Here is a 43,458-nt window from a genome sequence, read left to right as displayed (position 1 = left end):
ACCACGGTCACCCCGCGGCTTTCCTGCAAAATCGAATACTTGCCAACAATCGATCAGCCAACAAAATCAACCGCTTCCAAATTGTTCACGGACGACTACTTAGCTGCTACGCCCTGCAATACTGGGTCGCCCGGACAAGCCGGGCGATGACGGGAGTGCGTAGTTGAAAAATTTTGGCCTCAATTGAGTCCCGAGTCATTGCCGAGCTTGACCCAGAAATCCATCTTCTCGTGAAGATGGATGCGCGGGTCAAGCCCGCGCATGGCGTCTGTGTTTGAGGATACGTTCCGGCCCCAGACTACTTGGTCTTAGCGGACGGATATCACCACCTACCAACCAAGCGATCACCTACAAAATGAACCGGCTCAGATCCGTGTTCTTCGCCAGATCCCCGACATTGGTCTTCACGTAGTCCGCGTCGACACGGAAAGTCTCGCCGTGGCGGTCGGGGGCGACGAAGGAGATCTCGTCGAGCACGCGCTCCATCACCGTCTGCAGCCGGCGGGCACCGATGTTCTCGACCGTCGAGTTGACCGCCACCGCGACATCGGCCAGCGCGTCGATCGCGTCGTCGGTGAATTCCAGCGTCACGCCTTCCGTCTTCAACAGCGCAACATACTGCTTGATCAGCGAGGCCTCCGGCTCGGTGAGGATGCGGCGCATGTCGTCGCGGCTCAGCGCATTGAGTTCGACGCGGATCGGCAACCGGCCCTGCAGCTCGGGCAAAAGATCCGACGGTTTGGCAATGTGGAACGCGCCGGAGGCGATGAACAGGATGTGCTCGGTCTTCACCGCGCCGTGCTTGGTCGCCACCGTGGTGCCTTCGATCAGCGGCAACAGATCGCGCTGCACGCCTTCCCGCGAAACCTCACCGCCGCTGCGGCCGTCGCGAACGCAGATCTTGTCGATTTCATCCAGGAACACGATGCCGTTGTTCTCGACCGCAGCGATCGCCTCCTGCACGAGCTGATCGTTGTCGAGCAGCTTGTCGGCTTCTTCATTGACCAGGATTTCGTGCGAGTCGGCCACCGTCAGTCGCCGGGTCTTGGTGCGGCCGCCCATCTTGCCGAAGATATCGCCGAGCGAGATCGCCCCGATCTGGGCGCCCGGCATTCCGGGGATTTCGAGCATCGGCGAGCCGGCGCTGGCCTGGGTCTCGACCTCGATTTCCTTGTCGTTGAGCTCGCCGGCGCGCAGCTTCTTGCGGAACGAGTCGCGCGTCGCCGGACCCGAGCCGGGCCCGACGAGAGCGTCGAGCACGCGCTCTTCGGCGGCAATCTGGGCACGCGCCTGGACGTCCTTGCGCTTCTTTTCGCGGACCTGCGCGATCGCGACTTCGACGAGATCGCGGATGATCTGTTCGACGTCGCGGCCGACATAGCCGACCTCGGTGAACTTGGTCGCCTCGACCTTGAGGAACGGTGCGCCCGCGAGCTTGGCGAGCCGCCGCGCAATCTCGGTCTTGCCGACGCCGGTCGGACCGATCATCAGGATGTTCTTCGGCAGCACTTCCTCGCGCAAAGCCCCTTCGAGCTGCAGGCGCCGCCAGCGGTTGCGCAGCGCGATCGCGACCGCGCGCTTGGCGTCGGCCTGGCCGACGATGAAACGATCGAGTTCGGAAACGATTTCACGGGGAGAGAAGTCGGTCATGGGGCCTACGTAGGGTCGGTCGAACAAGGGAGCAGGCGGTCAGATGATCGGTGGGCCCGCCTGCCAGTGCCGGATGGCATCGAACGGATGAATCAGCATGATTACGTTGAGGGTCAGATTGTCGCGGATGTGCAAGCCGACCAGCACTTCGAACAGCACCGCGATAGCGACGGTCGCGGCGATCGGCAGCCGCCACGCCAGCAGGAAACCGGCAATCATCGCCAACGTGTCGGCGATCGAGTTGACGATGCTGTCGCCGTAGTAATCGAGCGAGATCGTGCCGGCGCGGTAGCGTTCGATGATGAAGCTCGAATTCTCGGTCAGCTCCCAGGCGCCCTCGATCAACACCGCGACGATCAGCCGTGCCGTCCATGGCCAGCGCCGCAGCAGCAGCCATGTGCCGGCATAGAACAGGAAGCCGTGGATGATGTGCGAGAACGTGTACCAATCGGTCAGGTGCTGCGAGTTCTCCGAACTCATCACCACGCCGTGCCAGAGCTTGACGGTGCCGCAAGTACAGATCGGCACCCGACCCATCGCGAACAGCGCGGTCGCCTGAACCGCCAGCAGACCAAGGACGATGGCCAGCGCCCAGCGGACCGGAAGGCCGGCCGTGGACGACGCCGGTCGCTCGGCCCCGGCCCAGCTCATGCGGTCAGCGTCTCGATCGTGACATTGCCGTTGGTGTAGACGCAGATGTCGGCGGCGATGCCGAGCGACTTGCGCACGATGGTCTCGGCGTCCTGGTCGGTGTCGACCAGCGCGCGCGCGGCAGCCAGCGCATAATTGCCGCCGGAGCCGATCGCCATCACGCCGGCTTCCGGTTCGAGCACGTCGCCGGTGCCGGTCAGGACCAGCGACACGTCCTTGTCGGCAACGATCATCATCGCTTCGAGCCTTCGCAGATAGCGGTCGGTACGCCAGTCCTTGGCGAGCTCGACCGCTGCGCGCGTGAGTTGGCCTGGGTACTGCTCGAGCTTGGCTTCGAGCCGTTCGAATAGCGTGAAAGCGTCGGCGGTGGCGCCGGCGAAGCCGCCGATCACGTCGCCCTTGCCGAGCTTGCGGACCTTCTTGGCGTTGGCCTTGATCACGGTCTGGCCGATCGAGACCTGGCCGTCGCCGCCGATCACGACCTTGCCGCCCTTGCGCACGGTCAGAATGGTGGTGCCGTGCCAGACTGGGGGGCCGGCGTCTCCCGAAGAGCTATGAAGTGCCATGGAGTTCCTTTCGCGAGCGCTGATCTAGGCACGGCCGGGCGGCGATGCAATCGGCCCGCTGGCCAGCGACGGAGCGGCCAATCCGCTCACCATAGGACGAAGATCGGCCCCGCTCCGCACCCGGCGCAGTAGCGGAGGTGTCACCAGCCTGTTAAAAGACCGGCGTTTTTACCGGAGAGCCCGCTTCATGCGCACGGCGACGATCAAGCGCAAGACCAAGGAGACCGACATCGAGGTCACGGTTGACCTCGATGGCACGGGTGTGGCCAAGGCTGCGACCGGGATCGGCTTCTTCGACCATATGCTCGATCTGCTCGCCAAGCATTCGCGGATCGACATCACCGTGAAGGCGGTGGGCGATCTCCATGTCGACTTTCACCACACCACCGAGGACGTGGGTATCGCGCTCGGCCAGGCGGTGAAGCAGGCGCTCGGCAATATGGCGGGCATCACCCGCTATGCCAGCGTGCTGATGCCGATGGACGAGACCCTGACCCGGGTGGTGATCGACGTCTCGGGCCGGCCGTTCCTGGTGTTCAAGGCCGACTTCCCGCGCGACAAGATCGGCGAATTCGACACCGAGCTGGTCCGGGAGTGGTTTCAGGCCTTCGCCATCAACGCGGGCGTGACTCTCCACGTCGAAACCCTATATGGCGAGAACAGCCACCACATTGCTGAATCCTGCTTCAAGGGATTGGCCCGCGCGCTGCGTGCGGCGGTCGCGATCGATCCCAAGACGGCCGGCGAAGTGCCTTCGACCAAGGGGCAGCTCGGCGGCTAAGCGTTGTCGAGCGGCGGAGACGAGTCCATGCCGGTGTTTACTGTTCATGCCCCGCGGGCGGACGATGACGAGCTGCAGCGCGCCGAACCGGAGCAGTTTCGCTTCATCCGCGATGGGTTCTATGTCTGGGCTTTCGTGTTCGGCCCGTTCTGGCTGGTCTACCGTCGGCTGTGGCTGGCGACGATCGGCTATCTGGTGGTAATCGGCGCCTCCGCGGTGGCGCTGACGGCGCTGCACGCCGGAAGCGGTACTCGCTTCTTGGTCGCGTTGCTGCTGGCGTGCCTGCTCGGGCTCGAAGCCGGCAGCCTGTGGCGCTGGACTCTGTCGCGGCGGGGCTGGCAGTCGGTCGGTGTTGCAGTCGGCGAAGACCGCGAGATCGCCGAGCGGCGGTTCTTCGATCGCTGGGTCGCCGGGCAGCCGCAGCCGATCGGCTTCACCTTGCCGATCGATCGCGGCGCACCGCCCCCGACGCGCAGCATTCCGCTACCGTCGTCGTCGATCCATGGCGATATCTTTGGCTCGTTCCCGAATCCTGGAGGTTCGCGATGAGCGTTGCGATCATCGATTACGGCTCCGGCAATCTGCACTCGGCGGCGAAAGCGTTCGAGCGTGCGGCGCGGAGCATGGAGAATCCCGAACCGATCGTGGTGACCCGCGATCCGGACCAGGTGTTCCGGGCCGACCGCGTCGTCCTGCCCGGCGTCGGCGCCTTCGCCGACTGCCGCAAGGGACTGGATTCGATCGACGGCATGGTCCAAGCCCTGACCGAGACCGTCCGCGACAAGGCGCGGCCGTTCTTCGGCATCTGCGTCGGCATGCAGTTGATGGCGACCCGCGGCAAGGAGCACGTCACCACCGATGGGCTGAACTGGATCGCCGGTGACGTCGTCAAGATCGCGCCCAACCGCGAGGATCTGAAGATCCCGCATATGGGCTGGAATACCCTCGATCAGGTCCGCGAGCACCCGGTGCTGGACCGGCTGCCGCTCGGTTCGAAGGGCCTGCACGCCTACTTCGTGCACTCCTTCCACCTCGCCGCCGAACACGAGGGCGATGTGCTGGCGCGTGCCGATTACGGCGGGCCGGTCACCGCCGTCGTCGGCAAGGACACCATGCTGGGCACCCAGTTTCACCCCGAGAAGAGCCAGCGTTTTGGGCTGGCGCTGATCTCGAATTTTTTGAAGTGGAAGCCGTGATTCTCTTCCCCGCGATCGATCTCAAGAACGGCCAGTGCGTGCGGCTCGAACAGGGCGACATGGCGCGCGCCACGGTGTTCAACCTCGATCCCGCCGCGCAGGCGCAGAGCTTTGCGGCGCAGGGCTTCCAGTACCTGCACGTCGTCGATCTCGACGGTGCTTTCGCCGGCAAGCCGATGAACGCCCAGGCCGTCGAGGCGATGCTGAAAGTGGTCAAGATGCCGGTGCAGCTCGGCGGCGGCATCCGCGACCTGAAGACGATCGAAGCCTGGCTGTCCAAGGGCATCGCCCGCGTCATCATCGGCACCGCCGCGGTGCGCGACCCGGCGCTGGTGAAGGAAGCCGCCAGGACGTTTCCGGGCCGCGTTGCGGTCGGTCTCGATGCCCGCGACGGCAACGTCGCGGTCGAGGGGTGGGCCGAAAGCTCGCAGGTGACCGCGCTCGACATCGCGCAGCGCTTCGAAGACGCCGGCGTGGCCGCCATCATCTTCACCGACATCGCCCGCGACGGGCTGCTCAAAGGCATCAATTGGGACGCCACCATCGCGCTCGCCGATGCGATTTCGATTCCGGTGATCGCGTCGGGCGGCCTCGCCTCGATCGAGGACGTCAGGACGCTGCTCAGCCCGCGTGCCAAGAAGCTCGAAGGCGCAATCGCCGGCCGCGCGCTGTACGACGGCCGGCTCGATCCCACTGAGGCGCTGGCGCTGATCGGCGCCGCCAAGGCAGCGTAGGCGCAGCAATGTTCAAGGTCCGCGTCATCCCCTGCCTCGACGTCAAGGACGGCCGTGTCGTCAAAGGCGTCAACTTCGTCGATCTGCGCGACGCCGGCGATCCGGTCGAGGCTGCGATCGCCTATGACGCTGCCGGCGCGGACGAACTCTGCTTCCTCGACATCACCGCCACCCACGAGAACCGCGGCATCATGCTCGACGTGGTGCGGCGGACGGCGGAAGCCTGCTTCATGCCGGTGACGGTCGGCGGCGGCGTCCGCACCGTCGACGACATCAAGACGCTGCTGCGCTCCGGCGCCGACAAGGTCTCGATCAATTCGGCCGCGGTGGCGCGGCGCGAGTTCGTCAAGGAAGCTGCCGAGAAGTTCGGCGATCAGTGCATCGTCGTGGCGATCGACGCCAAGCGCGTGCCCGGCCGCGACCGCTGGGAGATCTTCACTCATGGCGGCCGCAAGGGCACCGGCATCGACGCGATCGAATTCGCCCAGGAAGTGGTGTCGCTCGGCGCCGGCGAGATCCTGCTGACCTCGATGGACCGCGACGGGACGAAGTCCGGATTCGATATTCCGCTGACCCGGGCAATCGCCGACAGCGTCGGCGTCCCGGTGATCGCCTCGGGCGGCGTCGGCAATCTCGACCATCTGGTCGACGGCATCCGCGAGGGCCACGCCACCGCGGTGCTGGCGGCCTCGATTTTCCATTTCGGCGAGTACACCATTCGTCAGGCCAAGGATCATATGGTCCAGGCCGGGCTGCCGATGCGGCTCGATCCCTAGCGTCACCCCCCGCGAGGGCGGTCCTCTCGCAGCACGAACCGGCAGAGTTAGCGTATGGCCCGTTTCACCCTTCATGATCTCGCCGCGACGGTCGATGCCCGCGCGGCGTCCGGCGGCGAGAGCTCCTACACCAAGAAGCTGCTCGACAAGGGCCCCGAACACTGCGCCAAGAAGTTCGGCGAAGAGGCGGTCGAGATGGTGATCGCAGCGGTCGAAAACGACCGCGGCCATCTCATCGCCGAAACCGCCGACGTGCTGTTCCATATGCTGGTGCTGCTGAAATCGCGCGGCGTGAAGCTCGAGGAAGTCGAAGCCGCGCTGGCGCAGCGCACGTCGATGTCGGGCTTGGAGGAAAAGGCGTCGCGCAAGCGCGACTGAGGCACCGGCCGCGCCTGGCGGCCGCAACAACAACAAATCCCGCCATCCACAAATCAAGGCGAAGGACCCGCGAGATGGACGCAAGGTCGGATCTGCACCCCTACAACCCGTACCGGGTTTTCTCGCGGTCGGAATGGGCGAGCATGCGTGAAGACACGCCGATGACGCTCGATGCCGCCGAGGTCGCGGCGCTGCGATCGATGCACGACCGGCTCGACCTCAGAGAAGTCGAAGAGATCTATCTGCCGATGTCGCGCCTGCTGTCGATCCACGTCGCGGCGATGCAGCAGCTGTACTACGCGCAGCGCCGCTTCCTCGGCGTGGTCGAGCGCAAGATGCCGTTCATCATCGGCGTCGCCGGCTCGGTGGCGGTCGGCAAGTCGACCACCGCGCGTGTGCTGCAGGCGTTGCTGGCGCGCTGGTCGCCGCGCCCGACGGTCGATCTCGTCACCACCGACGGCTTCCTGCATCCCAACGCGGTGCTGGAGCGCGCCGGCATCCTGCAGAAGAAGGGCTTTCCTGAGAGCTACGACCTGCCGGCTCTGCTCGGCTTTCTGTCCGACATCAAGTCGGGCCGCCGCAAGGTCAAGGCACCGATTTATTCGCATCTCACCTACGACATCGTCCCGAACAAGTTCACGGTGATCGACCGGCCCGACATTCTGATCGTCGAAGGCGTCAACGTGTTGCAGACCGGGCGTCTGCCGCGCGACGGCAAGGCGGTGCCGGTGGTGTCGGACTTCTTCGACTTCTCGGTGTATCTCGACGCCGACGAGCCGGTGCTGCGCGACTGGTACGTCCGGCGCTTTCTGGCGCTGCGCGACACCGCGTTCCACGATCCGCGGTCGTACTTCCATCGCTACGCCGTGCTGTCCGACGAAGAGGCGACTGCGACCGCGATTGCGATCTGGGAGCGGACCAACTTGGCCAACCTCGAAGACAACATCCTGCCGACCCGCCCGCGCGCGACGTTGATCCTGAAGAAGGGCGCCGATCACGTCGTTGATTCGGTGGCGCTGCGGCGGCTGTAGTCGGTAATCTCTCCGTCATTCCGGCGCACGCGCGTCAGCGCGTGAACCCGGAATCTCGATGTTACCGAAGAGAGATTCCGGGTTCGCTCGCGTGGGCGAGCGCCCCGGAATGACCGTTGTGAGCTCCGATCGACTACGCCGCGTGCCGCGAGGCGTCGGCGCCGAAATGTTCGATGTAGCGGGTGCTGATCGCCGACACCGGCAGGATGATCAGCACGTCGGTGGTGCCGAACTGATAGTCGATCACCGCGCCCTCGCCGATCGTTGCGCCGAGCCGCAGATAGCCTTTGATCAGGGGCGGCAGCTCGCGCAGCGCGGCCTTCTGATTCACGGCCTCCTTCGGCAACCGGTTCATCTCGACATAGCGCGACGGATGCGCCCGAGCGCGCCAGGCGTCCGGCGCCGGCGCGTAGTGATGTAGGAACGACAGCGGCAGCGCCAGGCGATCCGGATCGGTGCCGTCGAAGCTGGCGCAGCCAAGCATCACATCGACGCCGTGCTGGCGCACGTAAGTCCAGATGCCGTGCCACAGCAGTTCGACGGTGCGCTTGTTCCGATACGGCGGCAGCACGCAGGAGCGGCCGAGTTCGAGAAAGCGCAGCTCCGGGTGCCGGGTGATCAGTCCGCCGATATCGAATTCGCTCTCGGTGTAGAAACCGCCATTGCGATTGGCGACGTCCTGCCGCAGCAGCCGATAGGTGCCGACCACCGGCTGCTTGCCGCTCAGCGACGGCTTGGCGGCGTGATCGACCACCAGCAGGTGATCGCAGATCGGATCGAATGCATCCTTGTCGCGCCGCGCCAGCATGGTGGGTGCGTCGGCGATCGCCGTGCCGTCCTTGTAGAACACCCGGTAGCGCAGCTTCTGGGCGCGCTTGACGTCCTGCTTGGTCTGCGCCAGCCGCACTTCGAGCGGACCGAGACGGCCGAGCGTCGCCGGAGAGCCGATCGGCTTGCCGGTCTCGACCAGCTTCGCGGACGGCTTGAACCAAGTAATTGCGGTTTGCGCGGCGGCTCCGGCAGTCTCCGGGCGCAGCAGCTTGATGAATTTCTTCGAACGGGCGAGATGGTCGGTGTGCATGGCGTCCTCGCGACCGCACTCGTCCCGAAACGGAATCGCCGCGGCCTGATCGCACCAACAATCACGACCGTTCTACAGCGATGTGACGCGATGATTGCCGAACGATGACATCGCCGCTGACTTTGTTGTTAGCTGCGATGGTCGGTATTCGACTGCCGCGTCAGACGATTTGTTGTGCTGCGTTCAAGTCGGCCAGCAGTTCGGCGAGCTTGTCGGGGTCGACCGGCTTGATCAGGAAGCCGTCCATTCCGGCCTCGAAGCACGCCTCGCGATCCTCCGTCAGGGTATTAGCGGTCAGCGCCATGATCGGCACGCGAGGACCAGCGTACTCGGTCTCGCGCGCTCTGATTTGTCGAGCGGCTTCGAGCCCGTCACAATGCGGCATCTGCACATCCATCAGCACCAGATCGAAGGGCGTGCCGGCCTGCTCAGCAGCCTGCCACGCTGCGACGGCGCCGCGGCCGTCGCCGACGATCTCGGCTCGATGCCCGAGGCGATCGAGCAGCGCGCGAATCAGCAGCGCATTGATGTCGTTGTCTTCGGCGACCAGGATCGCGAGCTTGGCTCGCGCGGCGGCGGGCGGCATGCCTCGCGACGGGGGATCGCCGTCGGCGATACTTGGTGCTGCGACATCGATCGGCGGGGCGAGCCTTGCGGCGAGCGAAGCGGCGCGGACCGGCTTCACCAGATAGCCGGTGAAAACGTCCGGCAGATCGGGAAGCAGCTCCTGCCGCGCCGCCGGCGTCAGCATCACCAGGCGATGGATTGCATGTGGCTTGGCCTGCAGCGCCAGCGCCTCGATCCCGATCGGACCGAGCGCATGATCGATCAGCACGCTGTGCCAGCTTCGCTCGCGCAATCGCGCCGCCGCGGAGGCGAGATCGAAACAGGTGCAGGTCTCGGCGCCCCAACGCGTCAGACGCCGGGCGACCAGCGAGGCTTCGATCGTGTGCGGAGCGACGATCATCACCGAAGCGTTCCTCAGGTCCGGCGGCGCCAAGGCGGCGTCGCCGTCTTCTGCAGCAACGAGCGGCAGCGTGATCGTGAACGTCGAGCCCTGCCCTGGTGCGCTGTCGAGCGTGATCCGGCCGTTCATCGCGGTGACGATGCGCTCGCTGATGCTGAGGCCGAGGCCGGTGCCGCCGAAATTACGAGAGATGCCCGCGTGGGCCTGTTCGAACTCGCGGAAAATCCGCGCCTGCGCCTCGGGGGCGATCCCGATGCCGGTGTCGCGCACGATCACGCGGAATTCGCCTGGCTCACCCGGCTCGGCGATCAGCGCCACTCCGCCGGATTCAGTGAACTTGATGGCATTGCCGCACAAATTGAGCAGCACCTGCCGCAGCCGGGCCGCGTCGCCGATCAGTCGTGCCGGCAGCCGTTCGTCGACATCGGCGGCGATCTCGAGCTCGCGCGCCTGTGCCCGCGGCGCTAGGAGCTCGGCCACGTCTTCGATCAGCCCGCCGAGCGCGAACGGCTTTGCGTCGAGTTCGATCTTGCCGGCCTCGACGCGTGAGTAATCGAGCAGTTCGTCGGTCAGTGCGAGGAGCGCCTCTCCGGAGGTCTTCACGGCTTTGGCGTAGGTCGTCTGTTCGGGGGTGAGCGGAGTGTCGAGCAGCAGTCGGCTCATGCCGATGATGCCGTTCAGAGGCGTGCGGATTTCGTGCGACGCCATCGCCAGCAGACGTGATTTGGCGCGGTTTGCCGCGTCGGCGTTGTCGTGCGTCTCCGTGGCTGCAGATTGTCCGGCTTCGCTGAGCGGTGGGTCACGACCGGCCAGTGCCTGGTGACGCCGTGCCAGGGCGCGAAAGCGACGTCGGATCACGCGTAGCCGCGCCGTCTGGATGGCGAGGCCGAAACAGGCCAGCGCGAACAGAAAGCTCGCTCCGATTGCGAATGTATGCGGATCGTAGCCCGAAATCTCCGGTCGGCTGCTGTACGCCAAGCCGACAACGATGCCGAGCACGGCAGAAAACGCAAAGCCGATGCGAAGCGCTGTGCCGAGGTACGAGCAGCGGGCAGACCCGTTCCCGTTCGATCTGGTCCGCAGCATTCCTGGCATCGCTGTTTCCGTTTCGCCGCCTACGCCGTGCGACGATCGCCGAGCGATGCTGCCAACAGGTTGAATGTCGCGGGATGCGTCCGGACGCGCTGTGGGCAGGGTTGACGATTAGTTAATCGGTACAGAGCAGTGGTAAGGAACCGTTAAATTCTCACGCCGCGCGCACGGGATCATCCGCCAGTGCGCGATACGACAGCGCTTCCGCCAGATGCACCCTGCCGACCAGATCGATGCCGTCGAGATCGGCGAGCGTGCGGGCGACCCGGATGACACGATGAAAGGCGCGTGCCGATAACCGCATTCGCTCAGCGGCATCGTGCAGCAACTTCAAGCCGGCGGAGTCCGGCCGTGCCGTCGTTTCCAGCGCTGCCGCGGGTGCTTCCGCATTGGTTCGGACCTGCGGCAGCCCGATCGAGGCGTAACGAGCCCGTTGGATCTCGCGTGCCTGGGCGACGCGTGCTGCGACTTCGGCGGAGCCTTCGGTCGGCGGCGGCAGCATCAGGTCAGTGGCGCTCACCGGGGGGACTTCGATTCGTAGGTCGATCCGGTCCATCAACGGACCGGAGATCCGGGACTGATAATCGGCCATGCAGCGCTCGACCCGGCCCCGTTTGCAGGCAAAGCCGGGTTCGAACGCCTGGCCGCAGCGGCACGGATTCATTGCGGCGACCAGCATCACCCGGGCCGGGTAGGTCACCCGGTGGTTAGCGCGCGACACCGCGACCTCGCCGGTTTCCAGCGGCGCGCGAAGCGAATCCAGCACCCGCGGATCGAACTCCGGCAGTTCGTCGAGAAACAGCACGCCATGATGCGCGAGCGAGATTTCGCCGGGCCGTGCCTTGAGGCCGCCCCCGGTCAGCGCCGCCATGCTGGCCGAGTGATGCGGCGCGCGGAACGGCCGTTTTGCCGTCAGCGCTCCGTCACGGATTTCACCGGCGACCGAGGCGATCATCGACACTTCGAGCAGCTCGGCCGGCGACAGCGGCGGCAGGATCGACGGCAGCCGCGCCGCCAGCATCGATTTGCCGGCGCCGGGCGAGCCGATCATCAGCAGATGATGGCCGCCGGCCGCGGCGATTTCGAGCGCGCGCTTGGCGCTCTCTTGGCCCTTGATGTCGCGCAGATCGAAGTGCGAGGGTTCGGCATCGCGGACCCGCGGTTGCGGCCGGCCGAGCACTTGCGTTCCTCTGAAGTGATTGGCGATCTGGATCAGCGAACTGGCCGCGATGATCTGAATGTCGGGGCTCGCCCAAGCCGCTTCCGAGCCGCACGCTGCCGGACAGATCAGGCCATGGTCCCGGCCATTGGCGGCAATCGCCGCCGGCAGCACGCCAGCCACCGCCGCGATCGAGCCGTCGAGCCCGAGTTCGCCGAGCACGGTGAAGCCCTCGAGGGCGTCCGCGGGAATGGCGCCGATCGCGGCCATGAGCCCGAGCGCGATCGGCAGATCGTAGTGGCTGCCCTCCTTGGGAAGGTCCGCCGGAGCAAGATTGACCGTGATCCGCCGTGCCGGCAGCGCCAGACCGGACGCGATCAGCGCCGATCGCACCCGCTCCCGCGCTTCCGACACCGCCTTGTCGGCGAGGCCGACCACCGCGAAGGCCGGCAGCCCGGGCGATACCTGGACTTGGACATCGACGGTGCGCGCCTCGATGCCTTCGAAAGCCACGGTGGACACATGCTGGACCATGACGCCCTCTCTCGGGCCCGACGCTAGCGTCAGGCCCGGAGCTACGCAAGAACATTCCGGGAACAAACGGGTTCGAGGCCGCGCCGATTCCCCAGGCGTCAGGCGCTGTTCTTCTGCCGACTTTCCAGTGCGATCTCCGTGAGGTCGACCTCCAGGCGGGCCATCATCAACAGTTGCATGGCGGACGAAATGCCGAGCTCTTCAGCCTGCTCGATGGCGTGATTGATGGTGGAGGCCAGCGTGTCGATGCTGGCCGCCTGCTGTTTCAAGGGCGCATTGAGAACCACCGGCCGAGCGGCACGGGGCTTGGACGGAGCATTCATGTGACCACCTGGAATTCCGGGAGAGATTGACGGTGTACAGCGTCGAGGCCCTGCCATTGCAGCGTCGGCCCCGGTACCGATCGTCGATCACAGATGCCGAGCCAGGCATCGTCATCGACATCGACCATCACCGCGGTGGTCGAGAACCCGTTGACGTCTTGGGGGAGTCCCAGCGGCCGCGCCTTCCAGCCCTGGTCGAGCAGCCGCGGGAGCCACCAGGTCTCCAGCACGATGGTGAAGGCCGACAGCCCGATCGACAGCCCGTACTCCATCGCCGCCGCCTGGATCACGGCCTCGGCGCGGGGGCCGCCATGCTCACCGCGCTTGCGCGGCACGACGAAGATTCGCGACAGCTCATAGGCGTCCGATCGGCACACGGGTCCGGCGAGCGCGAGCTGCGGAAACACATCGCTGAGCAGCGTCGGCGAGGTGGTCGGGACCATCCGCATGCCGGCGACGATCTCGTCGCGGTCGACGCCGAGCAGATACACCGCGTCTTCGGTGTCGAACTGATCGATCTCGCGGCCGTCCGGCCGCGCCAGTTCTTTCCAGCCTCGCTCGACGACGTAGATCTGGTGTCGGATCCGGAAATAGGTGTCGAGCAGACCGGCATAGAGCGCGCGGTTCTCCCGACGGATAACATGAACCTGCATGGCAATTCCCCTGTTGCAGTGGGTCTGCAGCGGGGAACTGTGCCGGTCGGGAGCTGGAGCTAACTACTGTCCGATCGGACAGGTCACAGCCGGATCAATCCGAGCGTTAATGCCTTGGCGACGGCCGCGGTGCGGTTGGCGGCGTCGAGCTTGCGGGCAGCTTCGATCAGGTGGAACTTCACGGTGCGTTCGGTGATGGAGAGGATCATCGAAATTTCCCAGGCAGTTTTGCCTTGGGCGGCCCATTTCAGGATTTCGCACTCTCGCGCAGTGAGCCTGTTGCGGCGTGACGGTTTCGGCCGGCCGATCGCGCGCAGCCGGGTGTGCGCATAGATGCTCACAAGTTGCATGGCGCCGCGGGCCGCCGGGCTGAGGTCGGGCTCCTTACCGGCCATGCTGATCGCGGCGCTGCCGTCGTCGTAATGCAGCGGAATGCAGTATCCCTCGACCAGCCCGAAGTCTGCTGCGCGGGTCATCACCCGATGCGCGGCAGGGTCGCGGTTACGGTCGTAGGCGGCCTCTGACCAGACGAACGGATGCACGGTCGTAGCGCCGTGGCGCGGCACGGGATCAACGGCGCTGAAGTTCTCGCGGACATACATCTCGAACCAGTCTTGCGGCCAGCCATTGGCCAGCGTCAGTTCCGGCAGACCGGCGCTTTTGGATGGCAGGCCGGCCATGATGTAGGCGGTGAAGCCGCAGCTCGCGATCAGCGTCTCGAATCGCGTGATCAGCGCCGGGCCGTCGAGCCGTTCGACCGCATCGACGAATTCCAGTGCCCGCCGCCCCCAAAGCTGGTCTTCGCCGACGATCATGCTGCAGGAACCTCCGATCCCATTACTTAACTTATGGTCGCCCAACCGTCTTCGCCAACCGCTCTATGGGCGGCTGTCGGCATAATCCATCATTGCTGATTTAACCCCGCCGCTGGCCTTCTTCCGGAAGCCTTACGGATACCCGAATAACGGACGGAGCCTGATAGTTGTGCGGCCGCCAGCACCTGCTGGCAAGGGCGGCCGGCCGCCATGATCGTGAAAAATTATTGCCCGACCCAGTTTCAGGCTCGTTTCGCCTCGATCACATCCCAGATCTTCGCCGCGATGTCCGGACCGCCGAGCCGTGCGACGGCCCGGATCCCGGTCGGCGAGGTGACGTTGATTTCGGTCAGGTAGCCATCGATCACGTCGATACCGACGAACAACAGGCCGCGCTCACGGAGTTTCGGGCCGAGCGTTGCGCAGATCTCGCGCTCGCGCGGCGACAGTTCCGTCGCTGCTGCGGCACCGCCACGGACCATGTTGGAGCGCAGATCGTCTTCGGCCGGCACGCGGTTGACGGCGCCGGCGAATTCGCCATCGACCAGGATGATGCGTTTGTCGCCGTGCTTCACCTCGGGCAGAAACCGCTGGATCACCCAGGGTTCGCGGAACGTGACCGCAAACATGTCGTACAGCGAGCCGAAATTGATGTCCTGCGGCAGCACTCGAAACACCGCCGCGCCGCCGTGGCCGTGCAGAGGCTTCATCACCACAGCGCCGTGCTCGGCCCGGAACGCGTTGATCTCGTCCTTGTCGCGGCTGATCAGCGTCGGCGGCATCAGCTCGGCGAAATCCATCACGAACAACTTCTCCGGCGCATTGCGGACGCTGGCCGGGTTGTTGACCACCAGGGTCGACGGATGAATTCGCTCGAGCAGATGCGTCGAGGTGATGTAGGCGAGGTCGAACGGCGGATCCTGCCGCAGCAGCACCACGTCGTAACTACGCATATCGACGCGAGTCGGTTCGCCGAGCGTGAAGTGATCGCCTTCCTGATCGCGCACCTTCAGGCTCTGCACCGATGCGACGACATCGCTGCCGCGCAGGGATAGCTTGTCCGGCGTGAAGTAAGAGATCTCGTGGCCGCGGGCCTGCGCCTCGAGCAGCAGCGCGAATGTCGAATCCCCACGGATGTTGATCCGCGCGATGGGGTCCATCTGGACGGCGACCTTCAATGTCATGTCGTGTGTTCCGGAGTTGGCTGGGCGGTGACGATGCGGTGCTGCCGTGGCGCGGTCAAGCAGCGGGCTTCATGGCGTGGCGTCGAATGCGCCGGGCAGATGCCGTGGCGGGGTGTTGGGGACAATCAGGATGGCGTCGAAGCGCAGTTCGCTCGTCGCGTGTTCGGGATGCCGGCTCAGCCATGCTTCGGCGGCGGCGGCGATGCGGCTCTGTTGCCGCGGCGTCACCGCATAGGCGGCATCGTCGACATTGCCGCGTGCTTTCACTTCGACGAACGCGACGAGCACGCCGCGTTGGACGATGAGATCGATCTCTCCGCAGCGGGCTTTGAACCGCCGCGCCAAAATACGATAGCCTTGACGCTCGAGATAGTCGGCCGCACTGGCCTCCGCCGATAGCCCAGTGCGGAACGCGGCAATCCGCGCCAGGACCGAAGGCCGCGACCGATCAGTCTTCGCCATGGTCGGCCTCGCGGCGGCGAGTCAGCTCCAGCGCGCGGGAATAGATCTCGCGGCGGTGCCGGCCGGAGAGCTCGACCGCCTGCGCGACCGCGTCCTTGACGCTGTGCCGGGTCAGCGCTTCGGTCAGCCAGCGGTCGAGCGCGTCGTCGCTCATCATCTGCGCGGCCGGATCGGGCGGAGCGATCACCACGACGAATTCGCCGCGGGTCTCCATGGTGTCGGCCTGTGCGGCGAGGTCGCCGAGCGGCGCGCGACGCACCTCCTGATGCAGCTTGGTGAGTTCGCGGCAGATTGCCGCCTCGCGTGCCGCGCCGAGCAGTTCGGCAAGGTCGCGGACCGTGTTCTGAATCCGGCTCCCGGCCTCGAACAGGACCAGCGTCGCATCGATCGCCGCAAGCTCGGCGAGCCGTGTCCGGCGTGCGCCCTGCTTGGACGGCAGAAAGCCGTCGAAGAAAAATCGATCCGTCGGCAATCCTGCAAGCGACAGCGCCACCAGCACAGCGGACGGGCCCGGCAGGCTGATTACTTGATGTCCGGCAGCGTACACCTCGCGCACCAGCTTGAAGCCCGGATCGGAGATCAGCGGCGTTCCGGCATCGGACACCAAGGCGACGGAACCGCCTCGATCGAGTGCTTCGAGTAGCTTTGGCCGCGCCTGCGCGGCATTATGCTCGTGATAAGGTTTCAGTCGTGCCGAGATTCCGTATCGTTCGAGCAGGCGATGCGTGATTCGTGTATCTTCGCAGGCGATCAGATCGGCGCCCGCCAGTGTTTCCAGCGCACGCAAGGTGATGTCGCCGAGATGCCCGATCGGGGTTGCGACAAGATGCAGTCCCGGAGCTACGCGCGGCGCGGTCAGACGCTGTCCGGCGATCAGAAATGTCCGCGCATCAGGCGACGACACGTCTGAAGATGGTGCAGAGCTCTGTGGTGTGGCGCGCATCGTTACGGATTGGTCGTCGTCTTGAGGGGCGGATCAGAACAGGAAACTTGAAAACGACGGCACAGTGATTTGTCCGACGCCGCCAATCAGCATAAACCTATTGGCCCGGTTAATCATTGGCCGACATTGTGATGAAATCTCCGGTGAAGGGCCGCAGGGTCGATCGCGCGGAGGACGACACGGAATCCGGCATGGCGCCGGATCGCCGCAAGAGATGGCATGGGAAGCTTGCACGATCCACACACGAAACCGTTGCGAACCACGCGCCGCACTGCGCTCGGGCTGCTCCTCGGTGCGCCCCTGCTGAGTGCCTGCTCCGGCACCCAGCAGACTCTGAGCGATCAATTCGGCCAGCAACCGCCTGCTGCAGGCCCGGCCCAGCAGCCGGCGGCGATCGGCAACGGCCGGGTCAAGGTCGGGTTGGTGTTGCCGCTCTCGGCGCCCGGCAATGCCGGAGTTGCGGCGCAGTCGATGAAGAACGCGGCCGAAATGGCGCTCGCCGAATTCCACAATCCCGACATTCAACTGCTGGTCAAAGACGACGCCGGCAATCCGCTCGGCGCGCAGACTGCGACCCAGCAGGCGCTGGACGAAGGCGCGGAGGTCATTCTCGGGCCGCTGTTTGCCCAGTCCGTGCCCGCCGCGGCGCAGGCCGCGCGCGCGCGCGGAGTTTCGGTGATCGCCTTCTCGACCGATTCCAGCGTGGCCGGGCGTGGCGTGTTCTTGCTGAGCTTCCTGCCGGAATCCGACGTCAACCGCATCATCGGCTATGCCGGCAGTCTCGGAAAGCGCTCCTATGCGGCGCTGCTGCCGGAGAACGCCTATGGGTCCGTGGTCGAGGTGGCTTTCAAGCAGTACACCAGCCAGAAGGGCGGCCGCATCGTCGCTTTCGAAAAATACGGGGCCGACCGGTCCGGTCCGGCGCGGACCATCGCGGCTTCATTGGCCGGCGCCGATGCGCTGCTGCTCGCCGACGATGGTGACGCACTAGCCGGCGTGGCCGAGGCGCTCACGGCCGCTGGCGCGGATCTGAAGCGCATCCAGCTGCTCGGCACCGGGCTGTGGGACAATCCGCGGGTGTTCGCCACGCCTGCCTTGCAGGGCGGGTTGTACGCCGCCCCCGATCCGTCCGGGTTTCGAGCATTCTCCGGGCGCTATCGCGCCCGCTACGGTCAGGATCCGGTCCGCACCGCGACGCTGGCCTATGACGGGGTGGCTCTGGTGGCGGCGCTGTCCCGGACGCAGGGGACGCGGCGGTTCTCGACTGAAGTCCTGACCAATCCGTCCGGCTTCGCTGGCATCGACGGCTTATTCCGATTCCGCGTCGACGGCACCAACGAGCGAGGCCTTGCGGTGATGAAGGTCGCCAGCGGCGGCCCGCAGACCGTCGCCGGCTCGCCGAAGAGCTTCGGCGCGTAGGTCATCATCAATTCCGGGCGCTCGCGTGAGCGCGCGTCCCGGAACTGGGACGTCAAAGCGAGACATCGATCTTGGGGCTGGGGACCGGCAGCGCCGTTGGTCAGGCAGCCAGATCGGCCACGACGGCGTCGAGCACCGGAAAACCCTCTTGCGTCACGCGCAAGCGGCCGTCAGCGTCGACCGCGATCGCCCCCTCCTCGCGCAGCAGTGCGATCCGCGATGGGTCGAGCGGGCGGCCGGACAGCAATTGATAGCGCTGCGGGTCGATGCCTTCGGCCAGTCGCAAGCCCATCAGCAGGAATTCGTCGGCGCGTTCTTCGCTGGTGAGGCGCTCGTCGGCGATCAGGCCGTGGCCGGTGGCCTCGACCCGCATCAGCCAGCTCTCGGGGCGCTTTTCGGTCGCGGTGGCGTAGCGCACATTGCCGATGTCGAGCCGGCCGTGGGCGCCGGGGCCGATCCCGGCATATTCCTGGCCGCGCCAGTAGATCAGATTGTGCCGGCACTCCGCGCCCGGACGGGCGTGGTTGGAGATCTCGTAGGCGGGCAGGCCGAGCTCGGCGCAGACCGATTGGGTGACATCGTACAGCGTCCGCGCCTCGGCTTCGTCCGGCGTCGGCAGCTTGCCGGCCTTGTGCAGGGAATAGAACGGCGTGTCGGGCTCGATGGTGAGCTGATACAGCGACAGATGCTCTGCGGCCTCGCCGATCGCGTAGCGCAGCTCGGCCTCCCACATCGCCGCGGTTTGTCCTGGCCGCGCATAGATCAGGTCGAACGAGTAGCGGTCGAACGCCGATTTGGCGATCGCCACCGCCTTCAAGGCCTCTTCTGCCGAATGCAGCCGGCCCAGCGCCTTCAGCGACGCATCGTCGAGCGCCTGCACGCCGAGCGAGACACGGTTGACGCCAGCGGCGCGATAGCCGCGAAACCGCGTTGCTTCGACGCTGGTCGGGTTGGCCTCGAGCGTTACTTCGGCGTCCGGTTCGACGTGCCAATGCCGGGCGATGGCATCGAGGATCGCCGCGACGGTCGAGGGCTGCATCAGCGACGGCGTGCCGCCGCCGAGGAAGATCGAGCTCACCCGGCGCGGGCCGATCCGCTCTGCGGTGGTGGCGATTTCGCGCGCAAAGCCGCGGGCGAAGCGCTCCTCGTCGATCGCGGCATGGCGGACGTGGCTGTTGAAGTCGCAATACGGGCACTTCGACAGGCAAAACGGCCAGTGCACATAGACGCCGAAAGCTGGGTCGGAGCTAGCCCGCAAGGCAGATCTCCGCCAGTTTGACGAACGCCTTGGCGCGGTGCGACAGGCCGAGGCCGAGCGGCGGCAAGCCATGTTTTTCGACGCTGGTCATCTCGCCGAAGGTGCGGCTGTGGCCGTCGGGAAGGAAGACCGGGTCGTAGCCGAATCCGGCCGTGCCGCGTGGTGGCCACACCAAAGTGCCGTCGGCGCGGGCTTCGACTTCTTCGACGTGCCCATCCGGCCAGGCGACGCACAGTGCCGAGACGAAATGCGCGGTGCGCCGCTCCGGCGCTGTCGCGCCGCGCTCCTGGAGCAGCCGCTCGATCCGTGCCATCGCGCCGGCAAAATCCTTCGCGTCCCCGGCCCAGCGCGCCGAATAGATCCCGGGAGCGCCGTCGAGTGCATCGACCGCGAGCCCTGAATCGTCTGCAAACGCCGGTAGTTGCGCGGCCTTGGCGGCAGCTTCGGCCTTGATCCGGGCATTGGCCTGGAAGCTGTCCCCGGTCTCGTCCGGTTCGGCCAGTCCGAGCTCGCCGGCGGAGATCGCCTCGATGCCGTAAGGAGCCAAGAGCTCACGCATCTCGGCCAGTTTGCCGGGATTGTGGGTGGCGATCACGAGCTTGCCGGTGATTCGACGATGCATGGCGATGTCAGCCTAGCTCAGCTCGTGTTGCAAAGGGGTGGCAGGAATGACTCACCCCACCGCCATTTTCTGCAGGTCCACAAGCCGTGTGACGCCCTTCTGGGCGAGCGCCATCAGCTTCAGGAACTCGTCCTGCGAGAACGGCGTGCGTTCCGCGGTGCCCTGCACCTCGACCAGCCGGCCGTCGCCGGTCATGACGAAGTTGGCGTCGGTCTCGGCCTCGGAATCTTCGGCATAGTCGAGATCCAGCACCGGTGTGCCGTTGTAGATGCCGCAGGAGATCGCCGCGACGTTGTCGCGGAGCACCTGGCCCTTGATCATGTTGCGCGCCTTCATCCAGTTCAGGCAGTCCGCAAGTGCGACCCAGGCGCCGGTGATCGACGCGGTGCGGGTGCCGCCATCGGCCTGCAGCACGTCGCAATCGACCGTAATCTGGCGCTCGCCGAGCGCTTCGAGATCCACGATGGTGCGCAGCGAGCGGCCGATCAGGCGCTGAATTTCGACGGTGCGGCCGTTCTGCTTGCCGGCCGAGGCCTCGCGCCGGGTACGCTCCAGTGTGGCGCGCGGCAGCATGCCGTACTCGGCCGTCACCCAGCCGCGGCCCTGTCCCTTCAGCCACGGCGGCAGGCGCTCTTCCAGCGTCGCGGTCACCAGCACATGGGTGTCGCCGAACTTCACCAGGCAGGAGCCCTCGGCATATTTGACGACGCCGCGTTCCAGCGACACGGCGCGCAATTCGTCGGGCGCACGGCGGCTCGGCCGCATGGGGACCTCCATCGATTGGGGGAAATCAAACGTTGCGGTGCTTTTAGGGGGCCGCAGCCGCAGCGGCAAGGGTTGCGGCCGGTAACTCTGCGCTCGCCGCTTGTAACCGGGCCCGAGCGGCGACAGATTAAGGGGACAACGGAGGACAGTTTGGCTCAGCACGACCCCATCGGCCTGATTGCGCCCAATGCCGGGCTCGCCCAGCTCAACGAGCGTTCGCGGGAGATTTTTCGTCAGATCGTCGAAAGCTACCTCGCGACCGGGGAGCCGGTGGGCTCACGCAATATCTCCCGTCTGATTTCGGTCCCGCTGTCGCCGGCCTCGGTGCGCAATGTGATGGCCGACCTCGAACAGCTCGGCCTGATCTATGCCCCGCACACCTCGGCCGGCCGGCTGCCGACCGAACTCGGCTTGCGCTTCTTCGTCGACGCCTTGATGCAGGTCGGCGATCTGACCGAGCCCGAGCGCCAGTCGATTCAGGCGCAGCTCTCCTCGGTCGGGCGCGCCCAATCGGTCGAAGCGGCGCTCGGCGAGGCATTGACCCGGTTGTCCGGTCTGACGCGGGCTGCCGCGGTGGTGCTGACCGCGAAGGCCAATGTCCGGCTGAAGCATATCGAATTCGTCCGGCTGGAGCCGGAGCGCGCATTGGTGATCCTGGTGGCCGAAGACGGCCAGGTCGAGAACCGGGTGCTGACACTGCCCCCCGGCGTGCCGTCCTCGGCGCTGATCGAAGCCGCCAACTATCTCAACGCCCGGATTCGCGGCCGGACGCTGGCCGAGGCGCGGCTCGAGCTCGAATCGCTGATGGTCCAAAACAAGGCCGAGCTCGATCAGCTCACCCAGAAGATCGTCGCGGCCGGGATCGCGAGCTGGTCCGGCGGCGACGCCGAGGATCGCCAGTTGATCGTGCGCGGCCACGCCAATCTGCTCGAAGACCTGCATGCCCTCGACGATCTGGAACGGGTGCGGCTGCTGTTCGACGAACTCGAGACCAAGCGCGGAGTGATCGACCTGCTCGGCCGCGCCGAGAGCGCCGACGGCGTGCGAATCTTCATCGGCTCGGAGAACAAGCTGTTCTCGCTGTCGGGTTCGTCGACCATCATCGCGCCCTACAGCGACGGCGCCGGCCACATCGTCGGCGTGCTCGGCGTGATCGGGCCGACACGGCTGAACTATGCGCGGGTGATTCCGATGGTCGACTACACCGCGCGGATCGTCACCCGGATGCTCGGCGGCTGATTCTTCGGAAACTTGATTTTCGCGCCGCAAACCACGATATCCCGGCCGACCCCCTCCGTAACGATCCAAACGATTTTTCAAGAAGGTAGCGTGATGACCGAGACTGACGGACCGAAGGACAACAACCAGGACACGGCGCAGGCCACCGCCGATCCGGTCGTTTCCAAGCCGTACATCATGCCGGACGACCCGGAAGAAGGATCGAACGAGGCGCTGGTGCGCGAGGCTGCGGATGCGCGCGACAAGATGCTCCGCACGCTGGCCGAGATGGAGAATCTGCGCAAGCGCACTCAGAAGGAAGTCGCCGATGCGCGCACCTATGGGGTGACCGCGTTCGCGCGCGACGTGCTGGACATCGCCGACAATCTGCAGCGTGCCCTCGACGCGGTGCCGGCGGAAGCCCGCGCCAATGCCGATGCCGGACTCAAGGGACTGATCGAAGGCGTCGAACTGACCGAGCGTTCGCTGCTCAACGCGCTGGAAAAGAACGGCGTCAAGAAGTTCGATCCGAAGGGTCAGAAGTTCGACCCGAACTTCCAGCAGGCGATGTACGAAGTGCCTGACCCGTCGGTGCCGCCGGGCACCGTGGTGCAGGTGGTTCAGGCCGGCTTCACGATCGGCGAGCGCGTGCTGCGCCCGGCGCTGGTCGGTGTCGCCAAGGGCGGTGCCAAGCCGGCGCCGAGCGATGGCGGCGTCGACACGGCCGGCTGATCCGACTCGCGGCTTCGGCTTGGGCCGAAGCCGCGCCACTCGCCTGCCTCGACAATTGTCCTGAGAGAAATTCTCTGAGAGACAAAACGGCGCGCGGTTGCGCGCGTCGTTTCGCGTGGATCAGCGCGGCTGCAGACCGTCGCGGACCTTGCGGAAGCGCGGAAACGCGGTTTCCCATTGGTCTTTCGGCGACGAGCCGATCACCCGCATCGCCACATTGGCGCCGCCGAAGCGCAGCCATTGCACCACCGTGACCGGGGTGTTGTTCTTGCCGCTGACCCCGTTGACCCGGGTCTCGAATCCCTGCGAGCCATCGATCCGGATCGGCTCGGACATCGTGATCTTGGTTTCGCGCAGCCCAGGAATCGCCTCCGCGGCCTGCTGGGCGAAGCGGGCGCGGTCGTCGGTCTTCTCCGGCACCGAGCCGATCAGCCCGAGCACCATGAACGGGCCGGTTTCGACCGCCTCCTCGTTACCGTCGGTCAGCAGCAGCGCTGCGCCGGGCGCCAGCGTCCGCACCGTCTTGAAACCGGCGAGCTCCTGGATCTTGAACGGCATCTGAGCGACCTGCTCGTCGATCGGCACTTGCTGCCGCACCGACACCGACGACAGCATCTTTTTCACCGCCTCGTCCGAGTAGGTCTCGGCCTTGACCGCCGGCACCTGCACGGCGACGTAGCCTGAAAACAGCTTGCTGCCCGGCACGATCAGCGAGTAGCGGCGGACCTTGTCCGGCCCCACCATGGCGTCTTCGGCGGTGAAATAGCCGTTGCCGGCGGTGGTCTCGATCTTCTCGGGCTTGACGTTGCCGAGCGACCCTTCGGGCGCGGCCTTGAAGGCGGCGTCGACCTGATCGAAAGCCGGCCCTGGCAGCTCGGACACCAGCACCTTGACGCCGTGGTCCGCCGACTCGAAGCCGAGGAACGAGGTGGACTGGCTCAGCCCGGTCATCGGCACGATGCCGACCCGGATGCCGCGTGGGTAGACCGCGTCGGCGGCGACCGCGTTGGTCGCGGTGGCCGACAGCAGGGCAATCGCAAACAAGCGCGCTATCTGTCTCATGGCGAGTTGTCCTGGGGCTGCATTGAGGCCGTTGTTTGGTCGGCGTCGGTGGGACGACGGCCGCGGATCGGGTGGCCGGCAGCGCCGATGATGCGCCGCCAACCTCATCGCGGCAAGCTGCGCCGCAGCGCTTGCCGGCGTTTCGTAACGATTCGTAAAGCCCCGTGTTTTCGTGCTCGAAACGCTATCGCGGTCCTTGCGGACCCGACCCCCCCTCCTATATCAGGCTCACCGCCGCCAAATCGCGAGCAATTGAATTTTCTTGGGGGTTTGGACCGGTGCGCCGTCAGGGCCCGTCCAACTCGCCGCAAAAAGAAGGAAGTGAGCACCATGGGAAAGGTCATTGGTATCGACCTCGGCACCACGAATTCGTGCGTCGCCGTAATGGATGGTAAGTCTGCCAAGGTCATCGAGAACGCCGAGGGCATGCGCACGACCCCGTCGATCGTCGCGATCACCGACGATGGCGAGCGTCTGGTCGGCCAGCCGGCGAAGCGTCAGGCCGTCACCAATCCCGAGCGCACCTTCTTTGCGGTGAAGCGCCTCATCGGCCGCCGCTACGACGACCCCATGGTCGAGAAGGACAAGGGCCTCGTTCCCTACAAGATCGTCAAGGCTTCCAACGGCGACGCCTGGGTCGAAGCCGACGGCAAGACCTATTCGCCCTCGCAGGTCTCGGCCTTCATTCTGCAGAAGATGAAGGAGACCGCCGAAGCCCATCTCGGCGCCAAGGTCGATCAGGCCGTCATCACCGTTCCGGCGTACTTCAACGACGCCCAGCGCCAGGCCACCAAGGACGCCGGCAAGATCGCCGGTCTCGAAGTGCTGCGCATCATCAACGAGCCGACCGCGGCCGCGCTGGCCTACGGCCTCGACAAGGCGAAGACCGGCACCATCGCGGTGTACGATCTCGGCGGCGGCACCTTCGACGTCTCGATCCTGGAGATCGGCGACGGCGTGTTCGAGGTGAAGTCGACCAATGGCGACACCTTCCTCGGCGGTGAAGACTTCGACATGCGTCTGGTCAACTACCTCGCCGACGAATTCCAGAAGGAGCAGGGCATCGACCTGCGCAAGGACAAGCTCGCGCTGCAGCGGCTGAAGGAAGCCGCCGAAAAGGCCAAGATCGAGCTGTCGTCGACCACGCAGACCGAGATCAACCTGCCGTTCATCACCGCGGATCAGTCCGGTCCGAAGCATCTGACCATGAAGCTGACCCGCGCCAAGTTCGAAGCGCTGGTCGACGATCTGGTGCAGCGGACGATCGAGCCGTGCCGCAAGGCGCTGAAGGATGCCGGCCTGACCGCCGGTGAGATCAGCGAAGTGGTGCTGGTCGGCGGCATGACCCGTATGCCGAAGGTCCAGGAAGTGGTGAAGCAGTTGTTCGGCAAGGAGCCGCACAAGGGCGTCAACCCGGACGAGGTCGTGGCGATCGGCGCGGCAATTCAGGCCGGCGTGCTGCAGGGCGACGTCAAGGACGTACTGCTGCTCGACGTGACTCCGCTGTCGCTGGGCATCGAGACGCTGGGCGGCGTGTTCACCCGCATCATCGATCGCAACACCACGATCCCGACCAAGAAGAGCCAGGTGTTCTCGACAGCTGAAGACAATCAGAACGCGGTCACCATCCGGGTCTTCCAGGGCGAGCGTGAAATGGCGGCCGACAACAAGATGCTCGGTCAGTTCGACCTGATGGGCATTCCGCCGGCGCCGCGCGGCATGCCGCAGATCGAAGTTACGTTCGACATCGACGCCAACGGCATCGTCAACGTCTCGGCCAAGGACAAGGCGACCGGCAAGGAGCAGCAGATCCGCATCCAGGCCTCGGGCGGTCTGTCCGACTCCGAGATCGATAAGATGGTCAAGGACGCCGAAGCCAACGCGGCCGAAGATAAGAAGCGCCGCGAGGCGGTCGACGCCAAGAACCATGCCGACGCGCTGGTGCACTCCACCGAGAAGGCGCTCTCCGAGCACGGCTCGAAGATCGACGAAGGCGAACGCCGCAGCATCGAAGACGCGCTCAGCGATCTGCGCGAAGCGCTGAAGGGCGACGACGCCGAGGCGATCAAGGCCAAGACCAACACGCTGGCGCAGGCTTCGATGAAGCTCGGCGAAGCGATGTACAAGCAGGCCGAAGGCGGCGCTGCGCCGCAGCAGCCCGGTCAGGACGACGTGGTCGACGCCGAATTCACCGAAGTCGACGACGACAAGAAGAAGTCGGCGTAAGTCACCTCCGACGGAGGCTTCGCGACGTGAACCATGCCCCCATCTGACGAACGCCATCCGCGGTCATCAGGTGGGGGTTGTCTTGTAAGGCGCACGATCCCGCTCTTGCGGATCGTCCGCCGGCCGTGTCGGGCTCAGGCCGGAAGTCGTTGTCGACCGGCGTGAGAGCGGCACGACCCGAGGCTGAACGGGTCGAATTCCAGCAGGTTTGACGGATGTCCACCACCAAGCGTTGCTACTACGAAACCCTCGAAGTCGAGCGCAACGCCGACGATTCGACGCTGAAGAGCGCGTTCCGCAAGCTCGCAATGAAATGGCACCCGGACCGCAATCCGGGCGATCCGCAGTGCGAGATCAAGTTCAAAGAGATCAACGAAGCCTACGAGATCCTGAAGGACAGCGATAAGCGCGCCGCCTACGACCGCTACGGTCACGCCGCGTTCGAACAGGGCGGCTTCGGCGGTGGTGCAGGTTTCGGGGCGGGCTTCGCCTCGTCGTTCTCGGACATCTTCGAAGACCTGTTCGGTATGGCGTCGCAGCGCGGCCGCGGCACCGGCCGCGAGCGCGGCGCCGACCTGCGCTACAACATGGAAATCACGCTGGAGGACGCCTTCAAGGGCAAGACCGCGCAGATCGAAATTCCGGTCTCGGTCACCTGCGAAGCCTGCTCCGGCACCGGCGCCAAGGCCGGCACCAAGCCGAAGACCTGTTCGACCTGCGGCGGCGCCGGCCGTGTCCGCCAGGCTCAGGGCTTCTTTACGCTGGAGCGCACCTGCCCGAGCTGTCAGGGCCGCGGCCAGACCATCGAGGACCCCTGCCCGTCCTGCACCGGCTCCGGCCGGGTCACCAAGGAACGGACGCTGTCGGTCAACATTCCGCAGGGCGTCGAGGACGGCACCCGGATCCGGCTCGCCGGCGAAGGCGAAGCGGGTCTGCGCGGCGGCCCGCCCGGTGATCTCTACATTTTCCTCTCGCTCGCCAACCACGCCATCTTCCAGCGCGACGGCGCCGATCTGCACTGCCTTGTGCCGATCTCGATGGTGACCGCGGCGCTCGGCGGCGAATTCGAAGTCCCGACGATCGATCGCGGCAAGACCAAGGTCAAAGTACCTTCCGGCACCCAGACCGGGCGTCGTTTTCGTATCACCGGAAAGGGCATGCCAGTGCTGCGCTCGCGGCAAGTCGGCGACATGTACGTCCAGGTGGTCGTCGAAACGCCGCAGAATCTCACCAAGAAACAGCAGGAGCTGTTGGCGGAGTTCGAAAAATTGTCATCGGGTGAAACTCAGCCCGAAGCAGTGGGTTTCTTCTCCAAGGTCAAAGAGTTCTTTGGCTCGCGCGCCAGCGCTCCCTGACGGTCGTCTAACTTGACCAGTCCGGGTGCGGCCTATACTTGTGGATGTAACAAAAATTTGACACTGGGCCGCGTTTCCCCGGTTGGTAGCTGAATGGCTTTGCAGTCGTCCGTTCGCGCGTTCAAGAAGCCTCCCCGTCCACTCGACGACGAGGTTCGCTTTCTGCGCTCTTGGATTGAGAAGCCGTTGCACATGGGCGCTGTGATGCCCTCGGGCCGGCTGCTCGCGCGCACCATGGCGCGTTACGTCGATGTGCAATCCGATGGTCCGGTGATCGAGCTCGGGCCCGGAACCGGCGCCATTACCAATGCGCTGGTCGAACATGGCGTCGATCAGAAGCGTCTGGTTCTGCTTGAGTTCAATCCCGGTTTCTGCGCCCTGCTACGCGAGCGCTATCCGCTCGCGAAAGTCGTACAGGGCGACGCCTATCGGCTGCGCGACTCGCTGTGGGACGCGCTCGACGTTCCGGCTACCGCGGTCGTCTCCGGCCTGCCGCTGGTGACCAAGCCGATGCTGACGCGGATGAAACTGATCCGCGATGCGTTCAACTTGCTCGAACCTGGGGCTCCGTTCGTGCAATTCACCTATTCGGTGGCCCCCCCGATCCCGAAATCGCTCTCTGGCGTGTCGGCCGAAGGCTCCGAGCGGATCTGGATGAACGTGCCGCCGGCACGGGTCTGGGTCTATCGCAAGCGCTGATCCGCTGCCGGTCAGCGCGCCCTTTCCAATTTCAGCGACCAGCTCCAGTCCCAGATCGTCCCTGCCTGCCCTTGATCATGGCGGCACGCTGGGGGATACGGAGCCATGTCCGCCGTCAAGATCCTGATCATTCCCGGCTCGCTGCGCACCGGCTCGCACAATGTGCGCCTGGCCGCCGCCGCGGCGCATGAATTCGCACGCGCCGATATCGATACCACCTGGCTGTCGCTCGCCGATTATGCGCTCCCGATCTACGACGCCGATCTTGAGGCGAAGTCCGGCGTGCCCAAGAACGCCGTCGGCCTGAAGCGGATGATCGGCGCCCATCATGGCGTGCTGATCGTCAGTCCCGAATACAATTCGGCACCGCCGCCGCTGCTCAAGAACGCGATCGACTGGGTGTCGCGGGTGGAAGATTCGCACGAGACTCAGGGCCAGGTGTTTCGCGACCGCGTGTTCGCGCTCGCCGCGGCCTCCGAAGGCAAGCTCGGCGGCGCGCGCTGTCTCGCCGCGCTCCGGCTGATCCTGTCAGGCTGCCGCGCGCCGGTGATTCCCAATCAGGTCACGCTGTCGTTCGCTCACGAGGCCTATGACGACAACGATCGGCTGAAGCATCCCGCCGACATCGCCGCGCTGCAGGCAATCGTGCGGCAACTGATCGATTTCGCTCAGCAGATGATGAGGTAACGAGCCCATGGCGCCAGCCGACACCCCTGACCGCGACCGGCTGATCGTCGCGCTCGATCTCCCGGATATCCGCGTCGCCGAAGCGATGGTCGACCGGCTCGGCGACAGCGTCGGTTTCTACAAGATCGGTTATCAGCTCGCTTATGCCGGCGGCCTGCCGCTGGCCCGCGCCTTGGTCGGCGCCGGCAAGAAGGTGTTCGTCGATCTCAAGCTGCACGACATCGGCAACACCGTCGCCCGCGGCGTCGAAAGCCTGAGCCATCTCGGCGCCTCTTTCCTCACCGTCCATGCCTACCCGCAGACGATGAAAGCCGCGGTCGAAGCGCGCGGCTCCTCCAAGGTCAAGATCCTCGCCGTCACGGTGCTGACCTCCTATGACGATCGCGACCTTGCTGACGCGGGCTATCGGTTCGGCGTGCGCGACCTGGTCGAAGCGCGCGCCCGCCAGGCGCAGGCGATCGGTGTCGACGGCCTGGTCTGTTCGCCGGAGGAAGCCGCGCATCTGCGCGGCATTGTCGGACCCGAGATGGATCTGGTGACGCCGGGCATTCGCCCCGCGGGTGCTGCGGCCGGCGATCAGAAGCGGATCATGACGCCCGCGAAGGCGATCGCGGCCGGGGCCAGCTATCTGGTGGTCGGCCGGCCGGTACTGGACGCGCCAGATCCCAAGGCCGCTGCGGATGCGATCGTTGCCGAGATCGCTGCCGCACGCGGATCATAACGAACAGCAAAGGGAGAGCTTTGAGATGCCGAAGGGCTATTGGGTAGGGCGGATCGACGTGCATGATCTCGACGGCTACAAGCGCGACTACGTCGCCCACAACGGCGCGGTGTTCGCCAAATACGGCGCCAAGTTTCTGACCCGCGGCGGCACTTACGAGGCCAAAGAGGGACAGGCGCGATCGCGTAACGTGGTGATCGAGTTCAAGGACTACGAGACTGCGCTAGCCTGCTACCATTCGCCGGAGTATCAGGCGTTGATCAAGGCGCGGGCGCCGTTCTCCGAAGGTGAGATGGTGGTCGTCGAGGGTTACGACGGTCCGCAGCCGTCCTGATCTGCGAGCCAAACGCCACCGGGCCGCCGCTCGGTAAGTTGTCGGACGCGGGGCCGGCGGCTATACCGCGGGCGTTCAACAAAGGATGCTGAGCCGATGTCCGAGATGCGCCTGATCGTTGCCGGGGCTGGCGGCCGGATGGGCCGGGCTTTGACCCGCGCCATCAGCGAAACCGATGGGTTGGTGCTGACCGGCGCGTTGGAATCGCCGAATTCCGAGCTGCTCGGCAAGGACGCCGGTGCCCTCGCCGGATTGCCGGCCAATGGCGTGCTGCTGTCGGCCGACCTGTGGTCGCTGTCGGCCAACGCCGACGGCATCGTCGATTTCACCGTGCCGCAGGCGACGATTGCCAACGTGGCGATCGCGGCGCAGCGCGGCATCGCCCACATCATCGGCACCACCGGGCTGTCGGCCTCCGACAACGCGGTGATCCAGAGCGTCACTAATCGCGCCGTGGTGGTGAAGTCGGGAAACATGAGCCTCGGTGTGAATCTGCTGGCTGCGATCGCCAAACGCGTGGCGCAGTCGCTCGACGATAGTTTCGATATCGAGATCGTCGAGATGCATCACCGTGCCAAGGTCGATGCACCGTCCGGCACCGCGCTGCTGCTCGGCGAAGCGGTGGCGGCCGGCCGCAAGATCGATCTCGCGACCCGATCGGCCCGAGGCCGCGACGGTTTCACCGGTGCCCGCAAGCCCGGCGACATCGGTTTCGCATCCCTGCGCGGCGGCACCGTCACAGGCGATCACACCGTGATCTTCGCCGGCGCCTCGGAACGGATCGAACTCACCCACAAGGCCGAGGATCGTATGATCTTCGCCCACGGCGCACTGACGGCGGCGCGCTGGGCCAAGGGCCAGAAGCCCGGTCTGTATTCGATGGCCGACGTGCTCGGCCTCGGCGATATCTGATGTCCGCGTCGATCGGCGCGTGACGCCTTTCCGGGGCGGGTCGTTCGGCCGCCCCGGTGCGTTTCCAAACTCGAAGAAACTAACCGATCAGCGATTTACCGGTCATCTCGGCCGGCTGCGGCAGCTCCATCAGCTTGAGCAGCGTCGGCGCGAGGTCGGAAAGCTGGCCGTCGGACAGCGGCGAATCGCTGCCGAACAACAGCACCGGCACCGGATTGGTGGTGTGCGCGGTATGCGGTCCGCCGGTCTCAGGATCTCGCATCATTTCGCAATTGCCGTGGTCGGCCGTGACCAGCAGCGCGCCGCCGGCCTTCCCGATCGCCGCGACGATACGGCCGAGCTGGGTGTCGACGGTCTCGACCGCCTTGATGGCCGCCGGGAGGCTACCGGTGTGGCCCACCATGTCGGGGTTCGCGAAATTGAGGATGATCATGTCGTACTTACCGGACTCGATCGCCGCGACGGCCTTGTCGCCGAGTTCGGGCGCCGACATTTCCGGCTGCAGATCGTAGGTCGCCACCTTCGGCGATGGCACCATGATGCGATCTTCGCCCGGATAAGGCACTTCCTCGCCACCATTCAGGAAGTACGTGACGTGCGGATATTTCTCCGTCTCCGCCATCCGAAGCTGATGCCGGCCAGCGTCGGCGACCACCTGTCCGAGCCCGTTCACCAGGCTTTGCGGCGGAAAGATCGTGCCCATCAGCGCGTCGAGCGCTGTCGAGTACTGCGTCATGCCGGCCGCCGCCGCGATCTGCTTTACCTCTTTGCGCGGGAAGCCCGCGAAGGCGGGGTCGAGCAAGGCGGCGAGGATCTCGCGCACCCGGTCGGCGCGGAAGTTGAAGCACAGCACGCCATCGCCGTCGCGCATGCCCTGATAGTCCCCGACGACGGCGGGCACGATGAATTCGTCATTGACGCCGGCCGCATAGCCGTCGGCGATCACCGCGTTGGCGTCCGCAAACCGCGGTCCGTCGGCGTCGGCGATCACCCCATAGGCCTTGGAGACGCGCTCCCAGCGGTTGTCGCGGTCCATCGCATAATAGCGACCGCTGACGGTGGCGATCGGCACATTCGGCGGCAGGTCGGCGCGGAGCCGCACGATGTCGTCGACCGCGGATTTCGGCGGCGTGTCGCGGCCGTCGGTGAACGCATGCAGCACCGTCGGCACGCCGGCCTTGGTCAGGATCCTGGCAAGCGCGCATGCGTGGTCCTGGTGCGAATGCACGCCGCCGGGCGACACCAGGCCCATCAGATGACAGGTGCCGCCGCTGGCCTTCAATTTCTCGATGAACGCCACCAGACCCGGCGCACGCTCGATCTCGCCGCTGGCGATGGCGTCGCTGATCCGCGGCAGATCCTGCATCACCACGCGGCCGGCACCGATGTTGAGATGGCCGACCTCGGAGTTGCCCATTTGGCCGTTCGGCAGTCCGACCGATTTGCCGGAGGTACGGAGAAACGCATGCGGACCGTTGCTCCAGAGCGCGTCGAAGGTCGGAGTCTTGGCCTGCAGCACGGCGTTGTCGGCCGGGTCCTCGCGCCACCCCCAGCCATCGAGAATCACGAGCATAACGGGGCGACGGGACTGCATGGCAACGACTTTCCTGGATGTTGAGGGCGCCTGAGCGCTCCCCACACCTATGGTCGCGACCCGCCCCCGTCAATCGGTTCGACCTTGCGGTTCACTCGGCCCCGAGCCGTCCTGCTTCCCAGCCGATCATCGCCTGCTTGCGGGTCAGGCCCCAATGATAGCCGGTGAGCGCGCCGCTTTTGCCGAGCGCGCGGTGGCACGGCACCACGAACGAGATCGGATTTTTGCCGACCGCAGCGCCGACCGCGCGCGAGGCTTTCGGCAGGCTGATGGTGGCGGCGATGTCCGAATAGCAAACGGCCTTGCCGAGCGGGATCTTCAGCAGCGTCTCCCACACCCGCACTTCGAAATCGGTGCCGATCAGCACCACCCGCAGCGGCTGCTCGGCGCGCCACTGCGCCGGATCGAAGATCCGCCGTGCCAGCGGCGCAGTCGCGTCCTGATCCTGCACGCACACCGCGCGCGGCCAGCGCTGCTGCAGGTCGACCAGCGCGGCCTGCTCCTCGCCGGGATCGGCGAAGGCGAGACCGGCGAGGCCCCGATCCGACGCGATGATCACGGCGGTCCCGAACGGCGAGGAGTGAAAGCCGTAGCGCAGGCTGAGCCCCACGCCCCCGGTCTTCCATTCGCCTGGCGACATCGCCTCATGGGTGACGAACAGGTCGTGCAGCCGGCCCGGCCCGGACAGGCCGGACTCCAGCGCGGCGTCGAGCACGCTGGCAGAATCGCGCAGCAATGATTTGGCGTGGTCGAGCGTCAGCGCCTGCATGAACGCCTTCGGCGTCAGCCCGGCCCAGCGCCGGAACAGATGGTGCAGCTCGTCGGGCGTCAGGCCGGCGGCGTCGGCGATCGCCTCGATGGTCGGCTGCGCCTTCCACTTCTGCGAGATGAAGGCGATGGCGCGCCGCACGCAGTCGTAGTCGGCCAGCGCGGAATCGCGGGCGCCGGGCTTGATGAGCTGGTGGTCGGCAATGGCGAGGTTCATCATACCGCCGATGTTACCCGCGGCGGCGCCCGCCGCCACCCGATTTCCTGCTTGTCACGGTTGGTACAGCGGACCGCGCCGCGCGGCGTCCAGCGCGGCCAGCAGTGCATTGGCGAAACTCGCTTTTTCCTCCGCGCCGAGGAAGCTGGCGATCGCCAGCCGCCGCCCCGAGGAGACCAGATACAGCCGCTCGATTCCGGCCTCGTGGTGGACGATTCTCTCCAGCCGCACCCACAGCGGATTCAGCACCCATTCGGCCACCTCGCCGCGCGCCGAGGTGCGCCGCACCCGCAGTTCGCTGCTGGTCATCGAGATTTCCTCGCTGGCCCGGGCGCGGGCGAAGCTCACCCTGAACGCAATGGCGAGCCCCAGCACGTCCAGCCCGAAGAACCCGAACACCGGCCAGGCCCCCATCGTCCAGAAGGCCAGCCCGGCCGCGAAGCCGGCGGTGCCGACCAACCCGATCAGGATCAGAAATCCGTTGTGGCTCAAGGCACGATGCGGCTTCAGCCGCGCCGAAAACAGTTTCGGCTCTCTCGAATCCGGACCAAGATCGAGGTCTGTTGCCATCGCGGAATATTATACCTCACCCATGCCGAAAACCACCCGTCGTCCAGCCAAGCCGGCCGCCAAGCCGCCTGCGACGCCCCCCGCCAAACCCGCCAAGCGCGGAGCGACCGCTAAGCCGAAGTCAGCGCCGGCCAAGCCGCCAGCGCCTCGCCGCGGTAAGTCTCCGCGGCGCTGGAGCGAGGCGGAGGTGCACGAGGTTTTCAGCCGCTTCGCCAAAGCGAACCCGGAGCCGAGGGGCGAGCTCGAACATCTCAATCCGTTCACGCTGCTGGTTGCGGTGGTGCTGTCGGCCCAGGCGACCGACGCCGGCGTCAACAAAGCGACGCGGCCGCTGTTCGCAGTCGCCGATACGCCGCAGAAAATGCTGGCGCTCGGCGAGGAGCGGGTGCGCGAGTACATCAAGACCATCGGCCTGTTTCGCACCAAGGCCAAGAACGTGATTGCGCTGTCGCAAAAGCTGATCACCGACTTTGGCGGCGAAGTGCCGAACACCCGCGAGGCGCTCGAGACGCTGCCCGGCGCCGGGCGAAAGACTGCCAACGTGGTGCTGAACATGGCGTTCGGTCAGCCCACGATGGCGGTCGACACCCATGTGTTTCGTGTCGGCAACCGCACCGGCATGGCGCCGGGCGAGACGCCGCTGGCCGTCGAGCTCGAACTCGAACGGGTGATCCCGGCCGAATTCATGCAGCACGCCCACCACTGGCTGATCCTGCACGGCCGCTACACCTGCCTGGCCCGCAAGCCGCGTTGCGAGGTCTGCCTGATCAACGATCTGTGCAGGTGGCCGGAAAAGACGGTGAGTTAGTTCGGACTGTCCTACGTCCGAAGCCCGTCCATCATTGCGAGCGCAGCGAAGCAATCCAGAGGTCGCGGAGCGTGACCTGGATTGCTTCGTCGCTTTGCTCCTCGCAATGACGAGGTCGCGTCGAACTACTTCATCATCGCCTTGACTTCATCGCGCAGCGCTTGCCGCGAGGCGTCGTCGGCGTAGAACATATGGCCGCCGGGATAGACGACGAACTTCACGCGCTTGTCGGCCAGCGTCGGCGGCAACTGATCCAGCACGATCTGCGTGCCGTAGTACGGCGCGGCGAGATCGAACAGGCCGCCGGTGACCAGCACGCGAAGGTTCGGATCGACGCTCAGGATCTCACGAAGCTGGGTGGTCGATTCCAGCGGATGCAGGCCGCGGCCAAAATTCCATTGTTCGGAGACCGAGCCGTTGAGCAGCTCGTAGGAGCCGTCGGGTTTCCAGTTGAGCGTCGAGCGGGTCAGTTGCGTGGCGGCGCTGGTCAGCGGCGCGATCAGCGAATCCGCCGACGGATCGCCGAAATGCGAGGCGCTGGAATCCGGGAATGGATCGAGTCCCAGTTTGGCGCCGTCGAAACGCCCGGTGACACGGCCATGGTCGCGATCGAACTCGCGCTGGAACTCGCGGGTGTCGATCCGTCCGGCCAGTCGCCGGCTCACGGTCTTGTCGATCCCGGTCAGCGCGGCGACGCGGTCGGCCAGCCGTGTGGTGGCTTCCTTGTCGGCCTCGCCTTTGACCAGATCGGTGAGGAATTCGCTACGCGCGTAGCTTTCGACGTCGGCGAGATCGGCACGGGTCACCTTGCCCTTCTGCTGCCGCGCCACCGCGGTCATCGAAGGCAGCCGCGCCGCATATTGCAGCAGGCTGGAGCCCGACAGATCGCGGAAGTCGAGGACGGGCGACATCAGGATCAGGCCGTTGACGCCGACGCCCTGCTTGGTCTGCAGATTATCGACGACCTTCGGGCCGCGAATGCCGCCGTAGCTTTCACCCGCCAAGTACTTCGGCGAGGCGAGCCGGTCGTTCTTCTCCAGCCACCGCCGGATCACCAATGCCATCGCCGAGACGTCGCCATCGACCGAATAGAACTGCTTGCGCACCTCGTCGCCGCCGGCCACGAAGCGGCTATAGCCGGTGCCGACCGGATCGATGAATACCAGGTCGGTGAAGTTGAGCCAGGTCTCGGCGTTCGCCTGCAGCACCGGCGGCGAGGACGCCACCACGTTGCTGCCGATCGGCAGCCGCCATGGTCCCGCGGCGCCGAGCTGCAGCCACGCCGAGGATGCGCCGGGGCCGCCATTGAACAGAAACGTCACCGGCCGGGTGCGAGGATCGGCACCATCCAGCTTGTAGGCGGTGACGGCGATATCGACCTGCGGCTCGCCCTTGCCGTTGTAGAGACGGATCGATCCGGCGGTGGCGGCGAAAGCGAGGCTCCGGCCTGGAAGCGACAACGTGTGATGGGTCGTGACGTCGGCCGGCAGATTGCGGAGGTCGAGATGCCCGTGCGGCGAGGCCGACTTATCGTCGGCCTGTTCGCCGGCCGGCTTATCAGTGCTGAGCTTGGTGGCGGCTGGCTTGGCGCTGTCGGCCGTGGCCGGATGCGAAGCGCCGCGGCTGGCCTCCTGCGCCATCGCGTGGCTTCCAAGAGTGGGCGCGACGGTGATCGCGGCGATCATCATGGACGTCATCATCGCGCGGCGGGCGTGCGCGGGCAGCAGCAGCATCGGTCTCTCCTGGTTTGCCGCGCGAGTTCAGGCGTTGCGCGGCGTTCGTCCTCGCCGGCGATCACAGCTCAGAACTGCGTCAGATTGGCGACGCCGCATCGGGCGCCGATTTGCCTATTCCGCAGCGGCCAAGGCGCGCGGCAGCAGGCCGAGATCGCGGGCCAGTTCGATCATCATGCCGGCGACTTCTTCCGGACGTTCTTCATGCGCGAGATGGCCCAGCCCCGGCATCAAGGCGAGCCGAGAGCCGGGCACCATCTGCCGCACGCGGTCGGCGTCGTTGCAGGCGATGGTTTTGTCGTTGCTGCCGGCGACCAGCAGCAGATGCGGCACGAGATGCGGCAACTCTCCGGCGAGCTGGTCGAGCCGCCAACCGGCCATCATCCGGATCGCCGATTCGATATGCCCCGGGCTGCTCACCAGTCGCCGGTAGAGCTCGACCCCGTGCGGCTCCAGCGTCGACCCCGTGTCGGCGAGCATCCGCTCCACCATGCCTTGGGTGCGGGCGAACCGAGCGACCAGTCGCGGCACGAACGCGCTCGTCGCCAGCATGCGCGCCAGCGGCAGCATCCAGCGGCTCGCACGACCGCCGATCGGAAGCAGCGCGCCATTGAGGCTCACGAGCGCCGCCGGCGTGATCGCGCCGTCGAGGCACATTCGCGCCAACACCGCCGCGCCCGCGGAATGACCTGCGACCATCACCGGTCGATGCCCGAGGCCGTGGAGCAGCGCAGTGAGATCGTGCGCCATCGCCTCCATCGTCATCCGGCTCGGCTCGGGCGCATCGGTGAAACCGTGGCCCGGCAGATCGGGTGCGACCACGGTGAAGGACTCGGCAAGTAACGGCGCGAGCCGCCGCCAGGAATGCGTTGCTGCGCCGGTGCCGTGAACGAGGACGATTACCGGGCCCGTGCCCATCTGCTGCACATGCCAGTTGAGGCGGCCGGAATCGATGAACACGCTGCTGTGCCGGTTTGGCCAGTCGCGGCCTTCATCGTCCCAGTCTGGCGGGGCGTGACGACGGGAAGACGGATCGATTAGTTGTTTGTTGATGTGTCGCATCGATGCCTGTACCGCAACTGTCGCGATGGCAACATCGCCGACGCTCGATGTCAAACACAGAAGCGCAGCCCAGTTCCCGTACGAGGGTGAATATTCACGACGTTGAGGAGGTCGGCGCTGCGGGAGCCATCATGGAGGGTCGGCTCGGCGTAACGAGCGTCAATCGCTTGCGACAGAATGGCTTCCTCGCCGCTCGGATTGTGAGGCGTGATTGACGAATGACGCTGTCAGGCGAATCGGACAGGCATTACTACGCATCGATATTCGCGCAAATTCTGTTTGCCTGCCTCGCGTTCGCTGCCACACTCCGGCAAAGACGTGGAACAGAACTAACAAGTCTAAATTGAATCTTCGCGGATCGTTCGTCGATTGGGGCGGGTGATCCGGCTCAGGGAGTGACGGCCATGAAGATGTCACACCTCGCCAGCCTTCTGGCGATGATCGTCGGTGGTGCAGTCCAGGTGATGTCGTCGGCGGTTCGCCGCAGGCTCGGCGCGTCGCGGAAAGGCTGACCGACCGACGCGCCTGGGAGGATCACTGGAGCATGCTGCGGCGATCCGGCGCGATCAGTTCCGGACGCGAACCCGACAGCCGCTTGTGCAGATGCACCATGAACGCCATGCCGAACAGCGGCGTCGCCAGATTGACGATCGGGATCGACACGAAGGCGGCGATGACCAGCCCGCCGACGAACACCGTCGTCGCATTGTCGCGGCGCATCGCCTTGGCTTCCGGTGCGGGGCGGAAGCGCATCGCCGCCAGCTCGAAATACTCCCGGCCGAGCAGCCAGGCGGTGGCGAGGAAGAACACGATCGCGCCGGCGCCGGCGACGAACAGGAACGGAAGCGCCACCAGATACACCAGGATGGTCAGCAGCGCGGTCTTGGCCGTTTCCCAAGTCGCCAGCCCGAGCGGCAACGCGACGCCGGGCTCCTCGTGCGGGTAATATTCGCGCTCGACGTGCCCCGCGGCATCGTCGACGAAAATGCCGGCGACCAGCGAGGTCACCGCCGGCATCAGAAACACCGCGCCGACCACGATGCCGAGGCCGGCGGCGATCGAGACGATCCACGACAGGATGTTCAGCGGGGTATGGAATCCGCCGAGCGTGGCTTCGGCCCAAAGCTCGCTCGAGCTCGCCAGCCAGCTCAGCAGCCGCTGCAATCCGATCGCCGCCACCGCGATCAACGCCAGCGCGAAGCCGACCGAGCGCCACAGGATCGAGCGCATCGGCGGCGACAGGATTTGAGTAAGCGCCTTGATGGCGGCGTCGAGCATGGTGCGTCCTCGTCCCGGAAAAACAGCCCCGAACAGGTAGACAGCGCGCCGATGTTCGGCAAGGGCTGCGCCGCGTGAACGCGAGCCGTCAGCGCCGCAGCCGCCGCGCCGCCGGATAATTCAGCACCTTCGGCACTTTGCCGTCGCGGAGCGCCTGCTGCATGCCTTCCCAATAGTCGGCCTGCATCAGCTCGGGGTGGGCGTCGCGGAAGGCGCGGCGCAGGCCGGGATCGTCGATGCGCAGGCCTTCCAGCATCTCCGGGGGGCGGAACACCATGCCGTTGTCGAACTCGCCTGGAACGGCGCCGTCGCGGCGCACGGCGACCGAGGTCAGCGGCTCCACCGCGTCATAATCGAACAGGTACACTTTGCGGATGCGGCTGACGCCGTAATTGCGACCGTCGAGGTCCTTGTTGAAGATGTCCGCCGCGGCGTTGTTCTTGATGCAGTCGCCGAGATTGATCACTGCGGCGCGCGCTTCCGCTGCGGAGGCGTTTGCCAGATACAGCGGCAGCGGCGTCAGCTTGATCTGCACGATCAGGTGGCGAAACACCAGCGCGCCGCGATCCAGAGTCACCGTGCCGATCCCTGCCTCCAGCAGTTCGTCGAGCAGGTCCGGCGCGAACATCGATCGCTCCAGCTTGACGTTGGAATAGATGATGTTGTCGAGCATCGAGCCGGCGCGGTCGATCTCGTGCACCAGATTGTATTTGCGCAGCACCTCGTCGAGGCCGTCGAAGTAATCGAACTTGTAATCGTCGGTCGGGTGGTCGCGGATGATCTTCAGCACATAGGCCGACGACGGCATCGTGAAGGCGATCGCCACCGTGCCCTTGAAGCCCGGTGCGGTGGCGAGCTTTTCCTTGGTCTTGCGATGCTCGGCCAGGATCTCGGTCATCACCGCGACCTTGCCGAGGTGATGGAAGCCGATGCAGGAATATTGCGTGCCGAGCGGCCGCTTCGGCATCAGCTCGTACAGCAGCCGGGCCAGCTCGTGATAGCGCGGATTGGTGGCGTGGTAGTTCGCCAGTGTCGAGGAGAACGCATATTGCAGCTCGTCGCTGTCGGTCAGCACCGCATCGACGACCAGCCCGTCCTTCTCGTTGAGCAGCGCGATCAGCAGCGGCAGGCTGCGCATCGGCATGTCGCCGCGGTCGCGCAGCTTGATCCGGCCGACCAGGCAGGCGCCGCGGTTGCGGAAGAAGCCGGAGTCGGCGATTTCGATTTTCACCGGCTCGCCGGGCCGTGGGCCGAGCGGCTCCAGCGCCGCTTCGATCGCCTGTGCGGCGAGCGCGGCGTCGCCGTCGCGGTCGCGCCACGGCGCTGCAAAGCCTGCGTCGTCGAGAATGGTGGCGATCACCTCTGGGCCGATCGGTAGCGTCGTGCTCGTCGTCTTCAGCACCGCCGCCGCCGAGGTGGTTCGCCGCGTGGTGGTGCCGGTGTCGTAGGACACCGGCCGCCACTCGTCGTTGACCAGCTTGCGGCGCAGCGATTGCCAGAACGCGAACGCAAAATCCGCCTCGTAGCGCCCCTCGATCGCCGCCAGCAGCTCGGCCTCGGCGGCCGGCCAGAGCTGCTCGTCGGTAGTCAGCTCCGGCAGCCCCGCCTTCAGCAGCGGCACGAGCTGGTCGATACAGGCGGTGTACAGCCCGATCCGGATCTTCGACAGCCGCACCGTCACCGGCCAGTCGCGCGCCTCGAACGCCGCCTGCGCCAGCGCCGGAATCCGCCGCGACACCGCGTAATAATTATCGAACGCCGACAACACCACGCGCGCCAGCAGATGGGCCTGATCGTCGGCATCGTCGGTGCGATACAGCGCGTCGAGCAGATCGAAGTCCGGCTCGGCGATCCGCGTGGCGTGCTCGATCTCGGCGGCGCCAAGCGGCCGGGCGCGGGGGTGGGAGGGAGTCGCGGTCATTGCGTCGGGTCAGCGCATCTCGTCAGGTCGCGCCTCCGGCTGGCCGTCAGCGCCGACCACTCAGCCGGCCGCCGACCGACCACCGGGGGCAGTTGCGCCATCATGGGAGGCTTTGCCCCCTCGAAGCGTGATCTGACGCAAACCGCCCCCCACCGAAAGGCGGGTGCGACAATCTGGCGGGGCGGGAAGGCTTGCGGTCGAGTGGTCTGATCGACCGCCGTGTCAGCCTGTCCGGCGCGACCTCGTCGGGCTTTCCAAGGTCACCCGGTACGACCGGTATGACAACGTCGCCTCGCCTCAGCTTCCCTCATGGCCGCGCGGGTGGCGGAGCAACGGAGGCGTTCGGCTCGACCTTCGGCGTCACGGTTTCGTTGGTCTCGAAGAACGTCAGCGCGGCGGCTGAGAAGCCTTCGGGAGTCTCGTACATCAGATGGTGCGTTGCGCCCTTGAACTGGACCAGCCACGCTCCGGGAATCGCGGAGGCGATCGTCTTCGAGCTGTCGGTGCCGACCACGTCGTCGGCAGTGCCGACCACCAGCATCACCTGATTGGGGATCGACGGCAGCTTGTCGAGCGGGGTCTTCCAGTGAGTAGTGGCTTCGACCTGCCGCGCCACGATCGGGTCGGCCGGCACCCTTCCGTGCAGCGCTTTGGCGACGTTGCTGCCGTCGGTCGAGGTGGCGTGGATCAGCGCCTTGTTGAAGCGAGTGGGGTACTCCAGCAGCAGTTCCTGGGTGATGGTGCTGCCCATCGAATAACCGAGCACGTCGCTGCGTTCGACCTTGAGCGCGTCGAGCAGGCCGATCACGTCGGCGGCGAACAACGGATAGCTGAAGGTGGTGTCGTTGGCGGTCGAGTGCCCCATGCCGCGATTGTCCATCAGGATCAGCTGATGGGTCTTCGACAGCGCCTCGACCACCTGCGGCGGCCAATGCTCGGCGGTGCCGCCGAGCCCCATGATCATCACCATCGGCTCGCCCTGGCCGATCAGCTTGTAGCCGATCGAAATGCCGTTGGCGCCGACCTGATAGATCGTGTGACCGCCCCCGTCCTGGCCGATCGCCTTGCCGGCCGGCGCGATGGGATCGGCGAGGGCCGAGGTGACGCAGAGCAGGAGTGCGAAGATACCTGGAGTAAGCCAGCGTGCGAGCTTTGCCATGCGAATCACCATGCGAGTGTCGATTCGTCGCCGGATAGCAGCAACCGCGCGAAGCGTCGTTGCGGCTAAGGTGAAGCGCTAAGGGGATTCGTCGAGATCATCGTCCCACACCCAGCCCCTGAGATCGCGATTCGCCTCGATCCAATCGTCGATCGCATCGTTCTCCGGATGCTGCGCCATCATCGCAGCTTCCCGGCTCAGATCGGCCAGAAACTGGGGATCGCGCATGTCCGCCGCGCTGCGCACAATCGGCTGCAAGCCCCGCTCTCTTAGGGGCGCCGCGGGGGCAGCCGGCGCTTGGGAGGCGGGCTTATCGGGATCGGTTGGCATGACGGCAACGTACCAGATTGGATGTCGCACTCAACTGTCAGTTGTCGTGTCCGGTCTATTGCGTGCTATCGTGGACTGCCGAACTGGAGACGGGCGTGCCGACGATCGCGTACTTTCTCGGAATTGCCATCGCGATGTATTATCGCGATCATAACCCGCCTCATGTCCATGTGATTTATCAAGGGTATGAGGCGTTGGTGGCGATTGAGGACGCCAGTCTGTTGCAAGGCAAACTGCCGCCGACGGCGATGCTGATCGTGCGACGATGGGTAACGCTGCGGCGCACAGCGCTGCTTGCGAATTGGGAGCGGGCGCGACGGCACGAAACGCTCGAGCGAATTGCGGGTCCGGACGATGACGCTGATTAAGGTGCGACGCGCGACAGCGCTTGATGGTCACCGGCTGAAAGTCGAGTTTTCCGATGACACCGTCGGAGAGCGCGATCTCGGTTTCATTCTCGGCGAGCACGGGCCGATGCTGGAACCGCTCAAGGACCCCGCATACTTCAAACGCGTTTTTGTCGAGAACGGCGTGCCGACCTGGCCGAACGGCTATGACTGGGACCCGATCGCCCTGCACGACGAGATGAAAGCCGCCGGCGAGTTACGGCCGGTCGGGGATGCGGCCGAGTAGCAGGCGGATTGCTACTCGGCAGCGTTGAAGCGCGCCTTGCCTGGCAAGCGCGCATTCTGCCAATCCCCTCGTGCAAGCGTTTTGCTTGCGGTCAGTATCTCGATCCCGAGCACGCGGCCATCACGATCCACATCGTAGATGAACGGGCCGGCTTCTTCGGTGCTTTCGATTTCGCCTGTTCCGACCCTGATATAAACCGCATCGGCCTCGGGATAGTAGGTGATATCGGTCGTGGCTTTCGTCTCGCGCGACTATCGAACAGGACATTTATAACTTTGATCTTGAGTCGTCCGTGAACAATTTGGAAGCGGTTGATTTTGTTGGCTGATCGATTGTTGGCAAGTATTCGATTTTGCAGGAAAGCCGCGGGGTGACCGTGGTTTTCTTGCGTTTTGGGAT

The 43,458-nt window shown here is 65.6% G+C and carries 46 protein-coding genes; 20 read left to right on the top strand and 26 right to left on the bottom strand.

What is annotated here, in order from left to right:
• Positions 1-348: 348 nt before the first annotated feature.
• The 3 genes from hslU to hslV are packed head-to-tail and all read right to left on the bottom strand — an operon-like array spanning position 349 to position 2,867.
• Positions 349-1,650, bottom strand: coding sequence for an ATP-dependent protease ATPase subunit HslU (gene hslU, locus M9H71_RS22745; protein ID WP_455407147.1), 1,302 nt, complete (start codon positions 1,648-1,650; stop codon positions 349-351).
• 39 nt (positions 1,651-1,689) lie between these two features.
• The gene (locus tag M9H71_RS22740) at positions 1,690-2,301 is read right to left on the bottom strand and encodes a DUF2585 domain-containing protein (protein WP_455407146.1); all 612 of its coding nucleotides are present in this window, start codon (positions 2,299-2,301) and stop codon (positions 1,690-1,692) included.
• Positions 2,298-2,867 (bottom strand): ATP-dependent protease subunit HslV, encoded by a 570-nt coding sequence (hslV, locus tag M9H71_RS22735; RefSeq protein ID WP_230765009.1) that lies wholly within the window; start codon positions 2,865-2,867, stop codon positions 2,298-2,300. The genes M9H71_RS22740 and hslV overlap by 4 nt, the downstream gene beginning before the upstream one ends.
• Before the next feature lie 187 nt (positions 2,868-3,054).
• On the opposite strand from hslV, the gene hisB reads away from it, so the two are divergent.
• The 7 genes from hisB (at position 3,055) to coaA (ending at position 7,763) form a co-directional block, all read left to right on the top strand.
• A complete protein-coding gene (hisB, locus tag M9H71_RS22730) occupies positions 3,055-3,648 on the top strand; it encodes an imidazoleglycerol-phosphate dehydratase HisB (protein WP_455407145.1) in 594 nt (197 codons plus the stop codon).
• 27 nt (positions 3,649-3,675) lie between these two features.
• Positions 3,676-4,197 carry a DUF2628 domain-containing protein gene (locus M9H71_RS22725; protein ID WP_455407144.1) on the top strand — a complete coding sequence of 174 codons (522 nt, stop codon included), beginning with the start codon at positions 3,676-3,678 and terminating at the stop codon, positions 4,195-4,197.
• Positions 4,194-4,844 carry an imidazole glycerol phosphate synthase subunit HisH gene (gene hisH, locus M9H71_RS22720; RefSeq protein WP_455407143.1) on the top strand — a complete coding sequence of 217 codons (651 nt, stop codon included), beginning with the start codon at positions 4,194-4,196 and terminating at the stop codon, positions 4,842-4,844. Before M9H71_RS22725 ends, hisH begins: the two co-directional genes overlap by 4 nt.
• Positions 4,841-5,578 carry a 1-(5-phosphoribosyl)-5-[(5-phosphoribosylamino)methylideneamino]imidazole-4-carboxamide isomerase gene (gene hisA / locus M9H71_RS22715; protein ID WP_455407142.1) on the top strand — a complete coding sequence of 246 codons (738 nt, stop codon included), beginning with the start codon at positions 4,841-4,843 and terminating at the stop codon, positions 5,576-5,578. The genes hisH and hisA overlap by 4 nt, the downstream gene beginning before the upstream one ends.
• Positions 5,579-5,586: 8 nt before the next feature.
• The gene (gene hisF / locus M9H71_RS22710; RefSeq protein ID WP_011155881.1) at positions 5,587-6,354 is read left to right on the top strand and encodes an imidazole glycerol phosphate synthase subunit HisF; all 768 of its coding nucleotides are present in this window, start codon (positions 5,587-5,589) and stop codon (positions 6,352-6,354) included.
• A gap of 54 nt (positions 6,355-6,408) precedes the next feature.
• The gene (locus M9H71_RS22705; RefSeq protein WP_164631464.1) at positions 6,409-6,732 is read left to right on the top strand and encodes a phosphoribosyl-ATP diphosphatase; all 324 of its coding nucleotides are present in this window, start codon (positions 6,409-6,411) and stop codon (positions 6,730-6,732) included.
• Positions 6,733-6,806: 74 nt separating this feature from the next.
• Positions 6,807-7,763 carry a type I pantothenate kinase gene (coaA, locus tag M9H71_RS22700; RefSeq protein WP_164607818.1) on the top strand — a complete coding sequence of 319 codons (957 nt, stop codon included), beginning with the start codon at positions 6,807-6,809 and terminating at the stop codon, positions 7,761-7,763.
• Positions 7,764-7,896: 133 nt separating this feature from the next.
• On the opposite strand, the gene M9H71_RS22695 is transcribed toward coaA, so the two are convergent.
• The 9 genes from M9H71_RS22695 to rsmI form a co-directional block, all read right to left on the bottom strand.
• Positions 7,897-8,844: a GNAT family N-acetyltransferase gene (locus M9H71_RS22695; RefSeq protein WP_455407141.1), complete on the bottom strand. Its 948-nt coding sequence runs from the start codon at positions 8,842-8,844 to the stop codon at positions 7,897-7,899.
• A gap of 160 nt (positions 8,845-9,004) precedes the next feature.
• Entirely contained in the window at positions 9,005-10,897 is a 1,893-nt protein-coding gene (locus M9H71_RS22690) for an ATP-binding protein (RefSeq protein ID WP_455407140.1), read from the bottom strand.
• 160 nt (positions 10,898-11,057) lie between these two features.
• Positions 11,058-12,596, bottom strand: coding sequence for a YifB family Mg chelatase-like AAA ATPase (locus M9H71_RS22685; RefSeq protein ID WP_455407139.1), 1,539 nt, complete (start codon positions 12,594-12,596; stop codon positions 11,058-11,060).
• A gap of 98 nt (positions 12,597-12,694) precedes the next feature.
• The gene (locus tag M9H71_RS22680) at positions 12,695-12,919 is read right to left on the bottom strand and encodes a hypothetical protein (RefSeq protein WP_455407138.1); all 225 of its coding nucleotides are present in this window, start codon (positions 12,917-12,919) and stop codon (positions 12,695-12,697) included.
• Positions 12,916-13,572, bottom strand: a complete 657-nt coding sequence (locus tag M9H71_RS22675) for an acyl-homoserine-lactone synthase (protein ID WP_455407137.1) — start codon at positions 13,570-13,572, stop codon at positions 12,916-12,918. Before M9H71_RS22675 ends, M9H71_RS22680 begins: the two co-directional genes overlap by 4 nt.
• 83 nt (positions 13,573-13,655) lie before the next feature.
• The gene (locus M9H71_RS22670; RefSeq protein WP_455407136.1) at positions 13,656-14,387 is read right to left on the bottom strand and encodes a LuxR family transcriptional regulator; all 732 of its coding nucleotides are present in this window, start codon (positions 14,385-14,387) and stop codon (positions 13,656-13,658) included.
• Positions 14,388-14,629: 242 nt separating this feature from the next.
• A complete protein-coding gene (gene gshB, locus M9H71_RS22665; protein WP_455407135.1) occupies positions 14,630-15,571 on the bottom strand; it encodes a glutathione synthase in 942 nt (313 codons plus the stop codon).
• Positions 15,572-15,640: 69 nt separating this feature from the next.
• On the bottom strand, positions 15,641-16,033 hold the full coding sequence (locus M9H71_RS22660; protein ID WP_455407134.1) for a YraN family protein: 393 nt from the start codon (positions 16,031-16,033) through the stop codon (positions 15,641-15,643).
• Positions 16,020-16,976 (bottom strand): 16S rRNA (cytidine(1402)-2'-O)-methyltransferase, encoded by a 957-nt coding sequence (rsmI, locus tag M9H71_RS22655; protein ID WP_455407133.1) that lies wholly within the window; start codon positions 16,974-16,976, stop codon positions 16,020-16,022. The genes M9H71_RS22660 and rsmI overlap by 14 nt, the downstream gene beginning before the upstream one ends.
• Positions 16,977-17,195: 219 nt before the next feature.
• On the opposite strand from rsmI, the gene M9H71_RS22650 reads away from it, so the two are divergent.
• The gene (locus M9H71_RS22650) at positions 17,196-18,395 is read left to right on the top strand and encodes a penicillin-binding protein activator (RefSeq protein WP_455407132.1); all 1,200 of its coding nucleotides are present in this window, start codon (positions 17,196-17,198) and stop codon (positions 18,393-18,395) included.
• 100 nt (positions 18,396-18,495) lie between these two features.
• Here M9H71_RS22650 and hemW read toward each other — a convergent pair whose 3' ends face one another.
• The 3 genes from hemW to rph are packed head-to-tail and all read right to left on the bottom strand — an operon-like array spanning position 18,496 to position 21,040.
• Positions 18,496-19,653: a radical SAM family heme chaperone HemW gene (gene hemW / locus M9H71_RS22645; protein ID WP_455407131.1), complete on the bottom strand. Its 1,158-nt coding sequence runs from the start codon at positions 19,651-19,653 to the stop codon at positions 18,496-18,498.
• The gene (gene rdgB / locus M9H71_RS22640; protein ID WP_455407130.1) at positions 19,643-20,275 is read right to left on the bottom strand and encodes an RdgB/HAM1 family non-canonical purine NTP pyrophosphatase; all 633 of its coding nucleotides are present in this window, start codon (positions 20,273-20,275) and stop codon (positions 19,643-19,645) included. The genes hemW and rdgB overlap by 11 nt, the downstream gene beginning before the upstream one ends.
• 51 nt (positions 20,276-20,326) lie before the next feature.
• The gene (gene rph / locus M9H71_RS22635) at positions 20,327-21,040 is read right to left on the bottom strand and encodes a ribonuclease PH (protein ID WP_455407129.1); all 714 of its coding nucleotides are present in this window, start codon (positions 21,038-21,040) and stop codon (positions 20,327-20,329) included.
• A 150-nt stretch (positions 21,041-21,190) separates the two neighbouring features.
• On the opposite strand from rph, the gene hrcA reads away from it, so the two are divergent.
• Both hrcA and grpE read left to right on the top strand, forming a co-directional pair.
• The gene (hrcA, locus tag M9H71_RS22630; RefSeq protein ID WP_455407128.1) at positions 21,191-22,279 is read left to right on the top strand and encodes a heat-inducible transcriptional repressor HrcA; all 1,089 of its coding nucleotides are present in this window, start codon (positions 21,191-21,193) and stop codon (positions 22,277-22,279) included.
• A 93-nt stretch (positions 22,280-22,372) separates the two neighbouring features.
• A complete protein-coding gene (gene grpE / locus M9H71_RS22625) occupies positions 22,373-22,990 on the top strand; it encodes a nucleotide exchange factor GrpE (RefSeq protein WP_455407127.1) in 618 nt (205 codons plus the stop codon).
• A gap of 120 nt (positions 22,991-23,110) precedes the next feature.
• Here the strand turns inward: grpE and M9H71_RS22620 are convergent, their stop codons facing one another.
• A complete protein-coding gene (locus M9H71_RS22620) occupies positions 23,111-24,052 on the bottom strand; it encodes a hypothetical protein (RefSeq protein ID WP_455407126.1) in 942 nt (313 codons plus the stop codon).
• A gap of 330 nt (positions 24,053-24,382) precedes the next feature.
• On the opposite strand from M9H71_RS22620, the gene dnaK reads away from it, so the two are divergent.
• The 7 genes from dnaK (at position 24,383) to dapB (ending at position 30,986) form a co-directional block, all read left to right on the top strand.
• Entirely contained in the window at positions 24,383-26,278 is a 1,896-nt protein-coding gene (dnaK, locus tag M9H71_RS22615) for a molecular chaperone DnaK (protein ID WP_455407125.1), read from the top strand.
• Between the two features lie 215 nt (positions 26,279-26,493).
• Complete coding sequence (gene dnaJ / locus M9H71_RS22610; protein WP_455407124.1) at positions 26,494-27,633, top strand: molecular chaperone DnaJ; 1,140 nt, start codon at positions 26,494-26,496, stop codon at positions 27,631-27,633.
• 93 nt (positions 27,634-27,726) lie between these two features.
• The gene (locus M9H71_RS22605; RefSeq protein WP_455407123.1) at positions 27,727-28,332 is read left to right on the top strand and encodes a class I SAM-dependent methyltransferase; all 606 of its coding nucleotides are present in this window, start codon (positions 27,727-27,729) and stop codon (positions 28,330-28,332) included.
• A gap of 105 nt (positions 28,333-28,437) precedes the next feature.
• Positions 28,438-29,019, top strand: coding sequence for an NADPH-dependent FMN reductase (locus M9H71_RS22600; protein ID WP_455407122.1), 582 nt, complete (start codon positions 28,438-28,440; stop codon positions 29,017-29,019).
• A 7-nt stretch (positions 29,020-29,026) separates the two neighbouring features.
• A complete protein-coding gene (pyrF, locus tag M9H71_RS22595) occupies positions 29,027-29,740 on the top strand; it encodes an orotidine-5'-phosphate decarboxylase (protein WP_107342573.1) in 714 nt (237 codons plus the stop codon).
• A 25-nt stretch (positions 29,741-29,765) separates the two neighbouring features.
• Positions 29,766-30,074 carry a DUF1330 domain-containing protein gene (locus tag M9H71_RS22590; RefSeq protein WP_012494076.1) on the top strand — a complete coding sequence of 103 codons (309 nt, stop codon included), beginning with the start codon at positions 29,766-29,768 and terminating at the stop codon, positions 30,072-30,074.
• Between the two features lie 96 nt (positions 30,075-30,170).
• On the top strand, positions 30,171-30,986 hold the full coding sequence (gene dapB / locus M9H71_RS22585) for a 4-hydroxy-tetrahydrodipicolinate reductase (RefSeq protein ID WP_455407121.1): 816 nt from the start codon (positions 30,171-30,173) through the stop codon (positions 30,984-30,986).
• A gap of 79 nt (positions 30,987-31,065) precedes the next feature.
• On the opposite strand, the gene gpmI is transcribed toward dapB, so the two are convergent.
• The 3 genes from gpmI to M9H71_RS22570 all read right to left on the bottom strand — a co-directional run bounded on the left by gpmI (position 31,066) and on the right by M9H71_RS22570 (position 34,135).
• Entirely contained in the window at positions 31,066-32,580 is a 1,515-nt protein-coding gene (gene gpmI / locus M9H71_RS22580; RefSeq protein WP_455407120.1) for a 2,3-bisphosphoglycerate-independent phosphoglycerate mutase, read from the bottom strand.
• 91 nt (positions 32,581-32,671) lie between these two features.
• Complete coding sequence (locus M9H71_RS22575) at positions 32,672-33,568, bottom strand: methylated-DNA--[protein]-cysteine S-methyltransferase (protein ID WP_455407149.1); 897 nt, start codon at positions 33,566-33,568, stop codon at positions 32,672-32,674.
• A gap of 51 nt (positions 33,569-33,619) precedes the next feature.
• The gene (locus tag M9H71_RS22570) at positions 33,620-34,135 is read right to left on the bottom strand and encodes a DUF2244 domain-containing protein (protein ID WP_455407119.1); all 516 of its coding nucleotides are present in this window, start codon (positions 34,133-34,135) and stop codon (positions 33,620-33,622) included.
• A 22-nt stretch (positions 34,136-34,157) separates the two neighbouring features.
• On the opposite strand from M9H71_RS22570, the gene nth reads away from it, so the two are divergent.
• On the top strand, positions 34,158-34,943 hold the full coding sequence (gene nth / locus M9H71_RS22565; protein ID WP_455407118.1) for an endonuclease III: 786 nt from the start codon (positions 34,158-34,160) through the stop codon (positions 34,941-34,943).
• Between the two features lie 125 nt (positions 34,944-35,068).
• Here nth and M9H71_RS22560 read toward each other — a convergent pair whose 3' ends face one another.
• The 6 genes from M9H71_RS22560 to M9H71_RS22535 form a co-directional block, all read right to left on the bottom strand.
• Entirely contained in the window at positions 35,069-36,676 is a 1,608-nt protein-coding gene (locus M9H71_RS22560; RefSeq protein WP_455407117.1) for a S10 family peptidase, read from the bottom strand.
• A 114-nt stretch (positions 36,677-36,790) separates the two neighbouring features.
• A complete protein-coding gene (gene bchO, locus M9H71_RS22555; RefSeq protein WP_455407116.1) occupies positions 36,791-37,738 on the bottom strand; it encodes an alpha/beta fold hydrolase BchO in 948 nt (315 codons plus the stop codon).
• A 534-nt stretch (positions 37,739-38,272) separates the two neighbouring features.
• Positions 38,273-39,016 (bottom strand): sulfate transporter family protein, encoded by a 744-nt coding sequence (locus M9H71_RS22550; protein WP_455407115.1) that lies wholly within the window; start codon positions 39,014-39,016, stop codon positions 38,273-38,275.
• Between the two features lie 88 nt (positions 39,017-39,104).
• Positions 39,105-40,937: a bifunctional isocitrate dehydrogenase kinase/phosphatase gene (gene aceK / locus M9H71_RS22545; RefSeq protein WP_455407114.1), complete on the bottom strand. Its 1,833-nt coding sequence runs from the start codon at positions 40,935-40,937 to the stop codon at positions 39,105-39,107.
• 307 nt (positions 40,938-41,244) lie between these two features.
• Positions 41,245-42,096, bottom strand: coding sequence for an alpha/beta fold hydrolase (locus M9H71_RS22540; RefSeq protein ID WP_455407113.1), 852 nt, complete (start codon positions 42,094-42,096; stop codon positions 41,245-41,247).
• Positions 42,097-42,174: 78 nt separating this feature from the next.
• On the bottom strand, positions 42,175-42,426 hold the full coding sequence (locus tag M9H71_RS22535) for an antitoxin MazE-like protein (protein WP_455407112.1): 252 nt from the start codon (positions 42,424-42,426) through the stop codon (positions 42,175-42,177).
• Positions 42,427-42,521: 95 nt separating this feature from the next.
• On the opposite strand from M9H71_RS22535, the gene M9H71_RS22530 reads away from it, so the two are divergent.
• Positions 42,522-42,794: a DUF4160 domain-containing protein gene (locus tag M9H71_RS22530; protein ID WP_455407111.1), complete on the top strand. Its 273-nt coding sequence runs from the start codon at positions 42,522-42,524 to the stop codon at positions 42,792-42,794.
• On the top strand, positions 42,781-43,059 hold the full coding sequence (locus M9H71_RS22525) for a DUF2442 domain-containing protein (protein WP_455407110.1): 279 nt from the start codon (positions 42,781-42,783) through the stop codon (positions 43,057-43,059). The genes M9H71_RS22530 and M9H71_RS22525 overlap by 14 nt, the downstream gene beginning before the upstream one ends.
• Positions 43,060-43,070: 11 nt before the next feature.
• Here the strand turns inward: M9H71_RS22525 and M9H71_RS22520 are convergent, their stop codons facing one another.
• The gene (locus M9H71_RS22520) at positions 43,071-43,283 is read right to left on the bottom strand and encodes a DUF2283 domain-containing protein (protein WP_455407148.1); all 213 of its coding nucleotides are present in this window, start codon (positions 43,281-43,283) and stop codon (positions 43,071-43,073) included.
• Positions 43,284-43,458 lie beyond the last annotated feature (175 nt).

This window comes from Rhodopseudomonas parapalustris, from assembly GCF_053772255.1.
The sequence above is the reverse complement of the archived record's forward strand: the minus strand, read 5'-3'. Positions and strand labels throughout refer to the sequence as shown.

Coding starts and splice junctions, on each gene's coding strand:
- hslU (WP_455407147.1), bottom strand. CDS start 1,650: ATGACCGACTTCTCTCCCCGTGAAATCGTTTCCGAACTCGATCGTTTC.
- M9H71_RS22740 (WP_455407146.1), bottom strand. CDS start 2,301: ATGAGCTGGGCCGGGGCCGAGCGACCGGCGTCGTCCACGGCCGGCCTT.
- hslV (WP_230765009.1), bottom strand. CDS start 2,867: ATGGCACTTCATAGCTCTTCGGGAGACGCCGGCCCCCCAGTCTGGCAC.
- hisB (WP_455407145.1), top strand. CDS start 3,055: ATGCGCACGGCGACGATCAAGCGCAAGACCAAGGAGACCGACATCGAG.
- M9H71_RS22725 (WP_455407144.1), top strand. CDS start 3,676: ATGCCGGTGTTTACTGTTCATGCCCCGCGGGCGGACGATGACGAGCTG.
- hisH (WP_455407143.1), top strand. CDS start 4,194: ATGAGCGTTGCGATCATCGATTACGGCTCCGGCAATCTGCACTCGGCG.
- hisF (WP_011155881.1), top strand. CDS start 5,587: ATGTTCAAGGTCCGCGTCATCCCCTGCCTCGACGTCAAGGACGGCCGT.
- M9H71_RS22705 (WP_164631464.1), top strand. CDS start 6,409: ATGGCCCGTTTCACCCTTCATGATCTCGCCGCGACGGTCGATGCCCGC.
- coaA (WP_164607818.1), top strand. CDS start 6,807: ATGGACGCAAGGTCGGATCTGCACCCCTACAACCCGTACCGGGTTTTC.
- M9H71_RS22695 (WP_455407141.1), bottom strand. CDS start 8,844: ATGCACACCGACCATCTCGCCCGTTCGAAGAAATTCATCAAGCTGCTG.
- M9H71_RS22690 (WP_455407140.1), bottom strand. CDS start 10,897: ATGCTGCGGACCAGATCGAACGGGAACGGGTCTGCCCGCTGCTCGTAC.
- M9H71_RS22685 (WP_455407139.1), bottom strand. CDS start 12,596: ATGGTCCAGCATGTGTCCACCGTGGCTTTCGAAGGCATCGAGGCGCGC.
- M9H71_RS22680 (WP_455407138.1), bottom strand. CDS start 12,919: ATGAATGCTCCGTCCAAGCCCCGTGCCGCTCGGCCGGTGGTTCTCAAT.
- M9H71_RS22675 (WP_455407137.1), bottom strand. CDS start 13,572: ATGCAGGTTCATGTTATCCGTCGGGAGAACCGCGCGCTCTATGCCGGT.
- M9H71_RS22670 (WP_455407136.1), bottom strand. CDS start 14,387: ATGATCGTCGGCGAAGACCAGCTTTGGGGGCGGCGGGCACTGGAATTC.
- gshB (WP_455407135.1), bottom strand. CDS start 15,571: ATGACATTGAAGGTCGCCGTCCAGATGGACCCCATCGCGCGGATCAAC.
- M9H71_RS22660 (WP_455407134.1), bottom strand. CDS start 16,033: ATGGCGAAGACTGATCGGTCGCGGCCTTCGGTCCTGGCGCGGATTGCC.
- rsmI (WP_455407133.1), bottom strand. CDS start 16,976: ATGCGCGCCACACCACAGAGCTCTGCACCATCTTCAGACGTGTCGTCG.
- M9H71_RS22650 (WP_455407132.1), top strand. CDS start 17,196: ATGGGAAGCTTGCACGATCCACACACGAAACCGTTGCGAACCACGCGC.
- rdgB (WP_455407130.1), bottom strand. CDS start 20,275: ATGCATCGTCGAATCACCGGCAAGCTCGTGATCGCCACCCACAATCCC.
- rph (WP_455407129.1), bottom strand. CDS start 21,040: ATGCGGCCGAGCCGCCGTGCGCCCGACGAATTGCGCGCCGTGTCGCTG.
- grpE (WP_455407127.1), top strand. CDS start 22,373: ATGACCGAGACTGACGGACCGAAGGACAACAACCAGGACACGGCGCAG.
- M9H71_RS22620 (WP_455407126.1), bottom strand. CDS start 24,052: ATGAGACAGATAGCGCGCTTGTTTGCGATTGCCCTGCTGTCGGCCACC.
- dnaK (WP_455407125.1), top strand. CDS start 24,383: ATGGGAAAGGTCATTGGTATCGACCTCGGCACCACGAATTCGTGCGTC.
- dnaJ (WP_455407124.1), top strand. CDS start 26,494: ATGTCCACCACCAAGCGTTGCTACTACGAAACCCTCGAAGTCGAGCGC.
- M9H71_RS22605 (WP_455407123.1), top strand. CDS start 27,727: ATGGCTTTGCAGTCGTCCGTTCGCGCGTTCAAGAAGCCTCCCCGTCCA.
- M9H71_RS22600 (WP_455407122.1), top strand. CDS start 28,438: ATGTCCGCCGTCAAGATCCTGATCATTCCCGGCTCGCTGCGCACCGGC.
- pyrF (WP_107342573.1), top strand. CDS start 29,027: ATGGCGCCAGCCGACACCCCTGACCGCGACCGGCTGATCGTCGCGCTC.
- M9H71_RS22590 (WP_012494076.1), top strand. CDS start 29,766: ATGCCGAAGGGCTATTGGGTAGGGCGGATCGACGTGCATGATCTCGAC.
- dapB (WP_455407121.1), top strand. CDS start 30,171: ATGTCCGAGATGCGCCTGATCGTTGCCGGGGCTGGCGGCCGGATGGGC.
- gpmI (WP_455407120.1), bottom strand. CDS start 32,580: ATGCAGTCCCGTCGCCCCGTTATGCTCGTGATTCTCGATGGCTGGGGG.
- M9H71_RS22575 (WP_455407149.1), bottom strand. CDS start 33,568: ATGATGAACCTCGCCATTGCCGACCACCAGCTCATCAAGCCCGGCGCC.
- M9H71_RS22570 (WP_455407119.1), bottom strand. CDS start 34,135: ATGGCAACAGACCTCGATCTTGGTCCGGATTCGAGAGAGCCGAAACTG.
- nth (WP_455407118.1), top strand. CDS start 34,158: ATGCCGAAAACCACCCGTCGTCCAGCCAAGCCGGCCGCCAAGCCGCCT.
- M9H71_RS22560 (WP_455407117.1), bottom strand. CDS start 36,676: ATGCTGCTGCTGCCCGCGCACGCCCGCCGCGCGATGATGACGTCCATG.
- bchO (WP_455407116.1), bottom strand. CDS start 37,738: ATGCGACACATCAACAAACAACTAATCGATCCGTCTTCCCGTCGTCAC.
- M9H71_RS22550 (WP_455407115.1), bottom strand. CDS start 39,016: ATGCTCGACGCCGCCATCAAGGCGCTTACTCAAATCCTGTCGCCGCCG.
- aceK (WP_455407114.1), bottom strand. CDS start 40,937: ATGACCGCGACTCCCTCCCACCCCCGCGCCCGGCCGCTTGGCGCCGCC.
- M9H71_RS22540 (WP_455407113.1), bottom strand. CDS start 42,096: ATGGCAAAGCTCGCACGCTGGCTTACTCCAGGTATCTTCGCACTCCTG.
- M9H71_RS22535 (WP_455407112.1), bottom strand. CDS start 42,426: ATGCCAACCGATCCCGATAAGCCCGCCTCCCAAGCGCCGGCTGCCCCC.
- M9H71_RS22525 (WP_455407110.1), top strand. CDS start 42,781: ATGACGCTGATTAAGGTGCGACGCGCGACAGCGCTTGATGGTCACCGG.